The organism is Sinorhizobium sp. 6-70 (genome assembly GCF_030124375.1).
Lineage (GTDB): Bacteria > Pseudomonadota > Alphaproteobacteria > Rhizobiales > Rhizobiaceae > Sinorhizobium.
This window is the reverse complement of record NZ_JASKLS010000012.1, coordinates 1-54,111: the sequence shown is the minus strand read 5'-3', so window position 1 is coordinate 54,111 and position 54,111 is coordinate 1. Positions and strand designations below refer to the sequence as shown.

The 54,111-nt window shown below is 60.2% G+C and carries 65 protein-coding genes and 1 tRNA gene (1 of these 66 only partly in view); 44 read left to right on the top strand and 22 right to left on the bottom strand.

Annotated elements, in window-relative coordinates; all coding sequences use genetic code 11:
- The 10 genes from QN222_RS21825 to QN222_RS21780 all read left to right on the top strand — a co-directional run.
- On the top strand, positions 1–163 hold the 3' portion of the coding sequence (locus QN222_RS21825; protein ID WP_283962760.1) for a helix-turn-helix domain-containing protein. It extends 29 nt beyond the left edge of the window; only the last 163 of its 192 coding nucleotides appear in the window; the start codon falls outside the window, past its left edge; the stop codon is at positions 161–163.
- A 167-nt stretch (positions 164–330) separates the two neighbouring features.
- Positions 331–717: a hypothetical protein gene (locus tag QN222_RS21820; RefSeq protein ID WP_283962761.1), complete on the top strand. Its 387-nt coding sequence runs from the start codon at positions 331–333 to the stop codon at positions 715–717.
- Positions 714–1,079 (top strand): hypothetical protein, encoded by a 366-nt coding sequence (locus QN222_RS21815; RefSeq protein ID WP_283962762.1) that lies wholly within the window; start codon positions 714–716, stop codon positions 1,077–1,079. The genes QN222_RS21820 and QN222_RS21815 overlap by 4 nt, the downstream gene beginning before the upstream one ends.
- Before the next feature lie 232 nt (positions 1,080–1,311).
- Positions 1,312–2,076 (top strand): DUF1376 domain-containing protein, encoded by a 765-nt coding sequence (locus QN222_RS21810; protein WP_283962763.1) that lies wholly within the window; start codon positions 1,312–1,314, stop codon positions 2,074–2,076.
- Positions 2,076–3,908 (top strand): AAA family ATPase, encoded by a 1,833-nt coding sequence (locus tag QN222_RS21805; protein ID WP_283962764.1) that lies wholly within the window; start codon positions 2,076–2,078, stop codon positions 3,906–3,908. The genes QN222_RS21810 and QN222_RS21805 overlap by 1 nt, the downstream gene beginning before the upstream one ends.
- Entirely contained in the window at positions 3,905–4,375 is a 471-nt protein-coding gene (locus QN222_RS21800; RefSeq protein WP_283962765.1) for a hypothetical protein, read from the top strand. The genes QN222_RS21805 and QN222_RS21800 overlap by 4 nt, the downstream gene beginning before the upstream one ends.
- Before the next feature lie 157 nt (positions 4,376–4,532).
- Positions 4,533–5,609, top strand: coding sequence for a hypothetical protein (locus QN222_RS21795; protein ID WP_283962766.1), 1,077 nt, complete (start codon positions 4,533–4,535; stop codon positions 5,607–5,609).
- Between the two features lie 199 nt (positions 5,610–5,808).
- Complete coding sequence (locus QN222_RS21790; protein WP_283962767.1) at positions 5,809–6,144, top strand: DUF6362 family protein; 336 nt, start codon at positions 5,809–5,811, stop codon at positions 6,142–6,144.
- Between the two features lie 228 nt (positions 6,145–6,372).
- The gene (locus QN222_RS21785; RefSeq protein WP_283962768.1) at positions 6,373–6,879 is read left to right on the top strand and encodes a hypothetical protein; all 507 of its coding nucleotides are present in this window, start codon (positions 6,373–6,375) and stop codon (positions 6,877–6,879) included.
- Between the two features lie 6 nt (positions 6,880–6,885).
- Positions 6,886–7,401: a hypothetical protein gene (locus QN222_RS21780; protein ID WP_283962769.1), complete on the top strand. Its 516-nt coding sequence runs from the start codon at positions 6,886–6,888 to the stop codon at positions 7,399–7,401.
- On the opposite strand, the gene QN222_RS21775 is transcribed toward QN222_RS21780, so the two are convergent.
- Positions 7,398–7,766, bottom strand: a complete 369-nt coding sequence (locus tag QN222_RS21775) for a hypothetical protein (RefSeq protein ID WP_283962770.1) — start codon at positions 7,764–7,766, stop codon at positions 7,398–7,400. The genes QN222_RS21780 and QN222_RS21775 overlap by 4 nt on opposite strands.
- A 253-nt stretch (positions 7,767–8,019) precedes the next feature.
- On the opposite strand from QN222_RS21775, the gene QN222_RS21770 reads away from it, so the two are divergent.
- Genes QN222_RS21770 through QN222_RS21760 form a run of 3 tightly spaced genes read left to right on the top strand, consistent with a single transcriptional unit; the run spans position 8,020 to position 9,922 of the window.
- Complete coding sequence (locus QN222_RS21770; RefSeq protein WP_283962771.1) at positions 8,020–8,427, top strand: hypothetical protein; 408 nt, start codon at positions 8,020–8,022, stop codon at positions 8,425–8,427.
- A gap of 6 nt (positions 8,428–8,433) precedes the next feature.
- Positions 8,434–9,624, top strand: coding sequence for a hypothetical protein (locus QN222_RS21765; RefSeq protein ID WP_283962772.1), 1,191 nt, complete (start codon positions 8,434–8,436; stop codon positions 9,622–9,624).
- A 13-nt stretch (positions 9,625–9,637) separates the two neighbouring features.
- The gene (locus tag QN222_RS21760; protein WP_283962773.1) at positions 9,638–9,922 is read left to right on the top strand and encodes a hypothetical protein; all 285 of its coding nucleotides are present in this window, start codon (positions 9,638–9,640) and stop codon (positions 9,920–9,922) included.
- A 31-nt stretch (positions 9,923–9,953) separates the two neighbouring features.
- On the opposite strand, the gene QN222_RS21755 is transcribed toward QN222_RS21760, so the two are convergent.
- A complete protein-coding gene (locus QN222_RS21755; protein WP_283962774.1) occupies positions 9,954–10,220 on the bottom strand; it encodes a hypothetical protein in 267 nt (88 codons plus the stop codon).
- A 341-nt stretch (positions 10,221–10,561) separates the two neighbouring features.
- On the opposite strand from QN222_RS21755, the gene QN222_RS21750 reads away from it, so the two are divergent.
- The 16 genes from QN222_RS21750 to QN222_RS21675 all read left to right on the top strand — a co-directional run bounded on the left by QN222_RS21750 (position 10,562) and on the right by QN222_RS21675 (position 26,238).
- Positions 10,562–10,954, top strand: a complete 393-nt coding sequence (locus QN222_RS21750) for a hypothetical protein (RefSeq protein ID WP_283962775.1) — start codon at positions 10,562–10,564, stop codon at positions 10,952–10,954.
- Entirely contained in the window at positions 10,842–12,293 is a 1,452-nt protein-coding gene (locus QN222_RS21745) for a terminase large subunit (RefSeq protein WP_283962776.1), read from the top strand. Before QN222_RS21750 ends, QN222_RS21745 begins: the two co-directional genes overlap by 113 nt.
- Positions 12,293–14,350 (top strand): phage portal protein, encoded by a 2,058-nt coding sequence (locus QN222_RS21740; RefSeq protein WP_283962777.1) that lies wholly within the window; start codon positions 12,293–12,295, stop codon positions 14,348–14,350. The genes QN222_RS21745 and QN222_RS21740 overlap by 1 nt, the downstream gene beginning before the upstream one ends.
- A gap of 130 nt (positions 14,351–14,480) precedes the next feature.
- Entirely contained in the window at positions 14,481–14,720 is a 240-nt protein-coding gene (locus QN222_RS21735) for a hypothetical protein (protein ID WP_283962778.1), read from the top strand.
- A gap of 33 nt (positions 14,721–14,753) precedes the next feature.
- Positions 14,754–15,722, top strand: coding sequence for a hypothetical protein (locus QN222_RS21730; protein WP_283962779.1), 969 nt, complete (start codon positions 14,754–14,756; stop codon positions 15,720–15,722).
- Positions 15,723–15,746: 24 nt separating this feature from the next.
- Positions 15,747–16,742, top strand: coding sequence for a DUF5309 domain-containing protein (locus QN222_RS21725; protein ID WP_283962780.1), 996 nt, complete (start codon positions 15,747–15,749; stop codon positions 16,740–16,742).
- A gap of 69 nt (positions 16,743–16,811) precedes the next feature.
- Positions 16,812–16,988, top strand: a complete 177-nt coding sequence (locus QN222_RS21720) for a hypothetical protein (RefSeq protein ID WP_283962781.1) — start codon at positions 16,812–16,814, stop codon at positions 16,986–16,988.
- On the top strand, positions 16,985–17,308 hold the full coding sequence (locus tag QN222_RS21715; protein ID WP_283962782.1) for a hypothetical protein: 324 nt from the start codon (positions 16,985–16,987) through the stop codon (positions 17,306–17,308). Before QN222_RS21720 ends, QN222_RS21715 begins: the two co-directional genes overlap by 4 nt.
- Positions 17,305–17,919, top strand: coding sequence for a hypothetical protein (locus QN222_RS21710; RefSeq protein WP_283962783.1), 615 nt, complete (start codon positions 17,305–17,307; stop codon positions 17,917–17,919). Before QN222_RS21715 ends, QN222_RS21710 begins: the two co-directional genes overlap by 4 nt.
- Positions 17,916–18,515, top strand: coding sequence for a hypothetical protein (locus QN222_RS21705; RefSeq protein ID WP_283962784.1), 600 nt, complete (start codon positions 17,916–17,918; stop codon positions 18,513–18,515). The genes QN222_RS21710 and QN222_RS21705 overlap by 4 nt, the downstream gene beginning before the upstream one ends.
- Positions 18,512–20,128 carry a hypothetical protein gene (locus QN222_RS21700; RefSeq protein ID WP_283962785.1) on the top strand — a complete coding sequence of 539 codons (1,617 nt, stop codon included), beginning with the start codon at positions 18,512–18,514 and terminating at the stop codon, positions 20,126–20,128. Before QN222_RS21705 ends, QN222_RS21700 begins: the two co-directional genes overlap by 4 nt.
- Positions 20,128–20,589 (top strand): hypothetical protein, encoded by a 462-nt coding sequence (locus QN222_RS21695; protein WP_283962786.1) that lies wholly within the window; start codon positions 20,128–20,130, stop codon positions 20,587–20,589. Before QN222_RS21700 ends, QN222_RS21695 begins: the two co-directional genes overlap by 1 nt.
- Positions 20,590–20,592: 3 nt before the next feature.
- Positions 20,593–21,939, top strand: a complete 1,347-nt coding sequence (locus QN222_RS21690) for a tail fiber domain-containing protein (protein WP_283962787.1) — start codon at positions 20,593–20,595, stop codon at positions 21,937–21,939.
- Positions 21,936–22,187, top strand: a complete 252-nt coding sequence (locus tag QN222_RS21685) for a hypothetical protein (RefSeq protein ID WP_283962788.1) — start codon at positions 21,936–21,938, stop codon at positions 22,185–22,187. The genes QN222_RS21690 and QN222_RS21685 overlap by 4 nt, the downstream gene beginning before the upstream one ends.
- Positions 22,187–24,211 (top strand): hypothetical protein, encoded by a 2,025-nt coding sequence (locus QN222_RS21680; protein ID WP_283962789.1) that lies wholly within the window; start codon positions 22,187–22,189, stop codon positions 24,209–24,211. The genes QN222_RS21685 and QN222_RS21680 overlap by 1 nt, the downstream gene beginning before the upstream one ends.
- Positions 24,211–26,238, top strand: a complete 2,028-nt coding sequence (locus QN222_RS21675) for a hypothetical protein (RefSeq protein WP_283962790.1) — start codon at positions 24,211–24,213, stop codon at positions 26,236–26,238. Before QN222_RS21680 ends, QN222_RS21675 begins: the two co-directional genes overlap by 1 nt.
- Before the next feature lie 268 nt (positions 26,239–26,506).
- Here the strand turns inward: QN222_RS21675 and QN222_RS21670 are convergent, their stop codons facing one another.
- Positions 26,507–26,968 carry a hypothetical protein gene (locus QN222_RS21670; RefSeq protein ID WP_283962791.1) on the bottom strand — a complete coding sequence of 154 codons (462 nt, stop codon included), beginning with the start codon at positions 26,966–26,968 and terminating at the stop codon, positions 26,507–26,509.
- Between the two features lie 71 nt (positions 26,969–27,039).
- Positions 27,040–27,186 (bottom strand): hypothetical protein, encoded by a 147-nt coding sequence (locus QN222_RS21665; RefSeq protein ID WP_283962792.1) that lies wholly within the window; start codon positions 27,184–27,186, stop codon positions 27,040–27,042.
- Between the two features lie 91 nt (positions 27,187–27,277).
- Here QN222_RS21665 and QN222_RS21660 point away from each other — a divergent pair, with 91 nt between their 5' ends.
- The 9 genes from QN222_RS21660 (at position 27,278) to QN222_RS21620 (ending at position 33,141) form a co-directional block, all read left to right on the top strand.
- Complete coding sequence (locus tag QN222_RS21660) at positions 27,278–28,366, top strand: hypothetical protein (protein ID WP_283962793.1); 1,089 nt, start codon at positions 27,278–27,280, stop codon at positions 28,364–28,366.
- Positions 28,366–28,857 (top strand): hypothetical protein, encoded by a 492-nt coding sequence (locus QN222_RS21655; RefSeq protein ID WP_283962794.1) that lies wholly within the window; start codon positions 28,366–28,368, stop codon positions 28,855–28,857. The genes QN222_RS21660 and QN222_RS21655 overlap by 1 nt, the downstream gene beginning before the upstream one ends.
- 258 nt (positions 28,858–29,115) lie before the next feature.
- Positions 29,116–29,826 carry a peptidoglycan recognition family protein gene (locus tag QN222_RS21650; protein ID WP_283962795.1) on the top strand — a complete coding sequence of 237 codons (711 nt, stop codon included), beginning with the start codon at positions 29,116–29,118 and terminating at the stop codon, positions 29,824–29,826.
- A gap of 26 nt (positions 29,827–29,852) precedes the next feature.
- Positions 29,853–30,173, top strand: coding sequence for a cell wall anchor protein (locus QN222_RS21645; RefSeq protein ID WP_283962796.1), 321 nt, complete (start codon positions 29,853–29,855; stop codon positions 30,171–30,173).
- Between the two features lie 12 nt (positions 30,174–30,185).
- A complete protein-coding gene (locus QN222_RS21640) occupies positions 30,186–30,359 on the top strand; it encodes a hypothetical protein (RefSeq protein WP_283962797.1) in 174 nt (57 codons plus the stop codon).
- A 76-nt stretch (positions 30,360–30,435) separates the two neighbouring features.
- Positions 30,436–30,882: a hypothetical protein gene (locus tag QN222_RS21635; RefSeq protein ID WP_283962798.1), complete on the top strand. Its 447-nt coding sequence runs from the start codon at positions 30,436–30,438 to the stop codon at positions 30,880–30,882.
- Between the two features lie 270 nt (positions 30,883–31,152).
- Entirely contained in the window at positions 31,153–31,584 is a 432-nt protein-coding gene (locus QN222_RS21630; protein WP_283962799.1) for a hypothetical protein, read from the top strand.
- 688 nt (positions 31,585–32,272) lie between these two features.
- Entirely contained in the window at positions 32,273–32,740 is a 468-nt protein-coding gene (locus QN222_RS21625; RefSeq protein ID WP_283962800.1) for a Panacea domain-containing protein, read from the top strand.
- 11 nt (positions 32,741–32,751) lie between these two features.
- Positions 32,752–33,141, top strand: a complete 390-nt coding sequence (locus tag QN222_RS21620; RefSeq protein WP_283962801.1) for a hypothetical protein — start codon at positions 32,752–32,754, stop codon at positions 33,139–33,141.
- 75 nt (positions 33,142–33,216) lie between these two features.
- Here the strand turns inward: QN222_RS21620 and QN222_RS21615 are convergent, their stop codons facing one another.
- From QN222_RS21615 to QN222_RS21605, 3 genes are all read right to left on the bottom strand, one after another.
- Positions 33,217–33,543 carry a hypothetical protein gene (locus tag QN222_RS21615; protein ID WP_283962802.1) on the bottom strand — a complete coding sequence of 109 codons (327 nt, stop codon included), beginning with the start codon at positions 33,541–33,543 and terminating at the stop codon, positions 33,217–33,219.
- Between the two features lie 142 nt (positions 33,544–33,685).
- Positions 33,686–34,243: a hypothetical protein gene (locus QN222_RS21610; RefSeq protein ID WP_283962803.1), complete on the bottom strand. Its 558-nt coding sequence runs from the start codon at positions 34,241–34,243 to the stop codon at positions 33,686–33,688.
- The gene (locus QN222_RS21605; protein ID WP_336621036.1) at positions 34,227–34,532 is read right to left on the bottom strand and encodes a hypothetical protein; all 306 of its coding nucleotides are present in this window, start codon (positions 34,530–34,532) and stop codon (positions 34,227–34,229) included. Before QN222_RS21605 ends, QN222_RS21610 begins: the two co-directional genes overlap by 17 nt.
- 89 nt (positions 34,533–34,621) lie before the next feature.
- Here QN222_RS21605 and QN222_RS21600 point away from each other — a divergent pair, with 89 nt between their 5' ends.
- Positions 34,622–35,209 carry a hypothetical protein gene (locus QN222_RS21600; RefSeq protein WP_283962805.1) on the top strand — a complete coding sequence of 196 codons (588 nt, stop codon included), beginning with the start codon at positions 34,622–34,624 and terminating at the stop codon, positions 35,207–35,209.
- 37 nt (positions 35,210–35,246) lie between these two features.
- Here the strand turns inward: QN222_RS21600 and QN222_RS21595 are convergent, their stop codons facing one another.
- From QN222_RS21595 to QN222_RS21565, 7 genes are all read right to left on the bottom strand, one after another.
- Positions 35,247–35,843, bottom strand: coding sequence for a hypothetical protein (locus QN222_RS21595; RefSeq protein ID WP_283962806.1), 597 nt, complete (start codon positions 35,841–35,843; stop codon positions 35,247–35,249).
- Positions 35,844–35,890: 47 nt separating this feature from the next.
- Positions 35,891–36,079 carry a hypothetical protein gene (locus QN222_RS21590; protein WP_283962807.1) on the bottom strand — a complete coding sequence of 63 codons (189 nt, stop codon included), beginning with the start codon at positions 36,077–36,079 and terminating at the stop codon, positions 35,891–35,893.
- Positions 36,080–36,114: 35 nt separating this feature from the next.
- Positions 36,115–36,351: a hypothetical protein gene (locus tag QN222_RS21585; RefSeq protein ID WP_283962808.1), complete on the bottom strand. Its 237-nt coding sequence runs from the start codon at positions 36,349–36,351 to the stop codon at positions 36,115–36,117.
- 90 nt (positions 36,352–36,441) lie between these two features.
- Positions 36,442–36,690: a hypothetical protein gene (locus tag QN222_RS21580; protein WP_283962809.1), complete on the bottom strand. Its 249-nt coding sequence runs from the start codon at positions 36,688–36,690 to the stop codon at positions 36,442–36,444.
- 105 nt (positions 36,691–36,795) lie between these two features.
- Positions 36,796–37,053: a hypothetical protein gene (locus tag QN222_RS21575; RefSeq protein WP_283962810.1), complete on the bottom strand. Its 258-nt coding sequence runs from the start codon at positions 37,051–37,053 to the stop codon at positions 36,796–36,798.
- A gap of 297 nt (positions 37,054–37,350) precedes the next feature.
- Complete coding sequence (locus QN222_RS21570) at positions 37,351–37,800, bottom strand: thermonuclease family protein (protein WP_283962811.1); 450 nt, start codon at positions 37,798–37,800, stop codon at positions 37,351–37,353.
- Between the two features lie 146 nt (positions 37,801–37,946).
- Positions 37,947–38,023, bottom strand: a tRNA-Arg gene (locus QN222_RS21565).
- Positions 38,024–38,328: 305 nt separating this feature from the next.
- Between QN222_RS21565 and QN222_RS21560 the strand changes: the two genes are divergently transcribed.
- The 4 genes from QN222_RS21560 to metH all read left to right on the top strand — a co-directional run bounded on the left by QN222_RS21560 (position 38,329) and on the right by metH (position 44,861).
- Positions 38,329–39,225 carry an ROK family protein gene (locus QN222_RS21560; RefSeq protein ID WP_283962812.1) on the top strand — a complete coding sequence of 299 codons (897 nt, stop codon included), beginning with the start codon at positions 38,329–38,331 and terminating at the stop codon, positions 39,223–39,225.
- Positions 39,226–39,252: 27 nt separating this feature from the next.
- A complete protein-coding gene (locus QN222_RS21555; protein ID WP_283962813.1) occupies positions 39,253–39,747 on the top strand; it encodes a heme-degrading domain-containing protein in 495 nt (164 codons plus the stop codon).
- Between the two features lie 16 nt (positions 39,748–39,763).
- A complete protein-coding gene (pmi, locus tag QN222_RS21550; protein ID WP_283962814.1) occupies positions 39,764–40,921 on the top strand; it encodes a mannose-6-phosphate isomerase Pmi in 1,158 nt (385 codons plus the stop codon).
- 169 nt (positions 40,922–41,090) lie between these two features.
- Positions 41,091–44,861: a methionine synthase gene (gene metH, locus QN222_RS21545; protein ID WP_283962815.1), complete on the top strand. Its 3,771-nt coding sequence runs from the start codon at positions 41,091–41,093 to the stop codon at positions 44,859–44,861.
- Positions 44,862–44,875: 14 nt separating this feature from the next.
- On the opposite strand, the gene QN222_RS21540 is transcribed toward metH, so the two are convergent.
- From QN222_RS21540 to QN222_RS21510, 7 genes are all read right to left on the bottom strand, one after another.
- Positions 44,876–46,354, bottom strand: coding sequence for an aldehyde dehydrogenase family protein (locus tag QN222_RS21540; RefSeq protein ID WP_283962816.1), 1,479 nt, complete (start codon positions 46,352–46,354; stop codon positions 44,876–44,878).
- 111 nt (positions 46,355–46,465) lie between these two features.
- The gene (locus tag QN222_RS21535; protein WP_284005588.1) at positions 46,466–48,061 is read right to left on the bottom strand and encodes a GMC family oxidoreductase; all 1,596 of its coding nucleotides are present in this window, start codon (positions 48,059–48,061) and stop codon (positions 46,466–46,468) included.
- A gap of 51 nt (positions 48,062–48,112) precedes the next feature.
- Positions 48,113–49,114 (bottom strand): branched-chain amino acid ABC transporter permease, encoded by a 1,002-nt coding sequence (locus tag QN222_RS21530; RefSeq protein ID WP_283962818.1) that lies wholly within the window; start codon positions 49,112–49,114, stop codon positions 48,113–48,115.
- The gene (locus QN222_RS21525) at positions 49,107–49,994 is read right to left on the bottom strand and encodes a branched-chain amino acid ABC transporter permease (protein WP_283962819.1); all 888 of its coding nucleotides are present in this window, start codon (positions 49,992–49,994) and stop codon (positions 49,107–49,109) included. Before QN222_RS21525 ends, QN222_RS21530 begins: the two co-directional genes overlap by 8 nt.
- A 3-nt stretch (positions 49,995–49,997) precedes the next feature.
- Complete coding sequence (locus tag QN222_RS21520) at positions 49,998–50,699, bottom strand: ABC transporter ATP-binding protein (RefSeq protein WP_283962820.1); 702 nt, start codon at positions 50,697–50,699, stop codon at positions 49,998–50,000.
- Between the two features lies 1 nt (position 50,700).
- Positions 50,701–51,483 carry an ABC transporter ATP-binding protein gene (locus QN222_RS21515; protein WP_283962821.1) on the bottom strand — a complete coding sequence of 261 codons (783 nt, stop codon included), beginning with the start codon at positions 51,481–51,483 and terminating at the stop codon, positions 50,701–50,703.
- Positions 51,484–51,495: 12 nt separating this feature from the next.
- On the bottom strand, positions 51,496–52,701 hold the full coding sequence (locus tag QN222_RS21510; RefSeq protein ID WP_283962822.1) for an ABC transporter substrate-binding protein: 1,206 nt from the start codon (positions 52,699–52,701) through the stop codon (positions 51,496–51,498).
- A gap of 248 nt (positions 52,702–52,949) precedes the next feature.
- Between QN222_RS21510 and QN222_RS21505 the strand changes: the two genes are divergently transcribed.
- Positions 52,950–53,897, top strand: a complete 948-nt coding sequence (locus QN222_RS21505; protein ID WP_283962823.1) for a LysR family transcriptional regulator — start codon at positions 52,950–52,952, stop codon at positions 53,895–53,897.
- A 13-nt stretch (positions 53,898–53,910) separates the two neighbouring features.
- Here QN222_RS21505 and QN222_RS21500 read toward each other — a convergent pair.
- Positions 53,911–54,111, bottom strand: a 201-nt coding sequence (locus QN222_RS21500) for a hypothetical protein (RefSeq protein ID WP_283962824.1), incomplete at its 5' end; no start/stop codon positions are given.

The following is a 54,111-nucleotide window of genomic DNA, read 5'->3' as shown; positions in this document are numbered from 1 at the left end:
TTTGATTTGGGGAGCCGAGGAGATCGCGAAATTCATCGGCCGCTCTCAGCGAGCTGTCTTTCACATGCTCGATAATGGTGAGCTCCCCGCCAAGAAGGTCGGTGGTCGGTGGGTCGCCGAGCGCAGCCAGCTCATTCGCTTCTTCATGGAGTCAGCGGCATGAAACAAGAAACGAAATGGCCCGGCGGTGCGCCAACACCTGCCGAGCCGAGGTCCAACCCTCATGAGGATAAGGAAATGAACGAAGTGCACGCTACCACATCGGCTCTCGCCGATCCAGCCCACCGTGATCCTCTGGCGCCGCGAGGCCCGATGTCCTGTGAAATCGACATGGCGAAGCTGCGCAAGATGAGCATGGAAGAACTGCACGCCTTCCGGGGTGTGTTGCACACTGTGGGTGACGTCATCGCGGCCTTCTGCTGCCAGCCGCGCTTTTTGAGGGAGGATAGCAACAACTACAACGACGCCGGCGAAGCGCTTGAGGACTTATTAGAGTTCGTGAGCAGATACGAGCAAGCCCTCTTCAATGTCTCCAGGGCAGCGAAGCCGACGGCGTCTCGTGAGGTGGAGTGGCGCGCCTGGACGCTCCTGAGCTATGAGGCCGACTGCGCCGACTCGCTGTCCTCGTTTGCAGTGCTCGCGTCTGAGGCCGCGAGGGATAAGGCCGACGCCAAGTCTCGGGAGCGCTATGCTCCGAAAATCGGAGGCGCGAAATGAACGACTTTTTCGCCCCCGCCCTACCAGCAGAACGTGTCCTGTCCGACAGCTTCCGCGTTCACGCCGTCAAAGGTGACGGAATGTTTCCACTCCTCCGCGGCGATCGGGACTACGTCCTCGTCGCGCCGATCCACACCTATCGCGGCGAGGGCATTTACCTCGTCGACAACGGTGTCGGAGAAGACCTCTATCGGGTCTCGTCTGCCTGGGACGGCAAGAAGAACCTGAAACTCTCACGCGAGAACGAGCGGTACCACGACCACATCGTCTCGATCGAGCAGTTCGAGGCCGGCGTTCTCGCCATTGTCGTAGCCGATATCAAGGTCCGCGACGAGCGGTTCTTGAGGGAGGTGCTGGTATGATAGCGCCCTCCGTCGAGATACAAATGGAGGCGTGGCAACGATACGCCGACGCCCGCAGGAAGGCGGATAGGACTTTGTCGTTCGAAGACTGCCGTGAGGCCGCAGCCGCATGGATCGGGTTCCTGAACGTCTACCTGCCTGATCAGGAGAGGATGTCTGAGCGCCGCCTCGGCCACAATGTTACGATTTTCCCCTCCCATCGCGCGTCACTGCCAAGAGGCACATCGAGACCATGAGCAACGGAAAGGCGCGCCGGGTCGACTATCACCCTGACGAATACATAGCCGGCGTTGGCGGCGTACTTCGGGCAGACGAGCAGGGCGTCTATTGGATGCTCTGCAGCCTGATCATGTCTGAAGGACACGCCATAGAGCAGAACGAACGGCGCATCTCGGCGCTGTGCGGCATCCGACCCTCTGACGTCAGGCGGATCATCGAAAAGCTAGTCACGACAGGAAAGATATCGCGTCAAAGTGACGGCAAACTGTTCCAGAAGCGTGCTCAAAGTGAGGTCGAAAAGAGCTTGAAACGCATCCAAACTGCGTCTGAAAATGGTTCGAACGGCGGCCGACCGTCGAAGAAAAACAAATTAAATCAACGAAACGAGCAAGAAGGCGGTTTCTCCAACGAAAAACTAACCACCAACCATCAACCACCAACCACCAACCACCAACCTATCTTAGAAGAAGATAAATCTTCTTCTTTTGGCCAATCTATCGAAGACGAGTTTGAGAATTCCTTCTGGCCTCGGTACCCGAGAAAGGCTGCAAAAGGTGCAGCGCTGAGAGCCTTCAAGGCTGTTCGCAAAAAGCACGAGCTTGCGCGAATCCTCGAAGGCGCCGACCGCTATGCTAGCGAGCGCAAAGGGCAGGACCCGAAGTACACCAAGCAACCGGCGTCGTGGCTGAATGGGCTGTGCTGGTTGGACGAGCCGTCGTCTCAAACGGTCGTCAGTGACGACTGGCGGAGTGATCCTGTTTACGCGGGGGTCGAGTGATGGCGGACATCATCGAGCTCAAGCGTAAGCTGAACGACCGCGTCGTGGCCGTCGTCGAATACCTGCTGCCGAACGGTCGCAAAGAGGCCAACGAATGGCGGGCCGGCTCCACTGCCGGCGAGAAGGGGAAGAGCCTCGGTGTGCACCTGACTGGGCAGAAGGCCGGCGTGTGGTCGGACTTCAGCACGGGAGAGGGTGGCGATCTGATTGACCTTTGGTCGAAATGCCGGGGGCAGACCGTTGCCGAGGCGATCGACGACATTTCGAATTGGCTTGGTGTCTCCCGTCCCGTGCCGACGCGCGACCCGAAACCGTCCTACGTTCGCCCGGAGCGCCCGAAGTGCAACCAGCCGAAGGCGAAGGTGCGGGACTACCTCGCCGGCCGCTGCATCCCCGATGACGTGCTGGAGAAATACAAGATCGGGGAGCGTGGCGAGGATATCATCTTCCCGTTCTTGCTGCCTGATGGTGTGCTGGCGATGGCCAAGAGCCGGAAGGCTGAGGATGGTGCCAAGCCGGTCCCGACTGCTGCGAACTGCGAACCTATCTTGTTCGGGTGGCAGGCGATTGACCCGAATGCTAGGACCCTGGTCATCACCGAAGGCGAGATCGATGCACTCTCGTGGGCCTGCTTCGGCTTCCCGGCGGTTTCAGTGCCATTCGGCGGCGGGAAGGGCGGCAAGCAGAAGTGGATCGAGAATGAATTCGAGCGCTTGGAGCGGTTCGAAAAGATCTACTTGTCGACTGACATGGACGGCCCGGGTGATGAGGCAGCCGAGGAAATCGCTAGCCGGCTCGGCAGGCATCGATGCGTCCGTGTTCATCTGCCGCTCAAGGATGCGAACAAGTGCCTGACGGACGGCGTAAGTGGCGCGGAGATGGAACGCTGCCTGCAGGAGGCACGCAGTCTTGATCCTGCCGGCCTCCGGCGGCCCAGCGACCTTGTAGACCGTGTGATTTATCTGTTCTGGCCGGGTGAGGGCGACCACGTCGGTTACGGGGTCCCTTACGATAAGATTTCCGGGAAGTTGTTGTTTCGGCCTGGTGAGCTTTCGCTGTGGAGCGGGGCCAGCGGTCACGGCAAGAGCCAGATCCTTTCCGATTGCATTGCTCACTGGGTGAAGCAGGGAAGCCGGGTCTGTGTCGCCTCGCTCGAAATGAAGGGCGAGCAGACCCTCAAACGGCTCGCCAAGCAGACCGGGGGTGTCGATCGTCCTCCGGCTGCGTTCATCACGAAAATCCTGAACTGGCTAGACAGTGGATTGCTGATCTACGACCACGTTGGCAAGGCGGGAATACCGGCTTTGCTCGAGGTGTTCGACTACGCTCGCGCCAAGTACGGTTGCGACCAGTTTATCATCGACAGTCTGATGCGCGTCGGTATCGCCCAGGACGATTACAACGGGCAGGAGAAGGCCGTCTTTCAGCTCGTCGACTGGACGATCGAGAACAACGTCCACGTCCACCTGGTTGCCCATTCCCGCAAGGGCGACAAGGACCGCGGCGGCGCTCCCGAAACCGAGGACATCAAGGGTGCCATGGAAATCGGCGCCAACGCGTTCAACATCCTAACGGTCTGGCGAAACAAGGATCTCGAGGGAAAGATCAAGGCCGCGAAGACCGAGGATGAGCGCACTGCGCTCGAGGAGAAACCGAGCGTCATCCTCAACGTCGCAAAGCAACGGAACGGCGATTTCGAGGGAAAGGTCGGGCTTTGGTTCGATCAGGCGACCTATCGCTATCACACAAGCAGCAACCGCTTTCACTGGGACCGCCAGTACATCCCGCGCGGTTCCGAGGTGCTATCAGGTAACGAGGGCTTTGCACAATGACAGGACGTTCAATTCGCCAAATCGAGGTGACGCCGCCCCTTCTCAACGTCATGCGGAATGACGACGGCCGATGGGAAATCACCGATCAGTGCGGCAAACTCGTCGAAGGCCCGTTCGACACGAACGCCGCAGCATGGAAGGCTCTCGATCGTCTCGACAACGACAACGCCAACCGCCCGGATAAACCGCGAAAAGCGAAAAAGGTTGTCTGGGGCAAACCGGAAACCAAGTCTAAGCGCTCACAGCGCAAGCAGAAGAAACTGCAGGAGAAGCAGGAACACCGAATGAAGGTAAACGCGGCCAAGGCGCCCGGGTGGGTCCGTGGTGTCGCTTCCGCAAAATTCGACCCGGCCGGTGAGCGCGCCTACCGGGATCACAAACTCGGCACGTTCGGCGCGGCCTCTGAGGTGCGCAAGATCGACGTAGCCGCCTACCTTGCCGAAAAGGCTGCACGAGGCGAGGCATGAGACCGTTCGAAGCGGCCGGGGAAGCTCAAACGCACTTTCCACACCCGAATGTGGACAGTGTGTGGATGAGAACATTTGCGAACATTCGACTGAGAAAGCGGCGCGACTATGCGACTATAGTTTGTGGTGTCGAATTGATTCGCGGAGAAAGTTCGCAATGCTAGAATTCGAATTGCCCTTTCATGCATGTTTCCCAGATCACCCGTCGCCCGAATTTATTCAGCGATGGCATGAACACATTGAGCAAACAGGATCTCCAGAAACCTTCGAAAAGGTGTCACGCACAAAGCCAAGCGCGACGGAGAATGTCCGGCTGCTCTCTGGTGAACTGTCAGTCCCCCTAGCCAAGCGTATTGAAAGCAGGTTGGTGCCTTGCCCTGTTTGCTCCCCAACTTCGGGGAAGTTCAAGGTCGGCCGAATGGCGTGGTTCCCGGACGAGCAGTGCGTGCGGTTCATTGGTCACGACTGCGCGGCTAAGCATTTCGGGGAGACCTACCGAGTTGCCGACAAACGGTACAAGTTTGAACAGAGCTGCTTGTTTTATCAGAGGATGTGGCAGCGCATGGAACATCGCGTTCCGGCGCTCGAGGCATATATCGATGAGCTAGAGCCCATCGCAAAAGCCGTCCAGTTCGTCAGGGAGTACCTCGACAAGAACGCTGCCGGGTTTGTTGCCTTCCTGTGGGAAGAACTCGCGCCTCAGAACGGTGCCGTCTACTTGAAAGAGGACATTGGATCACGAGATGGAAGGGGGCAACGCCTCTTCCAGGACGTACTGTTGGGCACGGTAGACGGATTGCCGTTCATCTCTCGAAACTTCCGGCCAGCAGAAACGCTTTCCGGCATCCGTTCTATTTGCCATGACCTACGCCGTCCCCTCCCCACTTGGAATTCTGAAGGTGGAGACGACGAGACAGCACAAGAGATCATCGATCGGGGCCGTCGTGTGGAATGGATGATGAAGACGCTCCGTTCGCTCGTCGTAAAGGTCAGTGAGGCTCGCGACTTCTTGCGGCCAACGTCGCTGGCACTCCTAGAGCGATGGGCAAAGAACGAACAGTCTCCGTTCAACTCCCTGGTGTTTAGGTGGGAAGGATCCGGCGTCAACCTGAGAGCTGAAACCTATCAAGGATCATTCTACTGCAACTTGGTCATTCCACGTGCCTTTCATGGGATTCCCATCCCCAACCCGCTTGATCCCGTCCTCGACCCGATTAGCTCGACGAAACTTTAGAAAGGATGTTCGATTGGCGCGAATTCGAAAGAAACGTGAGCAGCAACCAAAGATTGGCCGTGCGAAATTACCGGAAAACGCGTACTGGATGGTTGGCCGCCAGCGACTCGCGCCCCAGCCGCAGCGACGGCCAGCCCCTCGAGTCGTGTCAGACGCCAAGGTGCCGCGCTCTGAGGTCGAGGAGCGCGTTCTTCGAGCCATGAACACACTGCGCGTGTTGCCCGATAGTGAGCGCCGTTTTTTCATCGTTCGGTCTTCATTTCCTGACTACGTTCAAGAGGCTGTCACAGCTTACAGCGCAGATAACGATTATGAGCCTCGGTTCAGGCCAACGCCGTTTGATGTCTCGGATTGCCTGACTGCCTTGGCATGGTTGCGTCATCTCGACCGACCCGAATGGCGCATTATCTGGTGGCGGTCATTCGGCATGTCGTTCGGAATCATCGCAAAATACATTGGTCGCAGCGATGAGGCAGCTAGGAAGCGCTATGAGAACGCGATGACCGATGTTTGGATCGCCGCGAACAGAAAATGAAGGTATGTTCCGTTTGTTGCCAATTTTTTGGTTGGCAAACTTGGCATTTTCCTATATTTTCTTAGGTAAGATGCGTGATTTGCGAACATTCGAGAGGGCGGCGTTAGTCGCCCTTTTTAGTTTCTGCGCCATCGCAGAACACGCAAAGCCCACATTCGATAGGAGCGTTTGAAGTCCCCGGCGAATCTGTCACGATGCGCTCTCCAATGTATTGGGGAGCATCCGAGCATGGTCGATATGGGGCTTATCACTGGTGCCGTCACTACGCTTAAAACAGCAGTCGACATCGCCTCCAGTCTGAAAGAAATCAATGACCTTACCGTTATGCGGAACAAGGTTATCGAAATGCAGAACCTAATTATGAGCGCCCAAGGCACGGCGGTCGCTGCACAATCTCAGATGCTTCAGATGGTGCATGAAATTGCGGAGCTCAAAGCCCAGGTCGCAAAGGTCGAAGAATGGAAGGCCACCTCCGAGCGCTACCATCTAGTAGATTATGGCGGGAACACTTTAGCCTATGAACTGACGGAAAAGGCGGCCAACGGGGAGCCCATCCACCGACTTTGCCCGGTCTGCTTTGAACAACGGCGGCGCTCGATATTGCAGTTTAGGTTTAAGACCAATGCGGGCCAACAGAAGTATGCTTGCGTGCCGTGCGACAGGGAATTCGACTTTGGCCACAGACAATCGTCATCTGCTCCCGCTCACAGGACGATCTCTCAAGGCGGCTGGTAATAACAGATGCAGACGCCTGACACGGTTGGCGACGACGCTCAATTTTACAACGATCTCATCCACACCAACTCACTAGTTGTTGTGGTAAAAGCGACGATCCACATCGAGCAGGAAGTCATCAAACTGATCCACTCGGTGGTCTACGATGCCAACGCTTTCGACAAGATCGATTTGACGTACTTGCAGCGCATCCAACTCGCAATAGCTCTTGGATTGGAGCCCCGCTTCCTGAGGCCATTGAAAGCCTTGGGGGAAATCAGAAACAAGTTTGCGCACGTGCTTCGTCATGAGCTGAACAAAAACGACGTTGATGGCTTCTACGATGCTTTCGATCCGCTCGACAAGCAGGTGATCCAAGACACATATGCTCGCGTCAGGAAGTCTGACGTCATGAAGCTTCGCAAGCCAAAGAAAATCGCAGGATTGACACCGCTAGACCGGTTCGCTCTGTGCGCCACAACGTTGCGGGGTGCGCTGATCTCCGCACGCCGCGGCACTCATCTCCACGAACAGCATAGCTAAGCCGATGGCGTAAATCCGATACGGTAGACTTTCTCTCCAAGTTTGCGCATCGAAACGACCATGATCCCCATTTGAGTGTAGTGCTGTAGAAGTTGCACGGTATGCCCGTCAGCATCTTTGCCGGTAAATCGCAGAATGTCGGGGTTGGAGTATGCGATTGATCGAAGATGGAATGCTGGCGCGGACCCGCCGACTACATAAACACCGAGTTCCTCATCATCTGACAGGAGCTTCTCGTGGGCAGCGATCATGGCCATCAATCGGGAGTGCATAAACTCGGCGGGGTTGTTCTTTCGGCGAGCAACGGCATTCACCTCGCTTAGCATTCCGCTAAAGTCCGGCATTCTTGGCAAATTATCCGTCATCTTTGGGGCGACTCCTAGTTGGCGATCAAATCAACCAGATGCGACGAAGGCTTACAAGGGTGAGACCACGACGCAAAAACTCACCTTCCTTTACCCATCAGTAGCGATCTGTAGCCCCGTTGCCTCCCGGTAGCGGGGCTTTCGCGTTGAGGCGGATCGATGCCCAATCCCAACCCTCCCCGTGGGTGGATCGGCCCGTGGTTCTACGGAAAGCCGAAGCCGGGGAAGTAGTTTCACAAAGGAGATAACCGCAATGGGCCTGCAATATTCTGTCGCGGTGCGCAATGCCCAGCTTGACGCGTGGGAAGCCACGATCGGCACGTCTGCGATCCTGAAGATACGTACGGGTGCACAGCCGGCAGATGTCGCGACGGCCGACAGCGGCTCGGTTCTGGCGACCGTCAACCTCCCATCCGATTGGATGGCTGCAGCATCGGGCGGCACGAAGTCCAAGTCTGGCACCTGGGAGGACATTAGCGCTGACGCTACCGGCACGGCGGCACACTACCGCATCTATGCCTCGGACGGCGTTACCTGCCATGAGCAGGGCGCGGTGACCCTGACCGGCGGAGGCGGACAGTTGACGGTCGATAACGTGAGTTTCGCCGTCGGCCAGGCCTTCACGATCACGAGCTATACTAAAACGGCCGGCAACCAGTAAACGGCCATGGCGATCGGCACGCCTGTCCATCATGCAGCGGTTGCGAATGATGGCGCTACGGTCACGACAGCGAGCTTCACGCCGGCAGCGAACAGTCAACTTATCGCGTTTGCCACCGGGTATCGGAGCGCGGCGTTTACCGGCAAGCCGGCGATCACGGACAGCGTTGGACTGACCTGGACTGAAGTCGGTTCCGTTCAGTGGAACCCCGCTGCGGGCTCCAGGGACGTTCATTACGCGCTGTACAGGTCTTCCAGTGTCGGCGGATCTCCGGCAGCAATGACGGTCACGGCGACGGCGACGAGCGGCAACGAAGTGTCGCTTTCGGTTGACGCCGTAACCGGCGCATCGAACGTTTTCAGCAACTTCGATACAGCAGAAAGCGAGACCGGCGACCCCGCATTCACGCTGCCTGCGGCGCTCAGCAGCGGCTCCGCGGTCATGATATGGGCGGCGGCAGTGCAAGGGAACAACTCGTTCGCTCAGCCCGCCGCTTACACCGAAACATTTGACCTGACGACCTCCACTCCGGGTGGAGACGATTTTCGGCACATGATGTGCTACGACCTGACGCCTGCCAACGTCAGCGAGACCGTCAACAGCAACAATGCGCTCGCCTTCGGCTTCATCCTTGAATTGAAGGAGGCAGCGGCCGGCGGGGGCATCGTCGGTTCTGCCTCGATTACCGAAGCCGGAGACACGATTTCCGCCGCAGCGACATTGGCTCTCCGCGCCTCGCTCGCTGCGACGGAAGCAGGCGACAGTGTCTCAGCCTCGGCAAAACTCGAGCTCTCTGGCGTGGCGTCCATGACCGAGGCAGACGACAGCCTTTCGGCGACCGGATCGATCGCAAGCAACTCGCGCACCGGTGCGGCATCGATCACTGAAGCGGACGACGCGCTCGCCAGCCCGGCGACGCTCGCAATCAAGGCTGCCGCGGCCATAACGGAGAGCGACGACACACTCTCTGCCGCGGCCGGCATCCTGATTGTCGGAAGCAGCGCGATTATAGAAGCCGACGATACTGTCGTCGCTCGGGCTGTCCCGATCCTGGTTACGAGCCCGCAAGAACGCACGGTATCGGTCGCCGCAGAGGAGCGAACGGTCGCGGTCCTTGCCGAGATCCGAACGGCCTCGGTGAGTGCAGAAACAAGATCGGTCGCTGTTCGGTCTGAAAATCGACTGGCTGCAGCATAAAGAGGGTAGCGACATGGCTTTGACCTGGCCCGCGTTAAAGGACCCTGACGAGGTCAAAGATTACAGCCTCAACTGGGCTGCTCTGCTGGGCGCGTCCGACACAATCACGAGCTCGACCTGGACGATCGATGATGGCGATGGCCTCACGATCGACAGCGACAGCAACAACAGCACCGCAACCACGGTCTGGCTCTCATCGGGAACGGCCGGAACGAATTACAGTCTCGTCAATCGGATCGTGACGGCCGGAGGCAGGACGTTTGACCAGACGGTCAGGCTGAAGGTCAGGGCAAAGTAGGCTTGACGTAGATCCAGGAGCCAGCGTCGGATTAGTCTGCATGAACTAAGGGTGGTGTCGAATGCAGTGCACTCCCAATTTTCTCCAACATCGCTTTCAAGGGGCGACGGCCGCGTGACTTTCCGCCGAGGTAATTGGCGATCGGGCCCTCTTCCCAGTCGATTTCATTGCCCCGGTGGCTTGTGCGGTATTTTCGCACTCTGAGTTCGCCGGTTTCGGTGTTGAAGAGCAGCGCGTGAGACAGATAGTTCCCATGTGGCAGCCCTTTTCGAAAGAATTCTCTTTCGACAATTGCCATGTTTTACCTCTTCCGATTTTGGGAGCTTTTCGTCGCCCCTCGGTGTTTTGCGTCGCTTCAATTTGCTGCGGGGATGGGCAGTCCCGGTCTTCCTCCCTGGCACACGGGGCATTTGCGCTGGAAAAAGTCGGAACCATTCGCGCCGTAGACATAGCTGCAGGATTCGCCGTCCCGCGGTTCCAGGCATTCGAGTATCCAGATGCGTTGGTTGTGGTCGTTGCCCGTGTACTCGGTCTTTTCGGTCAGACGCTGGTTGTTGCGGTTCACGTCACCGATTTTAGATTTAGACAGCATGCTCTCGTTCGACCCCTCCAAGACTTTGACGGGACTTTGACACAACCATGGCGAAAGCAAAACTCTCCGAAGAGGTGAAGCCCGAGAAGGACGAGAAGACCGGCCGCTTCTTACCGGGGAATAGCGGATTCGGTGGCAGACCGAAAGGCGCGCGCTCGAAGCTGGGCGAACTCTTCCTCGAAGACATGCTCGCCGCTTGGGAGAGCCGCGGTGCCGCTGCAATACAGCAGGTCATCGAGAATCGCCCGCAAGACTTCCTCAAGGTCGTCGCCTCCCTGATGCCGAAGGACCTGAATGTCAACATCAACCAGATTGGCGAGATGACTGATGAGCAGCTTCTCGACCGCATCCGCAAGCTCGACGCCACCATCCAACCTTTCCTCTCTGCTCATGGAGAGGATGGAAATAGCGATGGAGATAGAGCGACGACAGCGCACTAACCTGCTGAAGTTCTATCGGCCGTACGCAAAGCAGGTCGAGTTTCACAAGGCCGGCGCGGCATATCGCGAGCGCTTGTTTATGGCCGGCAATCAGCTCGGTAAGACGCTGTCAGGCGCTGCTGAGGCCGCGATGCACCTGACCGGACAGTATCCGGACTGGTGGCCGGGTCGCCGCTGGGGCCGCGCAATCACGATGCTCGCAGGCTCGGAATCGTACGAGCTGACCAGGGACGGTGTGCAGCGCCTCATGGTGGGGCCGCCTCTCAGCGAAGAGGATTGGGGCACTGGCTATATTCCGAAGACCGCAATTGCCGACACCACGCGTCGCGCTGGCGTGTCTGGCACGCTCGATAGCGTTACGGTTCGGCATGTCTCTGGTGGACTGTCGACGCTGCTCTTCAAGGCATACGAGCAGGGTCGTGGTAAGTGGCAGGCAAACACGGTTGATTATGTCTGGTTCGACGAAGAGCCGCCCGAGGACGTCTATCTAGAGGGCATTACGCGAACCAACGCGACGCAAGGCTCGATCGCGGTCACGTTTACCCCTCTGAAGGGTATGAGCACGGTCGTCGCTCGCTTCATCATGCCTGGCGACGATCCAGGCGCCAAATACCGTACGGTCGTGACGATGACGATCGACGACGCGGAACATTACTCGCCGGAGGAGCGCGAAAAGATCATTTCGGCTTACCCGGCGCACGAGCGGGAAGCCCGCACGAAGGGTGTGCCGTCCCTTGGTTCTGGCCGAATCTTCCCGGTTTCGGAAGAGAGCATCACGGTCGCACCGTTCGAGATCCCGAAGCATTGGGTGCAGATCGGCGGCCTCGACTTCGGTTGGGATCACCCCTTTGGGGCTGCTGGTTGCGCCTGGGATCGGGACGCGGACGTGTTCTATGTCACGAAGGTTTATCGCGAGCGGGAAGCAACGCCGATCATTCACTCGGCTGCTCTGAAGCCTTGGGGTGCCTGGCTGCCGTGGTCATGGCCTCACGATGGTTTGCAGCACGACAAGGGCTCGGGCGAGCAACTGGCGACACAGTATCGGGCGCAGGGCCTGAACATGCTGCCTGAGCGCGCGACGTTCGATGACGGCACCAACGGCGTTGAGGCTGGGCTGTCCGACATGCTGCAGCGAATGCAGACCGGGCGGTGGAAGGTCTTTTCGACCTGCTCGGACTGGTTTGAGGAATTCCGGCTCTATCACCGGAAAGACGGCAAGGTCGTGAAAGAGCGCGACGACGTGATTTCAGCATCTCGATACGCACTGATGATGAAGCGGTTCGCCAAGGTGAAGGCTGACGCCGCCGCATGGAAATTCACTGATCGGAAGGTTGTTTGATGGCTGCGATGTCGAAACAGCAGGTTGCTGCCCAGGTCTCGCAGCTCGTGAAGGATTGCGAGAACTACCGGGACGAGCTTTCCGTCGACCGCATCAAGGCGATGGAATACTACGACGGCGAGATGAAGGACACGCCGGCCGATCCGAACCGGTCGAAGGTGGTTTCCCGCGACGTCCGCTCCGCCATCAAGAAGGTTCTGCCTTCGCTCATTCGCACGATCCTCGGCAATGACAAGGTCGTCGAATACGAGCCGATGAATGAAGGCGATGAAGCCGGAGCGGAACAGGCGACCGACTACATCAACTATGTCGTGTTCCCGGAGAGCGATGGCTATGACGCGGTGCAGGATGCCGCGCACGATGCTCTAAAGCTCCGCAACGGCGTGATCCGCTGGTGGTACGACAAGAAGCGCTCGGTTCAGGTCTCGACCCACACCGGCCTTGATGAGGCGGCGCTGGTCCAGCTGGTCGCCGACGATGATGTCGAGGTGCTGGAGCAGGAATCCTACCAGGATCAGATCGACACGCCGCAGGGGCCGGTGCCGGTCACCCTCTACAACGTCAAGATCAGGCGCACCGCGGAATATGGCTGCTCGAAGCTGGCGGCGGTCCCGCTCGAGGAGTTCCTGATCCACCCCGACGCCATCTCGATCGACGACAGCCCGATCACGGGCCTGAAGACGCGGATCCGCCGCTCCGATCTGGTCGCAATGGGTTATGACCGGAACAAGGTCTACAGCTTTGCGGCGGCTGGCTCGGACAAGGAAGAGGAGACGGAGCAGGACACCCGCCGGCGCGAAGTTTTTGACGGCAACGACGCCATCGTCAAAGCGCTGCAGGAAGTCGATTACTACGAACTCTATGTGAAGATCGACAAAGACGATGACGGTATCGCCGAATTGCGCCGCATGTGCTTCGCCGGCGGCCTGGCAGAAACCAATCTGCTCGACGATGAGGAAACCGACGAGGTTCCCTTTGCCGATCTGATCGTCGAGCGCCGCCCGCATCAGCGCGAAGGCAATTCCGTCACCGACGACATGGCCGAGATCCAGCGCGTCAAGACGGTCCTGATGCGTCAGACGCTCGACAACCTCTACTGGCAGAACAATCAGCAGCCGATCGTGCAAGAGGGCGTGATTGTGAACCCGGAGGCGGTGTTGAACCCGAAGTTCGGGCAGCCGATTCGGGTCACTCAGTCAACCGACGTTCGCGGTGCCGTCGGCTTCAGCACTGTTCCGTTTGTCGCGCAGCAGTCTTTCGGAATGCTGGCTTATATGGATCAGGAGGCTACCGATCGGACCGGTATTTCGGATGCGTCGAGCGGCATGGCGCCGGATGCGTTGCAGAACATGACGGCCAAGGCCTCGGCGATGATCGAGCAAGCGGGCATCGGCCAGACCGAGTTGATGGTCCGCACCTTCTCCCAGGGCCTCAAGCGGGTGTTCAAGGGGCTTCTTCGGCTCGTCATCAAGCACCAGGACAAGCCGCGCACGGTGCGTCTGCGTGGTCAGTGGGTGACGTTCGATCCGCGGCAATGGAATGCGGACATGGACGCCACGGTCAACACCGGCCTCGGTGCTGGCACGCGCGAGCGCGACATGATGATGATGCAGGTCGTTGGCGCGCAGCAGGAGAAGCTGCTGGCTGCCTACGGACCGATGGATAATCCGTTCGTGTCGATCGACAACATCTGGAATTCCGTCTCGCGCGGTGTCGAGGCGGCCGGCCTTCGGACCCCGGACCTGTATTTCACCAAGCCGACGCCAGAGCAGATCCAGAAAATGCAGCAGGCGCAGGCGAACAAGCCGAATCCTGTAATGCAGAAGGTGCAGATCCAGGCGCAGGCGGACATGGCAAAGGCCAAGCTCGACGCCGAGAACGAGCGCCGGAAGATGGAAATCGACCGCGAAACGAAGCTCGCCGAAATCCAGCAGCAGACGGCGCTGAAGAAGTACCAGATTGATCAAGAGTTGGAGCTCAAGCGGCAGACCAACGCGGTACAGATGCTCACGCGCGGTCCGGTGCCCGACGTGAACGTCGGTGGAGATCCGGGATGACATATACGCTTTGGAGACAAGGTGTTTGGGACAAATACCCGAGCGCCGACATTCGCATCGTGAGCAACTCTCAGGGGATCATCGGCGCTGACGCATATGTCGATGGCGTGAAAGTCTCGGAGTGGCGCCCATGAGGCAGGAAGACAAGACTGCCGCCGCACGCGTGCTGCTCGACATGCCTCTCTTCCATCTGCTGATGGACGAGCTCGAAGCAGCAGCCGTCAACGGCTGCATCAACGCCAAGATCACCGATCACGAGACCCGCGCCGCCTTTGCGGCCGAAGCGCGGGCAATCCGAAATCTCAAAGGCAAGATCAAGTTCCTCGCTGAGGGGCAATCCTCTGCCGATGGGAAGGCAGCCCCGGCATAGCGCCGCGGCCAAACCTCAAAAGGCAAGCACGACATGACAGACGCAGCCACCAACTCCCCGTTCGTCGGGGAGAGTGATAGCGGTCGACCCGCACTCACCATCGACGACGCCGCGAACCTCGACTTTGCCGAGTCCACCGAGACCAACGAGCAGGAAGAGGAAGAGCAGCAATCGACGAATGCGACGGGTGAGGCCACCGAAGATGAGGGCCAAGAGACCGACGATCCCGCAACCGAAGGCGACGAGTCTACCGAATCCGAAGAGGGTGAGGAGACCAACGAAGCTCAGGAAGCCATCATTACCCTGAAAGGCGGCGAGCAGGTTCCACTCGAGGAACTGAAGAAGGGGTATCTGCGGGAGAGCGATTACCGCCGCAAAACTCAGGAGCTCGGCAACAAGCGCGGGGCTATTGAGGCCATGACAACCCGCGTCGCCAACACGGCGAACGCCATCGCGCAATTCCTGATCGAACAGCTACCGGCGGAGCCGAACTATTCGATGGCGATCCAGAATCCCAACGAATACACCCGGCAGAAGGCGGTTTACGATGCGGCCTTGGCTCGCGTGCACCAGATCATCAACCTGGGCGGCGAACCGCAGAAGGTCGCAGGCGAACTCAGCCAGGCCACGTCCGAGGAAACTCTGGCGGCCGAAAACTCCAAGCTGCTCGAAGCCTTCCCGCATCTCTCCAAGGACGAGGCCCGCGAGAAGTTCTTTGCCGACGCATTCAAGGCCGGCGAAGACTTCGGGTTCTCAACCGAGGAGATGCAGCAGTTCACCGACCACCGTTATTTCAAGGTCATCCACTACGCCATGCTCGGTCTCAATGCCGAACAGGCGAAGAACAAGGCATTGAAGAAGGTGGCGAATGCTCCCCCGGCAGCCGTCAAGGCCAAGCCGAACGGCGCTGTGAACCCGACGGCACGGAAGAACCAGGAAGCGATGAAGAGGTTGGCAAAAACCGGGTCGATCAAGGACGCAATGTCGATCGACTTCGACTAACCCCATCTTCGAAGGACCAGAACCATGGCAGCTCTCGCCAATACCTTCCTGACCACGAGCGCCGTTGGCAATCGTGAAGAACTCTCCGACGTGGTGTCGCGCATCACGCCGGAAGACACCCCGATCTATTCGCTGATCGAAAAGGGCAAGGCCGTTTCCATTCACCCCGAATGGGAAACGGACGAGCTCGCAGCGCCGGCAGCGAACATCAAGACTGAAGGTGACGAATATTCGTTCGGCGCCATCACCCCGCCCGAGCGCATGGGTAACTACACCCAGATCATGCGCAAGGACTGGATCATCTCCGGCACGCAGGAAGTCGTTTCCGAAGCGGGCAATGTCCAGAAGCGGAAATACCAGAAGCTGAAGAAGGGCGTCGAGATCCGAAAGGACGTTGAATTCGCCATCATCGACACGAACGCTTCTGTAGCCGGTGCGACGCGCGAATTCGGCTCGCTCAACACCTGGATCGAGACCAACGTCTCTCGCGGCGCAACCGGCGCCAACGGCGGCTTTGATTCCGGTACGGGCCTCACCGTCGCCCCGACCAACGGCACGCAGCGCGCATTCTCCAAGTCCATTCTGGATACGGTGATGCAGCTCGGCTACCAGAGCGGCGCCAACTTCCGCCACGTCTCGGTGTCGCCGTACGTCAAGAGCGTGTTCGTCACGTTCATGTCGGACAGCAACGTTGCTCCGTTCCGCTATGCTGTTTCGAAGGGCGGCGAGCGCAACACAATCGTCGCGACGGCCGACTATTACGAAGGCCCGTTCGGCACGGTGATGATCCACCCGAACCGCGTTCAAGCGGCCGGTGCCGGCCAGGCTCGAAACGCCTTCTTCATCGATCCCGACATGCTTGAATTCCTCTGGCTCCGCAAGATCCAGGAAGACAAGGATGTCGCGAAGACGGGTGACGCCGACAAGGGCGTTATCATCGGGGAAGGCACGCTGAAGGTGAAAAACGAAAAAGGTCTCGGCGTCGCTGCCGACCTCTTCGGCCTCACCTCTTCGACCTGATCGACGACGATCAAACCACCATAAGGGGCGGGCTTTTGCTCGCCTCTTCCCGTTTCAGGAGACAGGACAATGGCAGAATCCAAAGAGAAGACGACGCCGGTCAAGTTGCTTTACGACGTGTGGGCATCCGACGACCAGCGTGTTCCACGGGGTACCGTTCTCGACCTTCCCGTCAGTGCGGCGAAGGAACTCATTGCGCAGGGCAAGGCCGAGCGCGCCGATCCGCTTCCCGGAGAGAGCGCATGATCATTCGTGATGGCGCGTGGACGCTCTACGACCACGACATCATGACTGGCCGGTCAGTCTGGCATCTGTTCGACGGGGAGAAGGACGTGTTCCGCGTCGACTACCCCGTCGACAATCTCATCAGCGAGAACCAGTCCGTGCGCAACAGCGCCGAGAAGGCTTGGCGCGGCGATTGGCACCGCGTCGCCTCGATCCCGCTCAATGTCGCTTACGATTCCGGCCTCGTGCAGGCCCACTCCGAAGGCGACGACCGTTTCGTCAAACGCTTCCTCAACAACAGCGACAACCGCGCCTGGCGGACGAAGGAAGGCAATCTATGACCATTTCGGACTACGCGTCCCTCATGGTGGACGCTGGCGAGTATGCAGGTCGCGATGACTTCGCGCACGTCTACCCGCGCCTGCTCGGTTTGGCAGAGCTAAAGTTGAACCGTGGGCTGCGTGTCGCCGACATGGAAGTGACCGACGAAATCGCGCTGATCGATGGTGAAGGCTCACTGCCGTCCGATTTCCTTGAGGCGCGCGAGGTCAAGAACGCATCAGGCATCCCCATTCGTGCCATCTCGCTGCAGCAGTTGACTGACAGTTATATGGATCGCAGCGGCATCCCGGCCGGCTATGCCATCGTTGGGAGCACCATCAAGGTTAGACCTGTCTCCGACCAGGATTTGACGGTCACCTATTACGGCAAGATTCCGGCCCTCACGCCGTCGTATCCGACCAATTGGCTGCTGCAGAAGGCGGCAGATGTTTACCTTTACGCACTCGTCACTGAAATCGCCATTTGGGAAGTGGGCAAAGGCGAGGGGAGTGCTGACAAGGTACAGGCAGCACAGCAGCTTATGACGCTGGCAATCAGCGGTCTCACCATTGGTGATGAGCGCACCCGATGGGGCAACGCTCAAGTGATTGTCGGAGGCCCGACCCCATGACGCTTTTGACCGCCGTCAACGAGGTTTGCGACGTTGTTTCGCTGGACCGCTTCTCGACTGTCTACGGCTCGACCGATCCGAATGCACAGACGATGCTGACCATGGCAAACGAGGCAGGTCAGGAGATCGCCCGCCGCGCGGACTGGCAGAAGATGCTGAAGACGCTCACGGCTACGGCATCGCCCGAAAATTTCCCGAGCAATTTTCAGCGCCTCACTCCGGGCGGATCTGTTCGCAAGTCGGATGGCACCTTCGTTCGTCCCGTCACGAATAGCGGCCAATGGGCTGTCATCGTTGGCGTTCCTTCCACCACGCCGTATTTCTTCATGAAGGGCGGGCAATTCCTGTTCTCGCCGGTCTCTGCCGCTGTAAGCGCCGTCATCGACTACGTGTCGAAGAACTGGATTATCAACGTATCCACGGAGAAGGCAGAATTCTCCGCAGACGACGACACCACGCTCTTCCCCGAACGGCTGCTGGTGAAGGGCATAATCTGGCGCTGGAAGCGGCAAAAAGGCCTGTCGTTCGAAGACAACCTTGCAGAGTTCGAAGCTGACCTGACACAGGAAATCAACGCCGATCGGGGTGCAGCATGACGATTCAGCCGCGCCCCGGCCGCGTCGGTCAGACCAATCGCGGGCCTGTTGCTGTTGGCAAGCAGCAGACATCGCAACCGGTGACGTTCCCGGCCCCGAAGGGTGGGCTTGTAACGACGCGCGACATGGCATCGCAAGAGCCTGGAACCGCGTCAGTCCTGCGCAACTTCTTCCCGACCCTGACTGGCTGCCGTATTCGTGGCGGCTCGCAGAGGACCGGACTTGCAGCCGATGGCACCGACCTTCTCAGCGCCTTCAAATACAAGTACGGCGCTGCGGAAAAGATGTTCATGGCGTCGGCTACGGCCATCTACGACATGACATCGCCGGCCGCGCCTCCGACCACGACCGCGGCGGATGTCAGCGGCATGAGCGGTGGCGACTGGTGCGCCTTCCAGCATACGAACGCCGGCACGTCCTATCTCGTCTGCCTCAACGGCGCCAATGACCGGCAGCTTTACAACGGCACGACCTGGACAACCTCACCGGCCATCACCTTCAGCGACAGCACGACCATGCCGCAGCTCAATTGCGGCTGGCTGTTCAAGAACCGCGAATTCTTCCTGAAAAACGGGACGCTAGACGCCTACTACCTGGCAGTGAATGCCGTCGGCGGCGCTGCATCGCTCTTCCCGCTTGGCGGCGTCATGAAGAAGGGCGGATCGCTTCTCACCGGCTTCTCGTGGTCGCTCGAAAGCGGCGACGGCCTCAACGACATGTGCGTGTTTGTGTCGACCGAGGGCGAGATTGCCGTCTATGCCGGCGATGATCCGTCGAGCGCCTCGTCCTTCGCCCTCAAGGGCGTCTATCAGATTGGCAAGCCACTCGGCAAAAACGCCTGGATCAGGGCAGGGGGCGATATTCTCATTGCCACGACCGACGGTCTCACACCGATGTCGCAGGTGTTCCAGCGGGACCGGCAAGCGCTGTCGCTCGTTTCGGCATCACGACCCATCGAGGATGATTGGCGCAAGGCGGCGAATGCCACCGGGACCGGTTGGACGCTGAAGCAGTGGCCGGAGCAGAATCTGGTCTTCGTGGCGTTCCCGGAAAACAGCGTTGTCACCGACACGACGTTCGTCCTGAACGTGCTCACCGGCAAGTGGGCGACGGTCACGAACTGGAAAGCGCTTTGCTACGACACACTGCAAGGCGGACTCTTCTTTGGCTCGCTTGACGGCTATGTCTGGCAGGGCGACACGACGGGAACCGATGACGGCTTGACCTTCTCGGCGACCTATCTCTCGCAGTTCTCTCCGGCGGGGCAGTTCGGTCAACGCGCGAACGCGACGCTCGCCCACATGTATTTCCGGGCGAAGACAAAGCCCAAAGTTCGGCTGTTCGCTCGGGCGGATTACGACAAGTCGACGCCAAGCTTCAACGCGGCCACCGAGGGCGATGCGGCTTCATCCGAGTGGGACGTAGGCCTCTGGGACGTGGCGATCTGGGACGGCGTGTCCGAGGTCAATCGATACGACTTCCGGCAGAACGTCCGGGCGAGTGGGGACATGCTCGCCGTCGGCTGCGTCATCACTTCCGGCGGCGATTTCAAGCTGGATCTCGAGGTCGATCTCGCCACCGTTCAGGTTTCGGTCGGGGAGGCGAGCGCCTGATGCTTCCGAACGATCATGAGAAGGTACGTGCGGCGCTGTTGCGCTGGACCCGCGGTGACGAGGCGGCGGCCGATTTCCTTGAGGAGATTGCAGAGATTGCCCGTCTTGCCGACGACATCGTGGACGAGGAGGCGAACCGGCAACGCAACGTCTGCTGGCTGCTCACCCGGACCCTGACGCATCTGCCGCTGAACCCGTTTTTTATCCGCCATGCTCCGACACTGGCGCCGCTGATGAACAACGTCATTGTCCAGTGGCAGTTGAGCGATGAATGGCGGTCATCACGAGATGCGCTGAAGCGGCAATTCGGATTCGTGATGCGGGAGGCGGTCGGATCGATCGTCACCGCGGTTGCTGGAATCGTCGGCGGCTACGACCATGCCAAGGACGCGACGGAAGACTTTTTCGAACTCTGCCATGCCGGCTCGCGAGAGACCGTAGAAGAATGGATGAAGGATTGAGATATGGGCCTTTACGGTAGCGCGCCGGAATCTCCGGACCCGAAGGAAACGGCTTCTGCCCAGACCGCGACGAACATCGGGACCGCCGTTGCCAATAATGTCATGGGCAACGTCAACCAGGTCACGCCCGACGGGTCGCTCAAATACACCTACACGACGCAGAAATGGACCGACCCGCTCAGCGGCAAGGTCTACGATCTGCAGGTGCCTACCGCGACGCAGACGCTTTCGCCCGACCAGCAGGCGATCAAGGACCAGACCGACGCCGCCGAACTGAACATGGCGACGCTTGCCAACACACAGTCTGGCAAGCTCAACGACCTCCTTGGCAAGCCGATGGATTTCTCCAAGGCTCCGGCCGCAGGAGACCCGTCGAAGATCGGCCTTCCACAGTACCAGCAGTTCGGGAGCGGCCCGAACCTGCAAACCAGCGTCGGCAACGCGGGCGACATCACGAAGTCCTACGACATCGATTTCGACACGACGAAATACGAAGACGCGCTGATGGCGCGCCTCAATCCGCAGCTGGAGCGCGACAGGGCAGCCCTGGAAACGCGGCTCGTCAACCAGGGACTTCAGCCGGGGTCCGAGGCCTACAATCGGGCGATCGACGAGGCGAGCCGCACGTCCAACGACGCCCGCATCGCAGCGGTGCTGAACGCCGGACAGGAGCAGAGCCGACTTGCCGGCCTCGCTCGCGACCAGGCGACATTCCAGAACTCGGCGCAGCAGCAGCAGTTCGGCCAGAACCTTGCATCGGCCGGCTTTGGCAACGACGCCAAGCAGCAGATGTTCCAGAATAACCAGTCGACGACGGCTGCCAACAACGCTCTGAAGGATCAGAGTTTCAATGCGCAGCAGGCCAAGTTCAATCTGCAGAACCAGGCGCGCTCGCAGTATCTCAACGAGCAGTACGCCCAGCGCAACCAGCCGATCAACGAAATCATCGGCCTCATGTCCGGGGCGCAGGTCAACAACCCGCAGTTCGTGCCGACACAGTCCAACCCCATGCCGACGGTCGATTATGCCGGCCTCGTCCAGCAGGACTATGCGAACAGGATGGGCGCCTACAACACACAGCAGGCCAATATGCAGAGCATGTTAGGCGGCATGCTTGGCTTCGGCGGACAGCTTGCAAGTCTGTCGGACAGGCGGGCGAAGAAGGACATCAAGAAGGTCGGCGGCCTCTACTCGTATCGCTACAAGGGTGAAGGCAAGAGCGCTCCCAGGCGCATTGGCGTGATGGCGCAGGAGGTGGAGAAGGTCCGCCCCGACGCCGTTGTCAAAGGCGCTGACGGACTTCGGCGCGTGAATTATGGCGCCCTCTTCAATGCAGGGAGGCGCAAATGATCGGCTTTACCGGCTATGGCGCAAAACCCACGCGTGAAGAACTGGCCAAGCGGCTCCAGGCCCAGATCATGGGGCAGCCCCTACCTCAGACGATCGGCGGCGGCATGGGCATGCTCGGGGCTGGTCTCGCTGCAAACCTCGCCAAGCGCAATGCCGCATTTCCGACCACTCCGGGCGGCGGGCAGCCGTCAATGATGACCGGCCTGGCTAACTTCTTCTCTGGCTCCCGCAATGGAGGTCTTTACTGATGGCCTATTCGTTCCTGTTTGGCGGCGATACCGGAGAGACCCCGGCTTCCATCAAACGCAAGCGCGACCTTGCGATGGCAATCATGGGCGGATCGGCTGCTCCGCGGAACATCGGGGAAGGCTTGAATGCTCTCGGCTCCGGTATCGTGGCCGGCGTTATGAACCGCAGGGCAGACAAGTCTGAGAAGACTGGCAGGGACAGCGCCAACAGCGCGTTCCAAGGTATCGTGAACAACATCACCGGCCAGGCACCGAACGTCAGCGCATCGAGCATTCTTTCCACTGGCGTGAAGCCGGCGAGCGGCAATGCCTCGGGCGGCTCTGGCTCCTATCGCGACGCCATCGCCTCGATCGAGAGTGCAGGCAGCGGCGACTATTCCGCCGTTGGCCCGACGCATCCGAAGATGGGCCGCGCGCTCGGGCGCTATGGCATCATGGAGGCCAATGTCGGCCCTTGGTCGCGCGAAATCCTCGGCCGAGAGGTTTCGGCTGATGAGTTCATGGCGAACCCGAAAATTCAAGACGCCATTTTCGACGGCAAGTTCAACAGCTACGTGCAGAAGTACGGTCCGGAAGGCGCCGCGCAGGCATGGCTTGGCGGCGAGGGTGGCGTCGGCAAAGTCGACCGCAAGGATTCCCTTGGAACATCGATTGGCGATTATGGGCGCCGTTTTATGAGCCAGATCGGACCGCAGGAAGTCGCCAGCCTAGATCCGTCTATCGGAATGCCGCCGCAGACGGCCGGCGACGCTGTGAACGCAATGGCGGGCGCATCTGCCAATGCAGGAAACGGGGCACGCGTCCTGGCCTCTCCCTTTGCCCCTCCGTCTCTGTCGGACGAGGTAGCCGAGTTCGAAAAGACGCCAGAGTATGCTGCACGCTTCCCAGGTCAAAACGTGGGTGTAAACGCTCAGCCGCAGCAGTCAGCTCCGCCTCTCGCACCTCCGGTAGAGGTAGCATCTCCCGCGGTGCCGCCGAACGCGCCTGCCGTGGGCCAGCGTCAGCAGGTCGCCCAGGCGCAGCAGATGCAGCCGCAGGCGCCGCAAGGCCCCGACCAGATGACGCTCCTGCAGGCTCTCAGCAACCCGTGGCTGTCGGAGGAGCAGCGTGTCGTTCTCCAGACGCTCTATCAGCAGCAGGTGCAGCAGGCAGAAGCGCAGCGCGAGGCATTGGCCCGACGCCAGCAGGCGGAATACGAGGCGCAGTTGAAGCAGGCAGACCCTGCATACCAACTCGGCCTGCAAAAGACACGGCAGGAAGTCGAGAGCCTGAAGACGCCCGAATACCAGACGCTCACCCCCGAGGAGCGCAAGGCGCTTGGCATTCCCGACACTGACCAACGCGTCTATCAGCGCTCGCGCGGCGGCAAGATCGATGCAGTCGGCGGCGCGGGCCAGACGATCAACGTCGGCAACGAAGTCGAGGCGCGTAAGGCCGCGGCTGCACAGGTAGGTTTGACTCCTGATCACCCCGCCTATCAGGGCTTCATTCTCACCGGCAAGCTTCCGCGCGAGGATGCGCAGGCCCTTACGGCGACCGACAAGAAGGCGATCCTCGAGGCCGATGAGATGGTAGCCGCCAACGAAAACGCCCTCAAGGCTCTCGAAACGGCAAAGGGCCTCTCCGGCAAGGCCAACGCCGGCTGGTTCTCCGGCACGCGCGCATCGATCGGCAACAATCTTCCGGATTGGATGGTCCCGGACTTCGTCTCGTCGCCGGAGAGCTCCGAAGCCACGACGAATTTTGACAATGCCGTCATCGGGCAAGCCCTCACGTCCCTGAAAACCATCTTCGGCGGCAACCCGACGGAAGGCGAGCGCAAGATCCTCCTCGACCTGCAGGGCTCATCGAGCCTGCCCAAAGGGGTGAGAGGTCAAATCCTCGATCGGGCGATTGAGATGGCGAACCGGCGGCTTGAGTTCAACCGCGAGCGCGCGGCAAGCCTCCGCGGCGGCGATTACTACAAGCCGGGCGGCGGCAAGGCGAAGACGAATATCGGCGGCTACACGATCGAGGAAGAGTGATGCCAACATTCAAGATCACCGGCCCTGACGGGAAGACATATCGGGTTAGCGGCGAGAACGCCGAAGGCGCCTTCCAGGCTCTTCAGCAGCACCTCGGTGCCTCCGCGCAGCCGGAAGGAGAGGGTCAAGCGTCGATCGACCTCCGCAAGGAGATGTCGGATGCGACGCAGAATTTCGGTAGCCGCAATGACGGCTTTGGCCGGAATGTCGACAGCTTCATGCGAGGTGCGGCCGATACGATGACCTTCGGCCTTGCTGATGAACTCACAGCTGCTGGTGGCGCTCTAACGGGTGTTGGCGGTGAGTTCGGCGAATATGGCCGCAATCTCCGGCGCGAGCGCATCATACAGGACCAGCGCGACCAGCAGGACAAGGTTGCATCACTCGCAGGGAAAATCATGGGCGCCGTCGGCGGCGGTGTGGGCTTGGCGAAGAATGGCCTGTCTGCAACGACGAACGCGATCAAGGCTGGCAAGGGCTTGGCCGGTGTCACCAAAGCCTCAGCCATGGAAGGTGCGATTCTCGGTGGAGCTCAGGGGTTTGGCAGTGGGGAAGGAGTGGAAGACAGGCTCTACAATGCCGGGGTAAGCGGCTTCATTGGAGCTGGTATCGGTGGAGCCCTTCCGAGCGTTACAACGGCCGCCTCGGGAGCGGTCAAAGGCGCCATCGCTCCCTTAGTCGCCCCGTTCCGGCCGGCGCAGTACACCGACAAGGCACTCGCCACCTATCTCCGCCGCTCGGGAAAGACGCCGGAGCAGATTGCCGGAATCATGCGCTCCGCTGTCGATGACGGGCAGCGGATGTACACCCTTGCCGATGCGATGGGGAATGCGGGGCAGCGTGCACTGGTGCCGGTCACCAGAACGCCGAACGATGCCCGCCAGGAAGTGACAGATTTTCTCGTCCGCCGTCAGCTTGGCCAGCCTCAGCGATTGGCTAACGCCTTGGCTGAAGGTTTCGACGCTCCGCAGACCTCGGATAAGGTCAGCCGTGCCTTGACGAGCGCCCGTGACATCGAAGCCAATCAGCTTTACACGGCGGCCCGCCGAAATGCTGGTCCCGTCAATGTGACACCCATCCTCGAGAGGATCGATGAGACACTTTCTCCCGGCGTCAACCGCGTTGCAAATCCTCGGGACAATATCGGCTATGACACGATCGAGGGTTCACTCGCCCGCGTGCGGAAGATGATCTCAGACGGCAACTCGCAGGTGACGGACTTCAACACGCTGTTCCGGGCAAAGCTCGATCTCGACGATATGATCGCCAGGGCGGACGCGCAGGGCGCCGGCAACCGCGCACACTACCTGACACAGGTAAAGCGAGAGGTTGATCGTGCGCTCGAAGACGCTTCCCCGGCTTATCGGAGTGCGAATGACACATTCGCTACCCGCAGCCGTGTAATCGACAGCGTCGCCGAGGGGCAGGCCGCCAAGTCCGGCCGGGTGCGCTCTGAAGATAGCATTGAAGCTTTCGAGCGCCTGACACCGGATCAGCAGCAGGCTTATCGCGTTGGCTACGTCGACCCCATCATTGCCGACATCGAGAGCCACGCAATGGGCCCGGCCACAAATCGCGCCCGAGCGTTGACGACCCCGAAGTACGAGCAGGAATTTCAGGCTTTCGCGGCGCCTGGCCGAGCGGAGCAGCTCGGTAACCGCATCGGCCGCGAGAACCGCATGTTCGAGACATCGAATGCCGCTCTCGGCAACAGCCGCACCGCCGACAACCTCGGCGACATCGACGACATGGCGAACTTTGATCCGGCCGTTCTGACAAATCTGCTCACCGGCAATTGGAAGCAGGCCGCGCTAACAGGCGTTCGCCAAGCCTTCAATGCCGGAAAGGGTCTGCCGCCGCGTGTTGTCGAGCGTGTTGGCCGGTCTCTGATGGAAACCGATCCTGATCAAGCGCTATCGATGCTGGGTAGGGTCAGTCAAGGCCAGGCGAACCGCGATCGGCTTCGCGCGCTTATCTTGTCGAGCATTTTGCAGGGATCGAACGCGGGCGTAGCGCGCCTACCATAGGTGCTTAAAGCGGACCGACGCCCAGAGCATCAACGCCCCTCCGGTGACAAGCCCCACAAGAAGGGATCGCCAATCAAAAGGAACGAAATACAGATACCAAGCCCATCCCAACGCCAGGATTACGAAGAACATCCGAAAGCTTTCCGGCCGGCGGTCGATCTTCGGTTCGCTGGGGTCGTGCTCAATGGTGTGGCGTGCGCTCATTGCTACAACATAGAAGAGTGACGCGGTTGGCGCAATCGGGCAGCTTGCGCCACTCTCACTGTGTTCAGCTTATGGGCGTCTTCTTCTTTTTCGGTTTCGACGCGGCTAACACTTGTGCGGCGTCGATCGCGCTCGCCGGCACGTTAGGAGCCTTGAACATCGCGACGATAACGGACGTTTGCGAGGTCGGAATATTAATCGGCTGGCCGCCTGTGTACGTGGTGTTAGCGTATGCAGTGTTGCCGTAGACGTTGACGGTGGTGTTGCCGTAAACAGGTGTGTGTCCGGCGTAGATCGATGAATTCTGTGTGCCGGCTTGCTGAATGATGTAGTGGGTATAACCCTTCGCAAGGGTCGATTCAGCTATGCGTTGTTGGAGCTGACCCTTGGCCATAGCCATCGAGATCAGACCCTGGGCGTCCACGTCGATTTTGTAGACGTTGTTGGAGAGCGCCATTTCGCTCTGGCTGACACAACCGGACACGCAGATAGAGGCGGCCAAAGCCGCAACGATTTGAAGTTTCATGATTTCCCCCAGCAAGATTGAGGGAATGAAGCAAATCGCTGCAGGGTTGTCGAGATGCCGCGCGCGGCGCTTCAATCGTTATCAACAGCAGGCGGCAAATACCCGTTGCCGACCAGCCAATCATGCAGGATCCGGCGCACTGCTTCATCTCGGTCGACGCCATACTCCGCCATGAAAAGCTGGATACCGCGCTCCTCGTCGTCGTTCAGATCAATCATAGTTCGCCCCATAGTTGCCAAGGCGATCAAACCGAAATTCCGATCACATGACAAGGCTCCCGGCGCGGACCTTTTTCTATGGAGAATGCCAATGCCAAGAACTGGTGGCGTTTACAGCCCTCCTGCCGGCACGAAAGGCGTGTCTGGCAATACGATCCAGAGCGTGCCTTACAACGCCTTCGTTGACGACCTGACGGCGGACGCCAACGCGGCTCGCCCGATCACGGCTGGAGGTACTGGTGCTACGACGGCGAGCGGCGCGCGCACGGCACTCGGAGCCCAGACGGCCCACGCTGCGCTCACATCGATCTCCGGCCTGACTACTTCGGCCGACAAGCTTCCATACACGACCGCGGCTGACACTTACGCGGTCACCACGCTGACGGCTTTTGGCAGGTCGTTGATTGATGACGCAGACGCGACGACAGCAAGGGCGACCCTCGGGCTCACGATTGGGACCAATGTTCAGGCCTATGATGTCGGCCTCGCTTCGATCGCAGGGCTGACGACTGCGGCCGATCGCATGATTTACACGACCGCGCTTGATACCTATGCGGTCGCGACCCTGACTACGTTCGCTCGCACTCTGCTCGACGACGCTGACGCAGCGACTGCGCGAGCGACGCTTGGGTTGACGATCGGCACCAATGTGCAGGCGTTCGACACCGGCCTCAATGCAATCGCAGCAATGGCCGTCACGAACGGCAACTTCATTGTCGGCAATGGCACGACTTGGGTAGCAGAAAGCGGGGCAACGGCGCGGGCCTCGATGGGTGTCCCGGCCACGACACTCACACTCACCGCTGGCAACGGCCTAACCGGTGGCGGCGATCTGTCCGCGGCCCGGACGTTCACGCTCGGAACACCTTCCGACATCACCAACTCGTCGACGAACTCAGTCACCACGACCAGCCATGCCCACGCGCTGGGTTTTATCGCGGCCGAAGTGTCCACGACGACGAGCGCGAACACGACGAGCTTCCCATTGGGGCACGTTGTCTTTTGCTACACAGCCAACACGGCCGCGCGCAATGGGCTGATCGCACCATGTCTCCATGCGTCGGTGAATTATCAGTATCTCTATGACGGCCATGCGAGCGCCAGTACCGCACTGGCCGGGACATGGCGGTCACGCGGTAGCGATAACGAGGCTTGGGCCGTTCTGCAAAGGGTAGCGTGATGACAATATCGACAGGGAACCTCACTCTGAACTCAGTTTCAGAAATCCGCAGGACGAAAGAGGCCGACGTCTTCGCCGTCTCGTGCAACATCACCGACATGGAAGGCGAGACATACGATGCCGTCTCGTTTGTCCGGCCCGATGATCCATTCGGCTTGAACCCGGTGCTACGGCAATGGATGACCGATAATCCGGACTTCCCCGTCGGTGATTATATCCCGCCGACGCCTGAGGAGATCCGAGCCGGGATGCCGCCACTCACGGCGCGACAACTCCGTCTCGGTCTAATCAACAATGGGTTCACATTGGCCCAGGTTGGCGCCGTCATCGAGGCAATGCCTGACGGTCCTGACAAAGAAACTGCCCGGATCGAATGGGAATTCGCCACAAACTTCAACCGCATGCACCCGCTCATTGCCTCTGTCGGGTCGGCGCTCGGCCTGACTGACATCCAGATCGATACGATGTGGACGGCAGCCGTTAACCTCTAACCCGCTTGGCCTTGTGCTTTCGGAATGCGCAGTGGAAAGTCGCCGGATTCGACCTACGACTCGCAAGCGAGGCCCAGCGTGATCGGCGGGATTGCCAGGCCTCTAACCACCACGCCCCTGCGCGAGGCGGCTGAGTAAAGCTAACCACGACCGTAGACTGGCCGCCATTCGCTCAATGGATTTAGGCCGCTCTTGCACCCGGCGATTCCGTTGGCTGCCGATCGTTCGGACCATTTTTCCACACAACAAAGGTGAACCATGGACAAGACCGTGCAGTTTCTGCAGCGGCGATTGATCGCGCTCGGATTCCCGCTGCCGAAGCATGGGGCGGATGGAGCGCCGGGAGGCGAGACGATCACCGCCATGAATTCGGCGCTCGACGAGTTGGAAAGCCGAAGAGGACCAACGGGAAGCGGGCCGCCGCTCACGCTTCCCCAAGTGTCTCCGAACCCCATCGTGCCCGTCGACTGGATGCCGTCGGCAAAGATGGAGCGGATCATCTGCCACTGGACGGCCGGTGCTCACAAAGCCAGCGAGTTCGACCGGAGCCACTATCACATCCTCATTGAGGACGACGGCAAGATCGTCCGCGGCATCCCCTCGATTAACCTCAACGAGGCGCCAGCGAGGGAGGGCTATGCGGCTCATACGCTCAACTGCAACTCCGGCTCCATCGGCGTCTCGCTGTGCTGCATGGGTGGCTCCCATGAGCAGCCGTTCGATCCTGGAAAGTATCCGATGACCCAGAAGCAGTGGGGCGCTCTTACCAGCGTCGTTGCCGACCTTTGCCGGCGCTACGGCATCAACATCACCGACAAGACGGTGCTCTCGCATGCGGAAGTCCAGAACAATCTGGGCATCCAACAAAGGGGCAAGTGGGATTTCACCCGCCTTGCTTTCGACCCGTCGATCGTTGGCGCGAAGGCCTGCGGCGACAAACTGCGCGCGGAAGCCTCCGCGAAACTCTGACCTTTCCAACATCAAGGGAAACAACCATGCGTTCACTGATCTTCGCATCAGCGGCGGCGCTCGCGCTGTCCGCTTGCACCACCACCGGCTCGATCGATTCGGCCATCCAGAAGAATCTACCGCAGATCTGCTCGGCCGCGGCAACCGCGCACTCGGCATTCCTCATCGTCGCGAGCACCGGGGACATCAAGCAACGCACCGTCGCCAAGGAAGCCGCCGCCTGGTCGGCGCTCGACGTCGTCTGCAAGGACCCCGGCAGCGTCACTGCGGCGACCGCACTCGTGAAGGCCGCCGAGGCCTATGCAGCAATCACGCTCGCCCTGCGCGAAGCCAAGGCAGCGGAATAAGGAGAGACCAACATGGACAAGGTATCGAAAGCCATCGCCGCCGCCGCCGGCGGCGCCATCACCGGGACGGCCGGAATTCCCTTTATGCCGGATGATACGCCCTGGTACGGCTATCTGGCGCTCTACGCGCTCACGATCGGTCTGCCGGCGCTGCTCACCTATTTCGCACCGAAGAACGCGCAGTAACAACAAGACAGGCCGGCTCTCATCCTCGGGGGCCGGTCTCTTTTCATATCCATCGCATTGCATACGAGGGGTCTATATGGGGACGATCGAGGAAGAGACCATGGGACTTCCAAAGCGCGCTCAAAAGCTAGAATGGAACCTAAATTCGATCCTGAACCTGATCACCCTCGTCGGGATGATCGGTGGCGGAGGCTGGATCTGGGCCAACACCACGCGCGACATCGACGAGCTCCAATCTTGGCGCACATCGGTCGAGCAGTCCCAGAAGGATCGCCTGGCTGAAAGTAGAGAGCGCGACGGCCGAACGGACGAACGCTTCCGCGGGCTTGAGGCCGAAGTCCGCAAGATCGACAACCTCACCTACCGGGTCACGGTGCAGGAGCAATCCAACGCTACGATCACCACGGCGATCAAAGACCTGCAGACGTTGATGAGTCAGCAATCCGGCGACCTGAAGGTGATGAAGGAAATTTTGCAGCGGCTCGAGGATGGCGGCCGACGTGGAAACCAGCTTCGGCAATGAGGCTGCTGCAAACAAAGACCGGCATGCCTGCGCGGATCCGGGGTTCTGTTCATGGGGTGGTTCGGAGCGAAGGTGGAGAAGGGCGGGTGAGACTCTTCGGGAAGTAATGACTTCGCATCTAAGAGAGACTATATGGAGCATATGGCGACAATGGCTTTAAGTTTCCCAGATTTTGGTGACCTCCTACGGCATATGCTGTGGGAGCCGCGCACAGTTGCGCGAGAACCGATATCTGTTCTCGACCATGGGGAGCGGTTTAGGCAGTCTAGCTTGACGGATATCGCCGCTCTTGATGCCGATCTTGATGCTTGGATCGAAGAGGGTATGCGCATCCGCGCACAGGTGTGGGAAATGCCCCGGACCGAGACTGAGGCGTCTGAGGAAGCCCAGTTGCTTGGTCAAGTCATAGAGATTTTCGAGGCAAATCGTCTGCGCGAAGCTAAAGATTTGGGCAGGATGCAAAAGGCTTTCCGGAGAGATCAAAAAGCCGCAGAGAAAATATCGAAGAGCGCGGCAGACATTCTTCGGGAGGTCGATGGTCGGCTGCTATCGCACCTTGAACGGTCGATCGAAGCGCGTCTGGAATTCGCCCTTTTCATGCGTGCTCATCGCGCAGAACTGGACACTGATTCTCGCGGCGGCCCGGTATTCGACAACACCACCGATCTCGAAGCCTATCTGAACTCGATCATGGCTTCATGACCGTTAAGATATCGATCGAGAAGACATTTGAGCGAGAATTGCGGCGGTTACCTCCCGATCGACAACGCGCAGTCGCGCGAGCCTTGGTCAAGTTTCAACAGGAACCCGCTTTGCCAAGTCTCGATTTTCGCCCCCTTGCAGGTGCGCCTGGGTATTTCATAATTGATCCCCACAAGGGCGATCGTATTGTTCTTCGGCAGGATGCGGTTGATCTATTTGCTGCTGTGGATGTGGGGCCACATGACAACGTCTATCGGCGCTGGAATCGGTGAATTTCGCGCGTCAGAAGGGCGGGTGAAGCAGAGGGTCTGGCGGTTGGCTACTGCAACCAGGCGCCGATGAAGATTGTCACTGCGATGACCAATGTCGCAGCACTCACGCCAACGATGGTTTCGGTGTAGTCGTCCATTTCGGCAGTCTAGCTGTCGGTTCGTGACAGTAGCGTGACAACTGCGTGACGCGATCTGGCGATTGATTTAGCCACATTTGGTTCAGCCTTCCTGCATGATCTCAGTCAGAAAAGTTTTCCATCGTACGTTCAAAGGGTTGAAGTTCTGCGATTCGTTAACTAACAACTTGTCAAGTGGTGAGGGGGTGTAATCCCCCAAGAATCGCATTATCTATGTTGTGTCGGCCGCTGTACTCTCGGTCGGGACGTTTCAACGCACTGACATAGAAAGGAGGAAGCATGCACGACAGCAGAGTTGTCGCCAATCGGTTCCTCCAATTGGCGGATCAAGCTGGTGATAGTCTGACCCCCATGCAGCTTCTCAAGCTGGTCTACATCGCGCATGGATGGATGCTTGGTCTTTATGGTCGGCCCCTCATCAGGGACGAAGTGCAGGCTTGGCAATACGGTCCGGTCATTCCGCGGCTGTACAACGCGACTCGGCAGTTCAGAAGCCACCCCGTCATTGGCCCATTGCCCGCCCGCGATGACGAATTGGATAGGCATGAAAGCAGCATCGTCGATCAGGTCTACCATATCTACGGGAGCATGACCGGACCGGCGTTGTCGCGTCTGACGCACGCAAAGAACACGCCGTGGGATTTGACATACGTGCCAGGTGAGTTCGGCCTCGAAATTTCGAACGACATAATCGAGGACCATTATCAAAGGCTCGCCGAAACGACCGGCAGCACCCCAGATCCATAGGGTGTGCGTGTTTGCTGGATAGCGATCTCAAGAAGATACCCATAGGCCATCCCGACGCCTCCCCTCCGGAGGCGTCGCATCTAGCCGTCGATTCCGCGCTCAAAGAGGCCGAGCTTCTCGGCAGTAATTTAACGGCCGAGCAGATCAAGCGTCGAGCCGAGGCGAACGAAGCGAATAGAAATGAGAAATTTCGAAACCACTTCGAAAAAATCGCAATCCTGTCCTTGTGGGGCTTTTTCGTCCTCTTTACCGGCTTAATCTCAGCTTGGTTTTGGCACTATCTCGCGCCAGTGGCGTGGCATTGGCTGACCGCCGAGCAATTGACGAAAGTTCAGACGCTCGCGACTGGCGGTATTGTGGCGACAATAGCCGCGGGGCATTTGAAGAAGCGGCTGGGGTAGTGGGCGAGCCTACCCACGATTAAGCAAACCATTCGGAGGATCGAGGCCAGCCAGCGCGACGGCTCAACTGCGAGTTCAAGGGCGCGTCCGCATCCATTCCTCATGGTCGAGCATGCACTGCAGGTCCTCCGGGACCATGCCAGGCCATTCGCATCGTAGAATGGCCTCGTAGCATGCCTCCGCCTCGAGCGCCGCCGCCCTTGCCGATTCGGCCTGACCGTTCGGTCGCATCCACTTGCTGGCGTTCTTTGCGTGGTTCCAGGTCATGTACCAGTGCCACCAGCCCATATGATACCAATGGATGTGCGCGATTAGCCGGCCGCCGTCGTAGCCCGAAAAGTGTTTCGGGGCATCTGGCCACGTCTGCCGCCATTTGTATTTCGGTCTGGGGAGATCGGGCATGCGTTAATCCTCCTCGGGTGAGGTTGTCGATTTCTCGCATGTCACTGATGGCGCGCCGCCTCGCCGGGTCGCGTTCTGAATATGTTCACGTCATCCGCAGAGTCAATGCGGACGCTCGACGCTGCGACTGTGCTGACCTAAATCATTCGGACCTTATGGTTGGATTGCTTTGCAGAAAATCCAACATTGATCGCCAAGTCTCGAATAGCATAGGCGTCGCCACGCGACTCAGACTATCATGTGCAGTTCCAAGCTTCTCCAAATGTTTCAGAGCCGTTTCGGGAACTTTGATGAAGCGAGTGGATTCGTTCCACTCGCGCTGTTGGAGCATATACGCACCCTCCCTAATCCGCTCCTTCGTCTTAGTGTCCCTCTTGTAAGACAACACCGGAATTCCGTGGATCAGCGCGTCCCTTTGCGGCACTAATTTTTCCAACGCCTTCAAAGCTTGCAGTGCTTCCTGATCTCTATGCTGTGGGTCATCGAACAGCTTGGGCTCATGCTCGATCAGTCTGCGCATGTATGAAAGTCGGTGGCCGTCGCCATTTAGCTGAGCGAGGCCCAAGCGAATTGCCGCGAAATTCTCGAAGCCCATCTCTTCCGGGAGAGAATATACTAGGCTCATGGCGTGGCCCCATTGGACGACAATCTTCCCAAGAACGGCTTCAGTCTTGAGCCACTCATCATGATCTTTGAGCATCTACCGACCCATCCAACACAATCTTCAATGTTCTAATGACTTCCGCTGCGTCGATTAGGATATCCCGGATCTCGGTCGCAGAAAGGCCATCCGCCCGGGCCGCCGCCACCTGCAGATCAATCACGACATCCTTCGCTCGGTTGCTGCTCAGTATGCCGACCTCCTCGCGCATGTCACGTATTGTGGCGATCGATCGATTGATCAGCCGTTTGACCTCGAACGCGGACAGCCTGTCCGCTTCGTTCGCGGCTCTAATCAGTTCGGCGATGAAGTCGGCCGTGAGGCTCATTGCTTGGTTTGGATCATTGTTGGGGAAAACACAAATCGTGAATTCGCGACTCAGGCTCGCCTCGATGAAATGCACCCAGGAGGTGCGTCATGTCGCTTGCCTATTATGCCCGGAATACCGCCAGCGCTGAACGTACCAGACGCAGGATAAGGCGCGAGGGAGTCAACATGAAAGGCGACAGGCTTTGGACCGACGAGGAGCGGGAAATCGTCAGGAGGCTGGCGCCAGACTATGATGCAATGGTGAAGAAGCTTCCGCACAGGACACGCATAGCCGTGGTCAGCCAAGCCGCAAAAATGGGACTCCGGCCGAAAATCCACATTTGGACGGCTTCAGAAATATCGAAACTCCGGAAGATGTACCCAACAGCTTCGGCAGAGGAAATTGTCTCGGCCTTTCCACACTCTACCTGGGTGAACATTCAGCAAGCTGCTCGCTACCATGGTTTCCGCAGGGCAAGAAAGCCCTACAAGCGGACTGGCATTGAATCATTGGATGACATTCGCGAGAAGTGCTTTTATCACCGGTTGACGATGGCCGATCTAGACAACATGTGCAAGACAAAGACCTACTTCACGAGTATGCGATGGAAAGGAAAAAAGCGCGTAAATTATCGCGCTATTGGCCGCGCGATCGAAGCTCTCGACGGCAGACTTTCGGTTCAGTGGAACGATTGAAGGCGCTCACGCAGTTGGCGCCGCAGTCACCCGAAGATCACAGCACCGGGTATTTCGAACGGTGCGCGTGCAAGTCGTGCATCGCCTTCTGCCCTGCCTTTGTCAGCCAGATTTTTTCGGGGTTTCCATGGCGGTCAGTATCTGCGCTTGCGCGGATGAATCCTCGTTTTTGCAGCGACTTCTGCGTGCTTGGGCCGAAATCCTTGAGCTCGTGCCAGTCGACCCGAACCTGGGCACCGCGCTCAAACAGGTACTCCATTGCTTTTTGCTCTCTCCAGTTCAGCGGCGGCTGAATTGGCTCTGGCGGATCGGCTTCGTCAAGCTCCTCCCTCCGTTCATTTTCATAAACCTCCTCCCAGAATTCAGTGTCCTCCTTCCATGTCTCGTAGACCATCGCTTGTTGTGGCGCCGGGTCTAGCCGTCGCACGATAATTGCCCACCCGGTTGCGCCGCCCGCCTCCATAAAATAGCGACGTTGCACCGAGTAAAAGCAAACACCGAGAGCCGTGAAGTCTGAGCACAAGACGTCCCCGACGTTGGGGCATATGCCGCCGTACCAACTGATAGGAGTGCTGGAAAGCTCGTGCAGCTTTCCATCCTGCTCGAGCTCGTAGATGCGGATCTCAATGTCCATTCCAGCGACGTCCCTCTTGGGCTGATCTTCCGCCCGAGCTGCGGCTTTCAGAAGTCGAAGTCCCAGTTCTCCGGACCGTCTGGGGCCAGGCCATCGTCGAGAAATGAGACATCACCAGAAGCCGGGAATATCTTCACCTCCAGTGTGCGAAGGTCGACTTGCACGACCGCGCCCACCTTCTTGGCGGCGCGAAGAATCCGCTCGAGGTCGGCTTGGCGGAAATTCGTTCGGCTCATCTGTCGTAACTCTGCTGGGACGCGTTCCGTTCGTGTCAGACAGTGGCCCGCCAATCGTTGCCGTCGGCAGTAGCGCCATCCACCGGCCACTCCAGCATAGCAAGCTCGATCTCGGAGACTATCCATATCTTGCGGCTGCGCCATCGTCGCGGCTGAGGCAGAAAGCCTTCCGCTACCATGAGATCGACGCTGTTTACGCTTACCCCGAGTGCCAGAGCGACCTCGTTGCGATTGAGGCCGAGGCGCGGGACAGACCGATGTTCCGATTTCAAGCTATTGTCCACTTCCCAAGCCGTTGTCGACAAGCGCCATGTCCTCGGGCGCGCCCAGCGCCACAAAGAGCTCGATTTCAAGACCCCCAATCAGCCGAGATTGACGGGCTTGATACCTGAAGCATTTTCGACGAGCACGACGGCAGCGCCAAGCATGTGGGCTGCCTTCTTCTGGCCCAACGCGGTGAAGTTCTGCTCGTGCTGCCGGAGATGTTGCAGAATCAATTTCGGATCGGCGCCGGCCAACATGGCTGCGTTCATCGAAACATTGATCATCATGAATAGCGCCATCTCTGTCTCGCTGAGTTGGCTTTCAAGCACCTGAAAGTCTACCGCCATTTTCTCCTCCTCACGTTCTGAGCGAAAGAAGTGACACGATACACCCAAGAGTCAATGCCTGGACGTGGCCTCGTAGGGGGGCGGGCCATGCAGCCTTGCGCACCACTAACCCGCCACGAGCGCTTTCAGTGTGCGACATAGTCCCCATGCCACGTCTTGGCTCATGCGCAGTCTGGCGACCACCTCGGCCTTCCTTTGGCCGTCTCCGTCCTGGGTGATCGCTGCGAAGGAGATGCGGACGATTCCACCCTCCGAAGCTAATTCGGTCACCACATCCACGTGCAGCGGCTGCGCGCCTGCGTCGAAGATGACGACCACGTCATCAGGCCCGTCGCCAATACGGATCTTTCCGACGTTCGGCATTTCCTATGCCTCCGACCGACAAAGGTTGAAAGCATAAGAGATATCGCTTATACGATCAATAAGCGATATCGTTTATACCTAGACGGAGGCTGGTTTGACTAACTTTCCGATATCGAATAATCCTCGCCGCATGGGGCGGCCTCCATTGAAAGTGAAGCCTATTCTTGTGCGGCTGCCGGAGGGCGTGCCCGAGCGGATAGACGCGCTCGTAGGCAAGAACAAGCGGGCGGAATTCATCCGCCAAGCTGTAGAGGCAGAGCTAGCCAGGCGAGAAGATGCAAAGCCCCGCGAAGGGGACTAGAAGCCGCACCAGCGGTTACCTTTGTTCGGCCACCGCTGCGCCAATCCCTCTTGAAGCAAGATGCGGCCGGCGTCGCGACCGTCGGCAAGAACTATCCTCACCAGACTACGGCGATCGGAAGTATGATCCTTCTCACCGCTCTCGACGAGCCGGTATCCGGCTGACATGAGCACCAGCAAGCGCCGAGTCGCTTCCTTCCCGATTTCCTTCTCCTGACCGCACTCCGCCTCAAAGGTCTCCGGCGCGTCGATATCCAGTAGGCGCCATTTGACGCCTCTCTCCCATCCCGTGTCACCATCCACAAGGCAGGTAACCCGGCGCGCCGCCCTATCACCTCCCGAACAGATCTCGATTGCCCGTGCTGACTGCGCCGCCGTTATGGCGGTGCCGAGGACAATTGCTGCGGCTATTCCAGTTCGCACCAGAGCAATCCTCCTACGCTGCATGTTGCACTCCATGTTGCACGGAGTCGCCGCAAAGCGTTGGTAATGCTTGAAAACCAAGGGTATTTGTTGCAAGGCGGCGCGACATGTTTTTACCGATACGCTCGGGGCTTTTGGATGGTAAGTCATTGAATTTATTTGGATGGTTTTGGTGATCCCGGCGCGATTCGAACGCGCGACCCCCAGATTAGGAATCTGATGCTCTATCCTGCTGAGCTACGGGACCACTCGGTATAGACCCATACAAAAGCGAGGCTGTTTCGCCAAGTGTTTTTGCAGGACGTCCTGCCGATTTGCGATAAGCCGCCTCGCACTTTTCCGCATCTCACTCTACAGCGCCGCGCGTCTTATCAGACGCGCAAAGGTCGCTGTAGGATTTGAATTGCTGCATAATTTTGTCCTTAAATCGAACAGGATTTAAGGAATTATGCAGTAGCATCTGCAACGCTGCAGGTGCTAAGCAAGGCCGGCGGCGGCCGGAGGAGCGTCCTGCCGATTCCCTCGACATCCATCCTGAGATCTGATCCACACATGTTCATCGGAATTGATTGGGGCGGCACGAAAATGGAAGTCATCGCGCTTGACCGCGATGGCGAAACGCGCGCCCGGCACCGTGTCGCAACGCCGACCAGCGGCTATGACGACTGCATTCGCGCGGTGATCGAACTCGTGGCTGCAGCCGAACAGACGGCCGGCGCGCGCGGATCGATCGGCATAGGCATTCCCGGCAGCCCCAATCCGCGCACCGGCATCGTGCGCAACTCGAACGCCGTCCTCATCAACGGCAAGCCGCTCGGCCGCGATCTCGAAGCCGCCCTCGGCCGCGAGGTTCGGCTCGCCAACGACGCCAATTGCCTTGCCGTTTCCGAGGCGGTGGACGGGGCCGGCAAGGATGCCCGCGTCGTCTTCGGTGTGATCGTTGGCACGGGACATGGCGGCGGGCTTGCGATCGAGAAGAAGGTTCATGCGGGCTACCAGGGCGTTGCCGCCGAGATCGGGCACTATCCGCTGCCCTGGATGACGCGGGACGAATATCCCGGCCACAAGTGCTGGTGCGGCAAGCTCGGCTGTCTCGACATGTATGCCTGCGGCACCGGACTGGAGCTCGACTACCGCACGACGACCGGCGTCGACCGCCGCGGCAGGGATATCATCGAGGCGAAGCGCGCCGGCGACCCCGTGGCGATCGGTGTCTATGAACGCTTCGTCGATCGTCTTGCCCGCAGCCTCGCGCTGCTAACCAATGTTGTCGATCCGGACGTCTTTGTGCTCGGCGGCGGCATGTCCAATGTCGACGAGATCTACGGCGAACTGCCGGCGCTGATCACCAGGTACATCTTCGGCGACAGTTTCGAGACGCCGATCCGCAAGGCGGTGCACGGCGACAGTTCCGGCGTGCGCGGCGCCGCCTGGCTCTGGAAAAGCTGAGCCCTGACCTGAGAGCAAGGAGATATCATGAACATCGACAACGATCTGCGCCGCATTGCGCTGCAGGAGCGGGAACTGCAGTTCGAGCAGTTCAATCTCGACACCGCCTGGGAACTCGGCTCGACGCTTCGGCGTATGGCGGCGGAGCGCAAGCTCGGCGTGGTCATCGACATCACGCTTTTTTCCATGCAGGTCTTCTACGCTGCGCTCGAGGGTGCGACGCCGGACAATCCGAACTGGGTCAGGCGCAAGCGCAACACAGTCTTCCGGCTGTTCAAGAGCAGCTATGCGACCGGCCTCGGCCTGTTGAAGCAACAGACGAACCTACAGGCGAAACTCGGCCTGCCGGATGCCGAATACGCGGCGCATGGCGGCAGTTTCCCGATCGTCGTCAAGGGCACGGGCTGCATCGGTGCCGTCACGGTTTCCGGATTGCCGCAGCGCGAGGACCATAATCTCGTCGTCGAGGCGCTGGCGGAACTGTTCAAGGCCGATCACGCCGCGCTGAAGCTCGAGGACTGACAGGAACGGACACGGAATGGATATTCACTCGCAGGCGCGCGAACTTGCCGGCTGGCTTGCGGACGCCGCCTTGCCGCTCTGGCGGCAAAAGGGTTTCGACGCGGCCGGCGGCGGCTTCGTCGAGACGATCGACATCAAGGGTCAGCCGACGCGGGCCAATCGCCGTTCGCGCGTGCAGCCGCGGCAGGTCTACTGCTTCGCGGAGGCCGGACGGCGGGGCTGGCCGGGGGACTGGCGTACGGTTGCCGAGGCCGGGCTTGCCTATTTCGATCGTGTCTATGGGCTGCCAAGCGGCTTTTACGGCGCGCTCGCCAACGCTGACGGCGAGCTGATCGACCCATCCTTCGATCTTTACAACCAGGCCTTCGCGCTGCTTGCTTTCGCCTATCTGGCGCCAGTCTTCCCGGAGCGGAGCGGCGAGATGGCCGAGCGCAGCAATGATCTCAGGCGAAAGCTCGAGGGCCATTGCAAGCATCCGATCGCGGGGTTCGAAGAGAACAATCCGCCCCGCCTGCCGCTCGGTTCCAATCCGCATATGCATCTCTTCGAGGCGTGCCTCGCGAGCGAAACGGTCGAAGGCTTCGACCGGGTGGCCTGGGCCAACCTTGCCGACGAAATCGCCCAGCTGGCGATGGATCGTTTCGTCGATGCCGAAACCGGTGCGCTGCGCGAATTCTTCGACCATGACTGGACGCCCTTTCCGGGTGAGAAGGGCCGTGTCGTCGAGCCGGGCCACCAGTTCGAATGGGCGTGGCTCCTGCTTCGCTGGGCCGAGCGGCGCGGCAGCGCCGAAGCCATCGCCAAGGCGCGGGGGCTGTTCGAGATCGGTGAGGAGCATGGCATCTGTCCGAAGCGCGACGTCGCGATCATGACGCTTCTCGATGATTTTTCGGTGGCCGACCCGGTGGCGCGGCTCTGGCCGCAGACCGAATGGCTGAAGGCGGCGATCCGCTTTGCCGCCCTGACCGAGGGTGAGGAGCGCCAGCGTTACCTCGCCTCGGCGTCGCGGGCAGCCGCCGCCCTCGACCGCTTCCTTCAAACGCCGATCCGCGGTCTCTGGCGCGACAAGCAGCAGGCGGATGGTGCATTCGTGGAGGAGCCTGCGCCGGCAAGCAGCTTCTATCACATCGTCTGCGCGATCTACGAGCTCGAGGATTGTCTCCGGCGGATATGAGACGCCCGTTCGGGAACGTCGTGTAAACTGCTTCCACAGGGCCTGCTGCAACCGCGGCGGGCCCTTTTTATTTGCCGACGGCGAAATTGTGATTGGCGCGTATGTTGACATAAAGATATGTTTATGTGAGTAAATCGAAAGTTGTCGTTTTCAGAACGGGGGATTTCCCATGCCCGCCATCGAGACCCTTTTCGGAGATGTTTCGCCCAAGCCTGACGGTTCGGAAATCCTTTTGGCGTTGAAGCAAGCGGCCAGCGAACGCATCCTGATCATGGACGGCGCCATGGGCACCGAGATCCAGCAACTCGGCTTCGTCGAGGATCATTTCCGCGGCGAGCGCTTCGGCGGCTGCTCCTGTCACCAGCAGGGCAATAACGACCTCCTGACGCTGACGCAGCCGAAGGCGATCGAGGACATCCATTACAGCTACGCCATCGCCGGCGCCGACATCCTCGAAACCAACACTTTCTCCTCGACCCGCATCGCCCAGGCCGACTACGGCATGGAGGACATGGTCTACGAGCTCAACCGTGACGGAGCACGGCTGGCGCGGCGCGCCGCGAAGCGTGCGCAGGCCACGGACGGCAGGCGGCGTTTCGTCGCCGGGGCGCTCGGGCCTACGAATCGCACCGCATCGATTTCCCCGGACGTCAACAATCCCGGTTATCGCGCCGTCACCTTCGACGATCTGAGGCTTGCCTATGGCGAGCAGGTCCGCGGCCTGATCGAGGGTGGCGCCGACATCATCCTGATCGAGACGATCTTCGACACGCTGAACGCCAAGGCGGCGATTTTCGCCACGCAGGAAGTCTTTGCCGAGAAGGGGATTCACCTTCCGGTGATGATCTCGGGCACGATCACCGATCTTTCCGGACGCACGCTTTCCGGCCAGACGCCGACCGCTTTCTGGCACTCGGTGCGACACGCCGCCCCCTTCACCATCGGGCTCAATTGCGCGCTCGGCGCAGGCGCGATGCGCGCCCATATCGACGAGCTTTCCTCGGTTGCCGATACGCTCGTCTGCGCCTATCCGAATGCCGGCCTGCCGAATGAATTCGGCCGCTATGACGAGAGTCCCGAGGCGATGGCGGCTGAGATCGAGGGTTTCGCCCACGACGGGCTCGTCAACATCGTCGGCGGCTGCTGCGGCTCGACGCCCGCCCATATCCGCGCGATCGCCGAAGCCGTCGCCAAGTATCCGCCGCGCAAGGTCCCGGAAATCGAACGGCACATGCGGCTTTCCGGCCTGGAGCCGTACACGCTTACCAAGGACATTCCCTTCGTCAATGTCGGCGAACGCACCAACGTCACCGGCTCGGCCAAGTTCCGCAAGCTCATTACCGCCGGTGACTATGCTGCGGCGCTCGACGTGGCGCGTGACCAGGTCGCGAACGGCGCCCAGATCATCGACATCAACATGGACGAGGGCCTGATCGATTCGACCCAGGCGATGGTCGAGTTCCTGAACCTCATCGCGTCCGAGCCCGATATCGCCCGCGTTCCGGTGATGATCGATTCGTCCAAATGGGAGGTGATCGAGGCGGGCCTCAAATGCGTCCAGGGCAAGGCGCTGGTGAACTCGATCTCGCTCAAGGAAGGCGAGGAGGCGTTCCTGCACCACGCGCGTCTTGTGCGCGCCTATGGCGCGGCCGTCGTGGTGATGGCCTTCGACGAGAGCGGCCAGGCCGACACCAGGGCCCGCAAGGTGGAGATCTGCAAGCGGGCCTATCGGCTGCTTACCGAAAAGGCGGGCTTCCCGCCGGAGGACATCATCTTCGACCCGAACATCTTCGCGGTCGCGACAGGCATCGAAGAGCACAACAATTACGGCGTCGATTTCATCGAGGCGACACGCGAGATCATCGCGACGCTGCCGCATGTCCATGTCTCGGGCGGCGTATCGAACCTCTCCTTCTCATTCCGCGGCAACGAGCCGGTGCGCGAAGCGATGCACGCCGTCTTCCTCTACCACGCGATCCAGGCTGGCATGGACATGGGCATCGTCAATGCCGGCCAGTTGGCCGTCTACGACACGATCGATGCGGAGCTTCGCGAAACCTGCGAGGACGTCGTGCTCAACCGCCGGGCGGACGCGACCGAGCGCATGCTGGAGATTGCCGAGCGTTATCGCGGGCGGGGCGGCGCGCAGGGCAGGGAGAAGGATCTCTCCTGGCGCGAATGGCCTGTCGAAAAGCGGCTGGAGCATGCGCTCGTCAACGGCATCACCGAATTCATCGAGGTTGATACCGACGAGGCGCGACTTGCGGCCGAGCGGCCGCTGCATGTCATCGAGGGTCCGCTGATGGCCGGCATGAACGTCGTCGGCGACCTCTTCGGCTCGGGCAAGATGTTCCTGCCGCAGGTGGTGAAGTCGGCTCGTGTGATGAAGCAGGCAGTCGCCGTGCTTTTGCCGCACATGGAAGCGGAGAAGCGCGCCAACGGCGGCGGCGCACGCGAGAGCGCCGGCAAGATCCTGATGGCGACCGTCAAGGGCGACGTGCACGACATCGGCAAGAACATCGTCGGCGTCGTGCTCGCCTGCAACAATTACGAGATCATCGATCTCGGCGTCATGGTGCCGTCTGCGAAGATCCTCGAGGTGGCGAAGGAGCAGAAGGTCGACATCATCGGGCTTTCCGGCCTCATTACGCCTTCGCTCGACGAAATGGTCCATGTCGCCTCCGAACTCGAGCGCGAGGGCTTCGATATCCCGCTTCTGATCGGCGGGGCGACGACGAGCCGCGTGCACACCGCCGTGAAGATCAACCCGCGCTACAGCCTGGGCCAGACGGTTCATGTCAACGACGCCAGCCGCGCGGTCGGCGTCGTTTCCAGCCTGCTCTCTCCGGCTGCGCGAGGCGCCTATACGGAGACTGTCCGCGCCGAATATCACAAGGTCGCCGATGCGCACGCGCGCAACGAGGCGGAGAAACGGCGCCTGCCGCTGTCGCAGGCGCGCGCCAACGCGCAGAAGCTCGATTGGGCGAGCCATCGTCCGAAGGCGCCCTCCTTCCTCGGGACCCGCGTTTTCGAAGACTGGGACCTGGCGGAGCTTGCGCGCTATATCGACTGGACGCCGTTCTTCCAGACCTGGGAACTGAAGGGCACGTATCCGAAGATCCTCGACGATGAGAACCAGGGGCCGGCGGCGCGCCAGCTCTTCGACGATGCCCAGGCGATGCTCCGGCAGATCGTCGCGGAAAAATGGTTCGCGCCGAAGGCCGTGGTCGGGTTCTGGCCCGCCGGCACGGTCGGTGACGACATCCGCCTGTTCACAGATGAGGCGCGCGACGCGGAACTTGCGACCTTTTTCACGCTTCGGCAGCAACTGACGAAGCGCGACGGCCGGCCGAATGTTGCGCTTGCCGACTTCGTGGCGCCGGTCGACAGCGGCACAAGGGACTATCTCGGCGGCTTCGTGGTGACCGCCGGCATCGAGGAGGTGGCGATCGCCGAGCGCTTCGAACGTGCCAATGACGACTATTCCTCGATCATGGTCAAGGCGCTTGCCGACCGTTTCGCTGAGGCCTTTGCCGAGCGCATGCACGAATATGTGCGCAAGGAGCTCTGGGGTTATGCACCCGATGAAGCCTTCACGCCTGAGGATCTGATCGGCGAGCCTTATGCCGGCATCCGCCCTGCGCCCGGCTATCCGGCCCAGCCCGATCACACCGAAAAAGAAACGCTTTTCCGCCTCCTCGATGCCGAGGCGGCGATCGGCGTCGAGCTGACGGAGAACTATGCCATGTGGCCGGGCTCGTCGGTTTCCGGTCTCTATATCGGCCATCCGGACGCCTACTATTTCGGTGTCGCCAAGATCGAGCGCGACCAGGTCGAGGACTATGCGGAGCGCAAGGCGATGGGTGTTCGCGAGGTCGAGCGCTGGCTCTCGCCGATCCTCAACTATGTGCCGATCCCGGAGGCCGAGGCGGCGGAGTAGGGAACCGATTCGTGCTAGTCCTTGACGTACCAACCCCAGGGTTCGTCGGCATCGAAGCTGGTGATCTGCTTCACCTCCAGATAGTTGGCGAGCCCCCAGCGGCCGAGTTCGCGGCCGATGCCGGATTGCTTGTAGCCGCCCCAGGGTGCTTCGGTGAAGGTCGGCTGCGAGCAGTTGATCCAGACGATGCCGGCGCGGAAGGCGCGCGCGACGCGTTCGCAGCGCATCCTGTCCTCGGACATGACCGCGGCGGCGAGGCCGAAGCGGCTGTTATTGGCAAGCCTGATCGCCTCCTCTTCATCGCTGAACGGCATGAGGCAGACGACGGGTCCGAAGATTTCCTCCCGCCAGGCGAAGCTATCCTCCGCCACATCCGTCAGCACTGTGGGCTCGATGAAATAGCCGCTGTCGAAGCCGGCCGGGCGGCGGCCGCCGGTTGCCACTGTCGCGCCGTCCTGTCGCGCCCGCTCGATCGTGCCGAGAATCTTGTCGTATTGCCCCTTGGAGACGATCGGGCCGAGCAATGTTCCCTGATCGAGGCCGTTGCCGATCTTGATCCTGGCCGCTTCCTCGGTCAGCCTTCTCAAAACGGCATCGTAGATCGGCTCTTCTATGAGCACGCGCGACGTCGCGGAGCAGACCTGTCCCTGGTTCCAGAAGATACCGAACATGATCCATTCGACCGCCTTCTCGATATCGCTGTCGGCAAAGACGACGAAGGGCGATTTGCCGCCGAGTTCGAGGCTGATGTTCTTGATGTCCTGCGCCCCCGCCATCATGACCTTGCGACCGGTCGGCACCGAGCCGGTGAAGGCAAGCTTGTCGACGAGCGGGTGTTCGGTCAGCGGCTCGCCGGCATCCGGTCCGGTGCCGGTAACGATGTTGAGAACGCCGGGCGGCAGGTCGATTTCTTCGGCGATCCTGCCGAGCTCGAGCGCCGTCAGCGGCGTGAGTTCGGATGGTTTCAGCACGATGGTGCAGCCGGCGGCAAGTGCCGGAGCAACCTTCCAGGCGACCATCAGTAGCGGGTAGTTCCAAGGCGTGATGGCGCCGACGACGCCGAGCGGTTCGCGAACGGCTTTCGAGGAGAAGCGGCTGTCGGCGACCGCGATCGGTTCCTCGGCATTGTCGTCGAGTTCTTCGGCGAGGCCCGCATAGTAGTTGAAGCACCCGGCTGCGTCGTCGATATCCCAGAGCGCTTCCGGCAGCGGCTTGCCGTTGTCGGTGACTTCGAGCCTCGCAAGCGCGTGGCGTCGCTCGTCGATCTTTCCGGCGATCGCCCGAAGGTAGTGCGCTCGCTCCGCGCCCGTCAACTTCGGCCAGGGACCGCTGTCGAACGCGATGCGAGCCGCCTTGACCGCGTGATCGACGTCGTTCGAGGTCCCTGCCGCCGCCTTGCAGATCACCTCTTCCGTCGCCGGGTTGATGACATCGATCGTGCCGCCCTTGCGCGGTTTTTCCCATTTTCCGTCAATGAAAAGCTTATCCTGCATGCCGCTCCCCATGTGTAGCACGCCAGTATGGCCCACGCGGCTGTCGTCGCGCCAGCCGCTTTTTTGCTGCGCCTCAACGGGTCTGTCTGCGTCACAGGGTTGTCGCGGCTCTCATCGGTCCGCCGCGACAATCATCTCCGCCGCCTTTTCCGCGATCATGATCGTCGGCGAATTGGTATTGCCGGAAGTGATCGTCGGCATGATCGAGGCATCGGCAATGCGCAATCCCTTGAGCCCGCGCACGCGCAACTCCGGATCGACGACGCTTTCCGCATCGGCGCCCATGCGGCAGGTCCCGACCGGGTGGAAGATCGTCGTGCCGATATCGCCGGCAGCGCGTGTCAGGTCTTCGTCCGTTTCGTAAGCCGGGCCCGGCTTGAACTCGACTGGATTGAAGCGGGCAAAGGAGGGCTGAGAGACGATGCGGCGCGTGAGGCGGATCGCCTTCACGGCCACGTCGCGATCGGCTTCGGCAGTCAGGTAGCGCGGACGAATGTCGGGCACGGCCGCGAAGTCCGGTCCCTTCAGATGCACCGAGCCACGGCTTTCGGGTCTCAGGTTGCAGACACTGGCGGTGATTGCCGGGAAGGGGTGCACGGGTTCGCCGAACTTTTCCAGCGTTACCGGCTGGACGTGATACTGCAGGTCCGGTGTTTCCTTTTCCGGACCGGACCGGGTGAAGATGCCGAGCTGGCTCGGCGCCATCGCCATCGGGCCGGAGCGGCGGGCGAGATATTCTAGGCCGATCGCCGCCTTGCCGAAAAGCGAACTGGCCTTCTCGTTGAGCGTCGGCACGCCGGTGACCTTGTAGGCGAGCCGCAGTTGCAGGTGATCCTGCAGGTTCTCGCCGACGCCGGGCAACTCGTGGCGCACTTCGATGCTGTTTTGGCGCAGGATGTCCGGGCGGCCGATGCCGGAGAGTTCGAGAACATGCGGCGAGCCGATCGAGCCGGCCGCAAGCACCGTCTCGCGCCGGGCATCTGCGCGCTTGGTGACGCCGTCATGCTGGAATTCGACGCCAGCAACGCGACCTTCCTCGATAATCAGCCTTTTCACATGCGCCTTTGTCAGGATGACGAGATTGCGCCGGTGTCGGGCAGGCTTGAGGAAGGCCTTGGCCGTGTTCCACCGAACGCCGGAGCGCTGGTTCACGTCGAAATAGCCGGACCCTTCGTTGCTGCCGCGGTTGAAATCCTCCGTTTCGGGAATGCCCGCTTCGCCTGCCGCCTTCTGAAAGGCATCGAGCACTGCCCAGCGGACACGCGCCTTCTCGACCCGCCACTCGCCGCCCGCACCGTGCATGTCGTCGGCGCCGCGATAATGGTCTTCGGATTTCCTGAAGAGCGGCAGCACGTCCTCCCAACTCCAGCCGGCGCAGCCGAGCTGGCGCCAGAGGTCGTAGTCGCGCGCCTGGCCGCGCATGTAGATCATGCCGTTGATCGAGGAGCAGCCGCCGAGCACCTTGCCGCGCGGGTAGAAAAGCGACCGGCCGTTGAGGCCCTCCTCCGCGGCGGTCGTGAAGCACCAATCCGTGCGGGGATTGTTGATGCAGTAGAGATAGCCGACCGGAATATGAATCCAGTGATAGTTGTCGCTGCCGCCGGCTTCGAGCAGCAGGACGCGGCGATCCGGATTTTCCGAGAGACGGTTTGCGAGCACGCAGCCAGCGCTACCCGCTCCGACGACAATGTAGTCGAACGTGTCCATGGGCTTTCTCTAATTTCGCGGCCCAGCACGCTCGGCGCCGGGCCGTAAGCGTCAGTGCTTGTGGCGATGCTCGAAGCCGAGCTTGCGGCCGAGGCGCGAGTTGTAGAACTCTCCGACAATGCCGCGGCGGAAGAGCAGCACGCAGGCCATGAAGACAAGACCGGTGACGATCGTGACCGGGAACTCCGACGTTGCCAGGTAGTTCTCAAGCGTGACGACGAGGCCGGCGCCGAAGAGCGGCCCGATCAGGGTGCCGATACCGCCGAGCAAGGTCATGAGGATGACTTCGCCCGACATCTGCCAGCCGACATCGGTCAAGGTCGCGAACTGGAAGACCAACGCCTTCACGCCGCCGGCCAATCCGGTCAGCGCCGCCGACATCACGAAGGCCGCGAGCTTGTAGTTCCTCACCGAATAGCCGAGCGAGATCGCACGCGTCTCGTTCTCGCGGATCGATTTCAGGATCATGCCGAAGGGCGAGTTGATGATCCGCCAGATGATGGCGATGCCGATCACGAACACGGCGAGCACGAAGTAGTACATGTTCGTCGACTGCGAGAGGTCGATGAAGCCGAAAAGATGGCCGCGCGGTACCGACTGGATGCCGTCCTCGCCGTGCGTGAACTCGGCCTGGAGGCAGAAGAAATAGAACATCTGCGCCAGCGCGAGCGTGATCATCGCGAAATAGATGCCCTGGCGGCGGATGGCGAAGAAACCGATGACAGCTCCGAGGAGCGCGGCGCCAACGACGCCGACGAGGATGCCGAGTTCGGGCGGCACGCCCCACTCCTTGACGACGTGCGCGGTGAAATAGGCCGCGCCGCCGAAGAAGGCGGCATGGCCGAAGGAGAGCAGCCCCGTATAGCCGAGCAGCAGATTGAACGCGCAGGCAAAGAGCGCGAAGCACAGGATCTTCATCAGGAAGACCGGGTAGAAGAACAGGGGCGCAAGCAGCAGCAAGACGAGGCCCACGCCGAGAAAGATCGTCTGGGCGACGACCGGCGAGCGTTCCTTCTGCTTCTCGAGTTCGAGTGTCAGCGTCATATCAAGCATCCCGGCCGAAGAGGCCCGCGGGTCTCAGCAGGAGAACGATGGCCATGATCACGAAGATCACGATATTGGAGGCCTCCGGATAGAAGACCTTGGTCAGTCCCTCGGCGACACCGAGCATGTAGCCGGTGATGATCGCCCCCATGATCGAGCCCATGCCGCCAACGACGACGACGGCAAAGACGATGATGATGATGTTCGATCCCATCAGCGGCGAGACCTGGTAGATCGGCGCTGCCAGCACGCCGGCGAGCGCCGCAAGGGCCGCGCCGAGACCGTAGGTCAGCGTCAGCAGGAACGGCACGTTGATGCCGAAGGACTGTACGAGCACCGGATTTTCCGTTGCGGCGCGCAGATAGGAGCCGAGTTTCGTCTTCTCGATGACGAGCCAGGTGCCGAGGCACACGGCGAGCGAGAAGGCGATCACCCAGCCGCGATAGACGGGCAGGAACATGAAGCCGAGATTGGTGCCGCCCGTAAGCAATGCCGGCGTCGCATAGGGCTGGCCAGAGGCGCCGTAGAGATAGCGGAACGTTCCTTCGACGGTTAGTGCCAGGCCAAAGGTGAAGAGCAGGCCATACAGCGGATCGAGCGAATAGAGGCGCCTCAACATCGTACGCTCGATGACCGCGCCGAGGAGGCCGACGAGAAGCGGCGCGAGGATAAGGGCCGGCCAGTAGCCGATGCCGAAATACGACAGGAGCAGCCAGGCGGCAAAGGCGCCCAGCATGTATTGCGCACCATGGGCGAAGTTGATGACGCGCAGCAGGCCGAAGATGATCGCAAGGCCGAGGCTCAACAATGCATAGAAGGAGCCGTTGATGAGCCCGATCAGAAGCTGTCCGAGAAAGGCCTGGAGCGGAATTCCGAAAATCGTGGTCATGGCCTACACTCCGAGCACATCATGCAGCATGTCCATGCGCTGGGAAAGCTCCGAAACCGGGAACTCGCCGGCGACGCGGCCATGGTCCATGAGATAGAAGCGATCGGCGACTTTGCTCGCGAAGCGGAAGTTCTGCTCGACGAGCAGGACCGTCATGCCGCGCTCCTTCAGTTTCTTCAAGACGTCGCCGATCCGCTGGACGATCACCGGGGCGAGCCCTTCCGTAGGCTCGTCGAGCAGCATCATACGCACTCCGGTTCTAAGGATGCGCGCAATCGCCAGCATCTGCTGTTCGCCGCCGGAGAGCTTGGTTCCCTGGCTGTTGCGACGTTCGTGCAGGTTTGGGAACAGTTCGAAAATCTCGTCGATGGTCATGCCGCCCCGGGCAACCGCCGGTGGTAGCAGCAGGTTTTCATAGACCGAAAGCGTCGAGAAGATGCCGCGCTCTTCGGGAACGAAGCCGAGGCCGCGATGGGCGACGCGGTGGAGGGGCACCCGGATCAGATCCTCGCCGGCGAAACTGATCTCGCCTTTTCGTTCGCGCACGATGCCCATGATGGCACGCAGCGTTGTCGTTTTGCCGACGCCGTTGCGTCCGAGCAGCGTCACCATCTCGCCCTCGCCGACAGTCATGTCGACACCGTGAAGAATATGGCTTTCGCCGTACCAGGCATTGAGGCCCGAGACCTTGAGCAGAGGTTTCATGTCAGGTTTCCTCCGTGCCCATGTAGGCGGTGCGCACCCGCGGGTCCTCCGACACGGTGGCATAGTCGCCCTCGGCCAGAATTTCGCCGCGCTGCAGCACGGTGACATGGTGGCAGAGCGTGGCGACGACCGAGAGATTGTGCTCGACCATCAGAACCGCGCGCTCGCGCGCCACGTCGCGGATGATCTCGGCGACCATGCCGACGTCCTCGTGGCCCATGCCGGCCATCGGTTCGTCCAGCAGCAGCACCTTCGGATCGAGCGCCAGCGTCGTCGCGATCTCGAGCACGCGCTTGCGGCCATAGGAGAGGTCGGCCGCGATGGCGTTGCGCTCCTTTTCGAGGCCGACGGAGCGGATCAGCTGATCGGCCTTGGCGTTCAAGGCATCGAGTGCGGAAAGCGGCTTCCAGAATTGCGTTGCAAGGTTGTTCGGCCGCTGCAGGGCCACGCGCACATTGTCGAGCACTGACAGGTGCGGGAACACGGCCGAGATCTGGAACGAGCGCACAAGGCCCATGCGGGCAACCTTGTCCGGCGCGGTGTTGGTGATGTCTTCACCGAGCAGCGTGATCGTGCCGTGTGTCGGCTGCAGGAACTTGGTCAGCAGGTTGAACACCGTGGTCTTGCCGGCCCCGTTCGGGCCGATCAGCGCATGCACGCGGGCATGATGGACGTCGAGATCGACATCCTTGACGGCCGTGAAGCCGCCGAAGTCACGGCGGAGACCGCGGGCGGACAAAACCACCCGCGGCGCTCCATTCTGCGAAGGCATGGTCGCGGTCATCGATCCGCCCGATCAGGACTTCACGAGATCGCAGCCGCTCTGGGCCGGGTCGATGAAGGCGTCCTTGCCGGGGATGGTCGCGAGAACCTTGAAGTAGTCCCAGGGTTCCTTGCTCTCGTCCGGCTTCTTGACCTCGAGCAGGTACATGTCGTGGATCATCCGGCCGTTCGGCGCGACCGTACCGTTCTGGGCGAAAACGTCGTTGACGGGGAGTGCATGCAGTTCCTTGGCGACCGCGTCGGCGTCGTCGCTGCCGGCCTTCTCGATTGCCTTCAGATATTGCAGCACGGCCGAATAAGTACCGGCATGGACCATGTTCGGCATCTTGCCGGTGCGCTCCATGAAGCGCTTGCCGAATTTCGCGCTTTCCTCGTCGCGGTTCCAGTAGAAGCCCTCGGTGAGCGTCAGCCCCTGCGCCGCTTCGAGGCCGAGGCCGTGGACTTCCGCCAGCGTGAAGAGCAGCGCGGCGAGGCGCTGGCCCCCCTGGACGATGCCGAACTCGGCAGCCTGCTTGATGGCATTCGAGGTATCGAGGCCGGCATTGGCAAGGCCGATCACCTTGGCACCGGAGGACTGCGCTTGCAGCAGGAAGGAGGAGAAATCGGTGGTCGCCAGCGGATGGCGGACGGCGCCGACGACCGAACCGCCGTTTTCCTTCACGAAATTGGCGGTGTTTTCTTCAAGCGAATAGCCGAAGGCATAGTCGGCCGTCAGGAAGAACCAGCTGTCGCCGCCCTGTTTGACAAGCGCACCACCCGTACCCACGGCAAGCGAATGGGTGTCATAGGCCCAATGGAAGCCATACGGGCTGCATTGTTTGCCGGTGAGCTCCGTCGTGGCCGCGCCGGTAACGATGTTGACCTTCTTCTTCTCCTTGGAGATTGCCTGAACCGCGAGCGCCACGGACGAGGTCGTCAGCTCCATGATGCTGTCGACCTGCTCGGTGTCGTACCATTGCCGAGCGATGTTGGACGCGATGTCAGGCTTGTTCTGATGGTCGGCTGTCACCACTTCGACCGGTACGCCAAGCACCTTGCCGCCGAAATCCTCGACTGCCATCAGCGCCGCCTCGTGGGAGGACTTGCCGCCGAAATCGGCGTAGACGCCGGACTGGTCGTTGAGAATGCCGATCTTGACCTTACCGTCCGACGCGTCGGCGAGTGCCGCCGTGCTGCTCGCGAGCACCATTGCAAGCGTGGCCATCAGTTTCTTATGCATCATGTCTCCTCCCAGGACTTTCAGAGTTGGGCGGGCGAACCATCGCTAAGGACGCGCGACGGTACCGACACGCTTTTTCGGCGATATCGGCGGAGATTCGATCCACTCGGCTCTGTTCAAAATTGGCCAGACATGCTCCTCAGATGTCGGCTCAATGCTTACAATCCCGAAAATTCTGCTTGGATGCAAGCGGGCCAAACCGTAAATTACAAACAGGGTCTGTTCATTTTCGAACAGAGGGGGCGAGCATGAATCCGAATTTCACCTGGGACGACCTGCAATTCTTCCTGGCGGTCGCTAGAACCGGGCAACTGTCGACTGCGGCGCGGCGGCTCAGGACCAGTCATGCGACCGTGTCGCGCCGCATCGATCGGCTGGAATTCGCGCTCAAGGTCAAGCTGTTCGAGCGCAATCCGCGCGGCTACGTGCTGACCACCATGGGGCAACGTTTTGTCGAGACGGCCGAGCGGATCGAACGGGAGACCGAGCAACTCCAGCTCGATATCAGCGACGGCATGACCGCACAACGCGGCGTCGTCCGCATGTCCATCCTCGAAGGCTTCGGCAACTTCTTCCTGTCGGACCGGCTCGCAGCCTTTGCCAACCGCTATCCGAATATCTCGCTCGAACTCGTTGCGATCCAGCAGATCATGTCGCTGTCGCGCAAGGAGGCCGATATCGCCGTCGCACTCGCCGCGCCCAAGGCTGGCCCATACCATTCGGAAGTGCTGACGCCCTATACGCTCCATGTCTATGGCGCGCGCAGCTATCTCGCCACGCACCCGCCCATCCGCAGCCGCAACGATCTCGGCTCCCACCGTTTCGTCGGCTATATCGAGGACATGATCTTCACGCCGGGGCTCGACTATCTCGGCGAAGTGCAGCCGGGACTTCGGGCCCATTTCCAGAGTTCGAGCATCCTGACGCAGCTGAAGGCCGCGCGGCAGGGATTGGGTCTCTGCGTCCTGCCGCATTTCATGGCGCGCGACGAGCCCAATCTCGAGATCGTGTTGCCGGAGGAAATCGAGCTCAAGCGCACCTACTGGATGATCTGCCATCGCGACCTGATCGCCGTACCGCGGGTTCGCGCGGTACGCGACTTTCTGGTTGAGGCCGTGAGCGAGAACCGGTCGTGTTTTCTGCGCGAAAGATCGGTGCCGGGGAGCAGCCATCGGCGCGCCCTTGAAGCGCAATAATGCGTTAACCATATTAAGGATGGAGGCTAAGGCTCGCATCTTCGCTGCCGAAGCGCAAAATGCGGGGTTGTTGGAAGCGATCCGGTCCCGATTTTCCGCTTCGATTAAAATAGCACAACGATTTCAGCATCTTATCTTTTTTTGACGATTTTTTGAAAATGGATGTTGACGTGTCGGAGGTGGTGGGTCTATAAGCCCGATCACTGACGAGGGC

What these genes read in the sequence shown, in the direction of transcription:
- QN222_RS21820 (WP_283962761.1), top strand. Translation starts at nt 331, where the DNA reads ATGGCGAAGCTGCGCAAGATGAGCATGGAAGAACTGCACGCCTTCCGG.
- QN222_RS21815 (WP_283962762.1), top strand. Translation starts at nt 714, where the DNA reads ATGAACGACTTTTTCGCCCCCGCCCTACCAGCAGAACGTGTCCTGTCC.
- QN222_RS21810 (WP_283962763.1), top strand. Translation starts at nt 1,312, where the DNA reads ATGAGCAACGGAAAGGCGCGCCGGGTCGACTATCACCCTGACGAATAC.
- QN222_RS21805 (WP_283962764.1), top strand. Translation starts at nt 2,076, where the DNA reads ATGGCGGACATCATCGAGCTCAAGCGTAAGCTGAACGACCGCGTCGTG.
- QN222_RS21800 (WP_283962765.1), top strand. Translation starts at nt 3,905, where the DNA reads ATGACAGGACGTTCAATTCGCCAAATCGAGGTGACGCCGCCCCTTCTC.
- QN222_RS21795 (WP_283962766.1), top strand. Translation starts at nt 4,533, where the DNA reads ATGCTAGAATTCGAATTGCCCTTTCATGCATGTTTCCCAGATCACCCG.
- QN222_RS21790 (WP_283962767.1), top strand. Translation starts at nt 5,809, where the DNA reads ATGAACACACTGCGCGTGTTGCCCGATAGTGAGCGCCGTTTTTTCATC.
- QN222_RS21785 (WP_283962768.1), top strand. Translation starts at nt 6,373, where the DNA reads ATGGTCGATATGGGGCTTATCACTGGTGCCGTCACTACGCTTAAAACA.
- QN222_RS21780 (WP_283962769.1), top strand. Translation starts at nt 6,886, where the DNA reads ATGCAGACGCCTGACACGGTTGGCGACGACGCTCAATTTTACAACGAT.
- QN222_RS21775 (WP_283962770.1), bottom strand. Translation starts at nt 7,766, where the DNA reads ATGACGGATAATTTGCCAAGAATGCCGGACTTTAGCGGAATGCTAAGC.
- QN222_RS21770 (WP_283962771.1), top strand. Translation starts at nt 8,020, where the DNA reads ATGGGCCTGCAATATTCTGTCGCGGTGCGCAATGCCCAGCTTGACGCG.
- QN222_RS21765 (WP_283962772.1), top strand. Translation starts at nt 8,434, where the DNA reads ATGGCGATCGGCACGCCTGTCCATCATGCAGCGGTTGCGAATGATGGC.
- QN222_RS21760 (WP_283962773.1), top strand. Translation starts at nt 9,638, where the DNA reads ATGGCTTTGACCTGGCCCGCGTTAAAGGACCCTGACGAGGTCAAAGAT.
- QN222_RS21755 (WP_283962774.1), bottom strand. Translation starts at nt 10,220, where the DNA reads ATGGCAATTGTCGAAAGAGAATTCTTTCGAAAAGGGCTGCCACATGGG.
- QN222_RS21750 (WP_283962775.1), top strand. Translation starts at nt 10,562, where the DNA reads ATGGCGAAAGCAAAACTCTCCGAAGAGGTGAAGCCCGAGAAGGACGAG.
- QN222_RS21745 (WP_283962776.1), top strand. Translation starts at nt 10,842, where the DNA reads ATGAGCAGCTTCTCGACCGCATCCGCAAGCTCGACGCCACCATCCAAC.
- QN222_RS21740 (WP_283962777.1), top strand. Translation starts at nt 12,293, where the DNA reads ATGGCTGCGATGTCGAAACAGCAGGTTGCTGCCCAGGTCTCGCAGCTC.
- QN222_RS21735 (WP_283962778.1), top strand. Translation starts at nt 14,481, where the DNA reads ATGAGGCAGGAAGACAAGACTGCCGCCGCACGCGTGCTGCTCGACATG.
- QN222_RS21730 (WP_283962779.1), top strand. Translation starts at nt 14,754, where the DNA reads ATGACAGACGCAGCCACCAACTCCCCGTTCGTCGGGGAGAGTGATAGC.
- QN222_RS21725 (WP_283962780.1), top strand. Translation starts at nt 15,747, where the DNA reads ATGGCAGCTCTCGCCAATACCTTCCTGACCACGAGCGCCGTTGGCAAT.
- QN222_RS21720 (WP_283962781.1), top strand. Translation starts at nt 16,812, where the DNA reads ATGGCAGAATCCAAAGAGAAGACGACGCCGGTCAAGTTGCTTTACGAC.
- QN222_RS21715 (WP_283962782.1), top strand. Translation starts at nt 16,985, where the DNA reads ATGATCATTCGTGATGGCGCGTGGACGCTCTACGACCACGACATCATG.
- QN222_RS21710 (WP_283962783.1), top strand. Translation starts at nt 17,305, where the DNA reads ATGACCATTTCGGACTACGCGTCCCTCATGGTGGACGCTGGCGAGTAT.
- QN222_RS21705 (WP_283962784.1), top strand. Translation starts at nt 17,916, where the DNA reads ATGACGCTTTTGACCGCCGTCAACGAGGTTTGCGACGTTGTTTCGCTG.
- QN222_RS21700 (WP_283962785.1), top strand. Translation starts at nt 18,512, where the DNA reads ATGACGATTCAGCCGCGCCCCGGCCGCGTCGGTCAGACCAATCGCGGG.
- QN222_RS21695 (WP_283962786.1), top strand. Translation starts at nt 20,128, where the DNA reads ATGCTTCCGAACGATCATGAGAAGGTACGTGCGGCGCTGTTGCGCTGG.
- QN222_RS21690 (WP_283962787.1), top strand. Translation starts at nt 20,593, where the DNA reads ATGGGCCTTTACGGTAGCGCGCCGGAATCTCCGGACCCGAAGGAAACG.
- QN222_RS21685 (WP_283962788.1), top strand. Translation starts at nt 21,936, where the DNA reads ATGATCGGCTTTACCGGCTATGGCGCAAAACCCACGCGTGAAGAACTG.
- QN222_RS21680 (WP_283962789.1), top strand. Translation starts at nt 22,187, where the DNA reads ATGGCCTATTCGTTCCTGTTTGGCGGCGATACCGGAGAGACCCCGGCT.
- QN222_RS21675 (WP_283962790.1), top strand. Translation starts at nt 24,211, where the DNA reads ATGCCAACATTCAAGATCACCGGCCCTGACGGGAAGACATATCGGGTT.
- QN222_RS21670 (WP_283962791.1), bottom strand. Translation starts at nt 26,968, where the DNA reads ATGAAACTTCAAATCGTTGCGGCTTTGGCCGCCTCTATCTGCGTGTCC.
- QN222_RS21665 (WP_283962792.1), bottom strand. Translation starts at nt 27,186, where the DNA reads ATGATTGATCTGAACGACGACGAGGAGCGCGGTATCCAGCTTTTCATG.
- QN222_RS21660 (WP_283962793.1), top strand. Translation starts at nt 27,278, where the DNA reads ATGCCAAGAACTGGTGGCGTTTACAGCCCTCCTGCCGGCACGAAAGGC.
- QN222_RS21655 (WP_283962794.1), top strand. Translation starts at nt 28,366, where the DNA reads ATGACAATATCGACAGGGAACCTCACTCTGAACTCAGTTTCAGAAATC.
- QN222_RS21650 (WP_283962795.1), top strand. Translation starts at nt 29,116, where the DNA reads ATGGACAAGACCGTGCAGTTTCTGCAGCGGCGATTGATCGCGCTCGGA.
- QN222_RS21645 (WP_283962796.1), top strand. Translation starts at nt 29,853, where the DNA reads ATGCGTTCACTGATCTTCGCATCAGCGGCGGCGCTCGCGCTGTCCGCT.
- QN222_RS21640 (WP_283962797.1), top strand. Translation starts at nt 30,186, where the DNA reads ATGGACAAGGTATCGAAAGCCATCGCCGCCGCCGCCGGCGGCGCCATC.
- QN222_RS21635 (WP_283962798.1), top strand. Translation starts at nt 30,436, where the DNA reads ATGGGGACGATCGAGGAAGAGACCATGGGACTTCCAAAGCGCGCTCAA.
- QN222_RS21625 (WP_283962800.1), top strand. Translation starts at nt 32,273, where the DNA reads ATGCACGACAGCAGAGTTGTCGCCAATCGGTTCCTCCAATTGGCGGAT.
- QN222_RS21615 (WP_283962802.1), bottom strand. Translation starts at nt 33,543, where the DNA reads ATGCCCGATCTCCCCAGACCGAAATACAAATGGCGGCAGACGTGGCCA.
- QN222_RS21610 (WP_283962803.1), bottom strand. Translation starts at nt 34,243, where the DNA reads ATGCTCAAAGATCATGATGAGTGGCTCAAGACTGAAGCCGTTCTTGGG.
- QN222_RS21605 (WP_336621036.1), bottom strand. Translation starts at nt 34,532, where the DNA reads ATGAGCCTCACGGCCGACTTCATCGCCGAACTGATTAGAGCCGCGAAC.
- QN222_RS21600 (WP_283962805.1), top strand. Translation starts at nt 34,622, where the DNA reads ATGTCGCTTGCCTATTATGCCCGGAATACCGCCAGCGCTGAACGTACC.
- QN222_RS21595 (WP_283962806.1), bottom strand. Translation starts at nt 35,843, where the DNA reads ATGGACATTGAGATCCGCATCTACGAGCTCGAGCAGGATGGAAAGCTG.
- QN222_RS21590 (WP_283962807.1), bottom strand. Translation starts at nt 36,079, where the DNA reads ATGAGCCGAACGAATTTCCGCCAAGCCGACCTCGAGCGGATTCTTCGC.
- QN222_RS21580 (WP_283962809.1), bottom strand. Translation starts at nt 36,690, where the DNA reads ATGGCGGTAGACTTTCAGGTGCTTGAAAGCCAACTCAGCGAGACAGAG.
- QN222_RS21575 (WP_283962810.1), bottom strand. Translation starts at nt 37,053, where the DNA reads ATGCCGAACGTCGGAAAGATCCGTATTGGCGACGGGCCTGATGACGTG.
- QN222_RS21570 (WP_283962811.1), bottom strand. Translation starts at nt 37,800, where the DNA reads ATGCAGCGTAGGAGGATTGCTCTGGTGCGAACTGGAATAGCCGCAGCA.
- QN222_RS21560 (WP_283962812.1), top strand. Translation starts at nt 38,329, where the DNA reads ATGTTCATCGGAATTGATTGGGGCGGCACGAAAATGGAAGTCATCGCG.
- QN222_RS21555 (WP_283962813.1), top strand. Translation starts at nt 39,253, where the DNA reads ATGAACATCGACAACGATCTGCGCCGCATTGCGCTGCAGGAGCGGGAA.
- pmi (WP_283962814.1), top strand. Translation starts at nt 39,764, where the DNA reads ATGGATATTCACTCGCAGGCGCGCGAACTTGCCGGCTGGCTTGCGGAC.
- metH (WP_283962815.1), top strand. Translation starts at nt 41,091, where the DNA reads ATGCCCGCCATCGAGACCCTTTTCGGAGATGTTTCGCCCAAGCCTGAC.
- QN222_RS21540 (WP_283962816.1), bottom strand. Translation starts at nt 46,354, where the DNA reads ATGCAGGATAAGCTTTTCATTGACGGAAAATGGGAAAAACCGCGCAAG.
- QN222_RS21535 (WP_284005588.1), bottom strand. Translation starts at nt 48,061, where the DNA reads ATGGACACGTTCGACTACATTGTCGTCGGAGCGGGTAGCGCTGGCTGC.
- QN222_RS21530 (WP_283962818.1), bottom strand. Translation starts at nt 49,114, where the DNA reads ATGCTTGATATGACGCTGACACTCGAACTCGAGAAGCAGAAGGAACGC.
- QN222_RS21525 (WP_283962819.1), bottom strand. Translation starts at nt 49,994, where the DNA reads ATGACCACGATTTTCGGAATTCCGCTCCAGGCCTTTCTCGGACAGCTT.
- QN222_RS21520 (WP_283962820.1), bottom strand. Translation starts at nt 50,699, where the DNA reads ATGAAACCTCTGCTCAAGGTCTCGGGCCTCAATGCCTGGTACGGCGAA.
- QN222_RS21515 (WP_283962821.1), bottom strand. Translation starts at nt 51,483, where the DNA reads ATGACCGCGACCATGCCTTCGCAGAATGGAGCGCCGCGGGTGGTTTTG.
- QN222_RS21510 (WP_283962822.1), bottom strand. Translation starts at nt 52,701, where the DNA reads ATGCATAAGAAACTGATGGCCACGCTTGCAATGGTGCTCGCGAGCAGC.
- QN222_RS21505 (WP_283962823.1), top strand. Translation starts at nt 52,950, where the DNA reads ATGAATCCGAATTTCACCTGGGACGACCTGCAATTCTTCCTGGCGGTC.